Origin of the sequence: Mesorhizobium sp. M0678 (assembly GCF_040320505.1) — a bacterium.
GTDB lineage: Bacteria > Pseudomonadota > Alphaproteobacteria > Rhizobiales > Rhizobiaceae > Mesorhizobium.
In genome coordinates this window covers 113328-168719 of the sequence record NZ_JAMYPT010000012.1, presented here as the reverse complement: position 1 = coordinate 168719, position 55392 = coordinate 113328, and the positions used below count along the sequence as shown (strand labels likewise).

Genomic DNA, 55392 nt, shown 5'->3' with positions numbered 1-55392 from the left:
AACTTCGAACCAGAACCTCACCGCCGCGCATTGGCAGTGGAGTAACCACGGCTTCCAGCGGCAGTTCGCTGTCGGCCAGTTCCTGGCGCTCCTTCGATATACCGGTCATCGCCGTCCGCAGCATTTTGTTCAGCGCCACCGACAGGAAGGATGATGCTGCGTAAGGCCGGTCGTTCACATATTGGTCGAGCAGGCCTTCTGCCTGGCCCTTGCCCCGCACCAGTCCCACAGGATCGACATCGAGCAGGAGTGCAGCCTCGCAACGGTCTTCGGTTGCCTCGGGATAGAACAGCCACGCCTTGCCGAAAGACAGGTCGGTCTCGTGCAGGCGATCCGGATGCTTGTGCAGCAAGAAACCGAGATCGGTGGCCGGACGGTGCGTTGTGGCAACGGAAAGGAACATCCGCGACCGATAGCGCAGACAAGCGGAATAACCAATGGCGGTTGTGTGGCCCACCACAATAGGTTGTCGCCAACGACAACAAGGACAGGCGCCGGCGCCTGCCCTTGTACAATTCAGACGATGCTGACGCTTTATGCCGCGGTGGCCACGCGCTCGGCATTTCCGGTCGCAGCCACAATGGCGTCGACCTTGGTCGAGGCCTTGGCCAGCGCTGCTGCCACCGCATCGGCGCCCATGCCGACCCCTTCGATGCGGATGACCTCGACATCGGTCATGCCGAGGAAGCCAAGCACGCTGCGCAGGTAGGGAATGGCGTGATCGAACTGCACGGCCGCACCTTCGGAATAGATGCCGCCCGAAGCCAGTACGATGTAGACCTTCTTGCCGGTGACGAGCCCCTTGGGGCCGTTCTCGCCATAGGCAAAGCTCTTGCCGGAACGGGCAATGTGATCGACCCAGGACTTCAGCGTCGAGGAGATGTTGAAGTTGATGAAGCCGGTGGCGAGAATCACCGTATCGGCCGCGAATAGTTCATCCAGCACGACATCGGAGACGCCAACGACTTCAGCCTGGCGTGAGGTGCGCGCTTCGGCCGGCGTGTAGATGCCGGTCGCATAATCGGCATCGATGTGCGGCAACGGATTGGCGACGAGGTCGCGCACGACAAGCGTGTTCGACGGATCGGCGGCAACAAGCTTTTCAGCGAATTCAGTAGCAATTCGGGTCGAGTGCGAGGCAGCGCCGCGCGGGCTCGATGTGACAAGAAGGATGGACATAATGGGGTCTCCAGGGTTGGATTAAAATCTCCTGGCAAATATGTGTGCGCAGACCCATTTGAAAAACTGGTGTATTTTGTATATTATCCATCTAAAATGTGGATTGAACGATGCAACCGAACCCGACGCTTGACCAACTGCAGATCCTGGTTGCGGTGGCCGAGACCGGCAGCTTCTCGGCCGCCGGGCGCAAATTGAATCGCGCGCAATCGGTGATCAGCTACGCCATCGCCAACCTCGAAGCGCAGCTCGGGCTGAAGCTGTTCGAGCGCGAGGGCACGCGTGAACCGCAACTGACCGATGTCGGCAAGGCGACGCTGGAAGATGCGCGGCGCATGGTCGGCGTGCTGCAACGCATCCGCTCGCGTGTCGACGGATACCGGCAGGGATTGGAGGCGGAAGTTACGCTGTCGGTCGACGTGACGCTACCGTCGCCGGTTCTGGTTCGGGTGCTAAAGGCATTCGAGGCGCAGTTCCCGGCCGTGACGCTGCGTCTCCATATCGGCTCGCTTGGCCTTATCCTCGATCATGTTGTCGGCGGACAGGCCGATCTCGGCATCGGGGGGCTTCTGGGTGAGACGGACGTGAATCTGCTTCGCATCGGCTTCTTCTCCCTGGTGCCAGCCGCAGCGCCTGATCACCCCCTGGCGCTGCTGCCGAGACCAGTGGCGCTAGAGGATGTCCGCGAACACATCCAACTGGTCGTCTCGGACCAGTCCGAGCGTACGCGCGGGCGTGACTATGGCGTCTTCGCCTACCGCACCTGGCGGCTGACGGATGTGCGCACCAAGCACGTGCTGATGCGCGAGGGGCTGGGCTGGGGCGGGCTGCCGCGATGGCTGATTGCCGATGATCTGGCGACCGGCCGGCTCGTCGAACTCGATCTCGAGCCTTACAGCGAAGTCCGCTCGCCGCTCTATGCCATGCACCGCGCCGATCGCAGCCCGAAACCGGCGGCCGCCTGGCTGATCGACCAGTTCAAGCGCCAGCTAGGCTGTTTCAACGAGTTCGAACCGGGTGAGATACCTGAGGAGCAGCCGGAGACAGGCCGTCGATCAGCGCCATGAGAACGGCGCGATAGTCCTCGATCGATGCTCCAGTTTCGATGGCGAGCGCTGCGCGGTCGAAGGCGGCTGCGAGCAAAGCGGTCAGTGCTTCCACAGGCAGTCTCGTCATGGAGTGCGAGCGCATCGCGGCAACAAGGCCTTCGCGCAGCGAACGGTTGCCATGGCGATTGTCGATCGCATCCATGGCGGCGCGGCCCAGCACGGCCGGGCCATCAAGCAGCAAGAGCCGCGTACGGCCGGGCGCACGCATGGCAGCCAGATAGGCATCCGAGCCGGCAATCAGCGCATCGCGGGCAAATAGCGAAGGCGGCGACGCGCGTTCGATCTCTTCCGAGACGGCTTGCGCCTCCTGTTCGACCACAGCGGCAAACAACGCCTGCTTGTCGGCAAAGTGATGATAGAGCGCGCCGCGCGTGACGCCGGCAGCGGCGGCGATCTCGGGTGTGCCGGTCTCGGCATAGGACTTTTCGGTGAACAGTTTGCGAGCCGCGGCGATGAGCTCGGCGCGTGTCGCGGCGGTGCGATCACGGTTGGAGCGACGAGCGGATCCTTGTTGCATACATGCAGCCTGTATGTTAATTCCATTTACCTGCAGACTGTATGTTATTTGCCGGGAGAAGGAAAGATGAGGACGACGAGCTATTATCCGGTGCTGATGACGAGCGACGTTGCCGGCACGGCAGCCTTTTATGTTGCGCATTTCGGCTTCAAGCCGCTGTTTGAGGCCGACTGGTACGTGCATCTGCGCTCGGCCGAAGACCGTCGCGTCAACCTCGGCATCGTCCAGGGCGATCATGAGACGATCCCGGAGGAAGGGCGGGGCCGCACATCTGGCCTGCTGATCAATTTCGAGGTCAGGGATCCGGATGCCATCTATAAGCGGATCACCGCCGCTGGCCTGCCGATCCTGCGGACGCTACGCGACGAACCCTTCGGCCAGCGCCATTTCATCACCAGGGATCCCAATAGCGTGCTGATCGACGTGATCAGGCCGATCCCGCCGAGCCCAGAATTTATGGCGCAATATGCGCAGGGTGCTGCGGCGCGCTAACTCGCCCGCGCCAACGGCATCACGGTGACCTGAGTAATGCCGGAGCGGCGCACCACCGTGCACAGTGTCTCGCGGCCGATTCGCTCGGCGTCGAGCATGCGCACCAGATCGTCGACGCCGGTGACCGGACGGCCGTCGATGGCGGCAATAATGTCGCCTTCCCTGAGGCCGGCTTTGGCCGCCGGGCTGTTCTTTTCGACGGTGCGCAGGCGCACCGCCGTGCTGCTCGATACTTGCGACAAAAGGGCTGCGCGGCGCGGCAGGTTGGTGGTGTCGGCGGAAACGCCGATGAAGGCACGGCGCACACGGCCGAAGCGGATGATTTCCGAGATGACGAAATTGGCGGTGTTGGAGGCAACCGCGAAGGCGATGCCTTGCGCACCGTGGATCATCGCGGTGTTAACGCCGATCACCTCGCCAGCCGAGGACACCAGCGGTCCGCCGGAATTGCCGGGGTTGAGCGCGGCGTCGGTCTGGATGACGTCGTCGATCAGCCGGCCGGTGGAGGCACGCATCGAGCGGCCGAGTGCCGAGACGACGCCAGTGGTGACGGTCCATTCGAAGCCGAGCGGATTGCCGATGGCAATAGCAATCTGGCCGCGCCTCAATCGCTTGGAATCGCCAAGCGGCGCGACGTTGGCAAAGTTGCCGTCGGCGCGCACCAGCGCAATGTCGGTGTCGGGATCGCGGCCGAGCACGCGGCCTTCCCTGGAGGCGCCATCCGGCATTGATACGCGCACGCTGCGCGCATCGCCGACGACGTGGAAGTTGGTGACGACCAGCCCGTCCTGCGCGATGACGAAGCCGGAGCCATGGCCGCCCGGGCCACCGATGCGCTCGATGCGGCAGACGGCGGGCCCGATGCGGTCGACGGCATCGGCGACCGTCGCCGAATAGGCATCGAGAAGGGCATCGTCATATTGCAATTGCTGGGCGGGCAGGGCCATCCGAGGGCTCCGTTTGGAACAAGATGAACAATGCCTATATGTGCGGAGCGGCCGGACCGGCCGCGACCTGACCAGATGGCCAGTCACATGCCCAAACTAGCCGTCAGGCGAGTATCCGCCAACGTCCTGCCGGGCGATATCTGGGTCACGAAGAACCCAGGAGACAGATCATGAGCGATTTCAATCTGAGCACGTTTTCCGACGCCATTGCCGACATCGCGGCAGCCGCGGCACCAGCGACGGCCAGCTTCGCGACCCACCACCGGACGTCAACTGCTTTCCACTGGCGGGACGGCTATTTCGTCACTGCCGAGGAGGCGGTCGAGGCCGGCGAGGAGATCGAGCTGACGTTTTCTTCGGGCGAAGCCGTCAAGGCGGAACTGGTCGGCCGCGACCCGTCCACCGGCACGGCCGTTTTGAAACCGGCCGGCGCGCCGGGCGCCCCGTCACTGGTAAAGGCGGATGCGGTGCGGCCGGGCAACCTGGCGGTCGTGGCGGGCAATAGCGACGGCACCTCGCTCGCTACCTTCGGCACGGTCGGCGAGGTCGGCCCGGCCTGGCGTTCAATGCGCGGCGGCACGATCGACCGGCGCATCAACCTTGCCGTCAATGCCGGCGGCCGTTTCGAGGGTGGCCCTGTGCTCGACGCCAAGGGTGGACTGATCGGCATGCTGCTGTTCGGGCCACGCCGGCGGGCGCTGGTCATGCCTTACGAAACGATCGAGCGGGCAGTCACGACGCTGCGCGAGAAGGGTCATGTGGCGCGCGGCTATCTTGGCGCCGGCCTGCATCCGGTCCGCAATGGTGATACCCAGGGCGCCATGGTGATGAGCCTCGACGATAACGGGCCGGCGAAATCAGCCGGTCTCAGTCTCGGCGACATCATCGTGTCGTGGAACGCAGAGACGGTGCATGGCCCGCGCGAGCTGATCCGCAAGCTCGGGCCGGACAGCGCCGGTGCCTTGGTGACACTCGGCGTGGTGCGCGGCGGCGAGAACCGTGAGGTTTCCCTGACCATCGGTGAAAAGCCACTGAGCTGAGGGATAGATGGTAAGCGGTGAGGTCGCTGGCAGACGGCTGACGGTGCTGATCGCGCTCGGTGACGTCGAGCGCGCGCGAAGTCTGTCCGCCGTTCTCGCCGCGACCGATGATCTGCGGCCGGTTCTGGCCGGCGAAGTCGACGGGCGTGAGGCGGCGGATGTCGCCATCGTCGATGATCATGGGCTACAAGGCGGGCTCGTCGACGCGGCTATGCCTCGCGTGCTGCTATCGTCGCGAGCGGCCCGCGAACGGCCGGCCGATACAGTGTTTGCCGTGCTGCCGGTGCAAGCGGACGAGTTGCTGATCGCCGCCGCCGCGCGGCTCGCGGCTGCGGGCTACCGGATTTCGCGCGACAGCCATGCTCTATCCGATCGGCATCACGATTTGATCTTCCATGACAGCGACCGGTTCGAAGAGGAACTGACCGACGAGCAGATCGTCCGGCCGACGCTTTCGCCGCGCGAGAGCGAAGTGCTGGCGCTGCTGGCCGAGGGCGCCCCCAACAAGGTCATCGCGCGGCGGCTGAACATCTCCGTGCATACGGCGAAGTTCCATGTCGCAGCGATCCTGACGAAGCTCGGTGCCGCCAACCGCACCGATGCGATCGCCATCGCCATGCGGCAGGGCCTGGTGCTGGTCTAGCTCAGATTGTCTCAAGGCCGACGCAGCGTAACCCGCATCCGGTGTGTTGGGCCTTGCGCGGCGGTTCTCAGCCGCGCAAGGATCGTGTCTTTCATGTTGAAGGAAGGCGCAAGGATGTCGCTCAAGGGAAAGACGCTTTTCATCTCCGGCGGGTCGCGCGGCATCGGGCTGGCGATTGCGCTGCGCGCCGCGCGCGATGGCGCCAATGTGACGATCGCGGCCAAGACCGCCGAGCCGCATCCGAAGCTGCCCGGGACGATCTACACGGCGGCGCACGAGATCGAGCAGGCCGGCGGCAAGGCGCTGCCGGTGCTGTGCGACATTCGGGATGAAGAACAGGTCGCCGAAGCGGTCGCCAAGACCGTGGAGAGGTTCGGCGGCATCGATATCTGCGTCAACAACGCCAGCGCCATCCAACTCACCGGCACGCTGGAGACTGATATGAAGCGCTACGATCTGATGCACCAGATCAACACGCGCGGCACTTTTCTCGTCTCCAAAATGTGCATTCCGCACTTGAGGTTGGCGGAAAATCCTCACATCTTGAATCTGGCGCCGCCGCTTGACATGAGGGCCAAGTGGTTCAAGAACCATGTCGCCTACACGATGGCAAAGTTCGGCATGTCGATGTGCACGCTGGGCATGAGCGCCGAGTTCGCCAGGGACGGCATTGCGGTCAATTCGCTATGGCCGATCTCGACCATCGACACGGCGGCGGTGCGTAACCTCCTGGGCGGGGCGACGGTGGCGGCGATGAGCCGTTCGCCCGACATCATGGCCGATGCGGCATACGCCATCCTGGTCAGGCCGTCGCGTGAGGCGACCGGCAATTTCTACATTGACGAAGAAGTGCTGCGCGCTGAGGGCGTCAGCGATTTCTCGGCCTATGCGCCGGGTGCGACAGGCCCGCTCGCCGGCGACTTTTTTGTGCCGGACGAGGTGTTCGGCCGGTCGGATACCAAAATCAAAGGTATCTACTGACGGAAAGTATCTCGCTACAGAAGTATCTCTCAAAAGACCGGCACAGACGCGTGCTCACTCCTCGGCTCTCTTGGCTTTGCCAAGACCCATCAGCCGGTCGATATAGGCAAGCATCAGTGCCGACAGAACGAAGGCCAGATGAATGATGGTCAGCCACATCAGCTGGTCGGTCGTGTAGGAGACCGAGTTCAGGAACACCTGCAAGAGGTGGATCGAGGAGATCGCTACGATTGTCGAGGCGACCTTGACCTTCAGCGAGCCGACATCGATCGTGCCCAGCCAATGCACCTTGCCGTCATTTTCATCGAAGCGGCTGACGAAGTTTTCGTAACCCGAGATGATCACCATCACCACCAGTGAGGCGACCAGCGCGGCATCGATGAGGCCGAGTATTTTCAGGATGGTGTCGGTGTCATCGAGCGTGAAGGCGACGGAGACGAACTCGAACAGCTTCTTGCCGAAGGACACGGCATAGATGGCAAGTGCCGCACCCAGTCCGAGATAGAAGGCGACCAGCAGCCAGCGCGAGGCGAGAATGATCGATTCGATGGCGAGTTCGAGGCGCTTCATGCGGCGATTCGGGCTCCGTTGTCGGAGTGCCGTATTTCGGGCAGGCTGCGGCGGTTTGCAAGGTTGCAAAAAAACGAAACCCCGCCGGGGAGGGGAACCGGCGGGGCTCGTGTGTCCCGCTGGAGTCGGGACAGGGCAGGGAACGCCCTTTCCAGAATCTGGGATGGGTAACCGCGCGTTTCAAGATTGATGACCGCGCGATTCAATGGTTGATCAAATCGCGCGGTTCACATTGCGGTTTATTGGGCGCTGGCCACCGGCGCTACCAGGGGGGTAATCCGGCGGATGGCGACGCGGCGGTTCTCGCGGTTGGGTCCCGACGTGTTGACCTTGAGATACTCCTCGCCATAGCCCTGCGTCGTCAGGTTCTCCGGCGGGATGCCAAAGGCGTTGGTCAAGGCTTCGGCGACCGCCTCGGCGCGGCGGTCGGACAGAGCAAGGTTCGCTTCCGGTGTGCCGACAGCGTCGGTATGGCCCTCGATCAGGAAGCTCTCGGCCGGGTTTTTCTTCAGCAGCTTGTCCATGGCGTTGGCAACACCCTCCAGCTTCTGGACCTCGGTGTCGGAAATCGAGGCCGAACCGAATTCGAAGTTGAGCGTGTCGAGGTCGATGCGGCGGGCGATGTCGCGCACGCGGGCCGAGCGCTTGACCTCGTCGATCGAATAGAGGCGCTGGACCCTCTCGACCGGCGGCCGTTCGAGGAAGGTGTAGTAGTCGTCCGGATCCTCGACCTCTTCGGAATCCAGAATGTATTCCTCTTGCGGGATGGTAAGGCGCATCGGCGGCAGGTCGTCGCCCGGGTCGCGCCAGTCTGCATCATCGTCATAGTTCCGCTCGTCGACATAGCTCAGCACATATTCGCGGCCGTCGGGCGCGATGCGTGAACGCTGGATGACGTCGCCGTAGCGGTTGCGGATGGTGACGATCCGGACACCATTGTCACGCTCGACGATTTCCCGGGTGCGATCGCCCGACAGGTCCTCATAATAGACATTCCTGGCGCCGCGGTGCATGCGCGGTGCATCGCTGCTTTCCACGAACGTCTGGTTGTTGAACTGGAGGATGACGCGGTCGCCGAATTCCCTGACGACGTTGGCGCCCTGGGGGCGCGGACGGCGGCGAACATCCTCGATGTCCGGCGCACGCTCGACGCGCTTGCCTTTTTCCTCGGTCACCGGAACGATCTTTTCAGGCTTGATCTCCCGCTGGGCTGCCCGGTCGTCGGTGGGTGGCGGCCCCTGATCGACCGGAGCCGGCTTCGGGGGTTCGACCTGGTTCTCGCCCTGCTGGGCGGGCTGGTTGCCCTGCTGCTTACCAGCATTTTGGCCGCGCTCCTTGCCACCCTTGCGCTTGCGCAAGACATCCTTCTGGCTGTCCAGAACAGGTGCCTCGTTCGGATTGGCCTGGGCTTCACCCTGGACCGGATTTTCACCCTGGACAGGCGCGGCCTGGCCAGTCGAAGGCTGTTCGCCGGTCGAGGGCTGTTGCTCTCCTGTCACCGGCTGTTCGCCGACAGGCCTCTTGCCACGTTTCTTGATCTTGTCCTGGGGCTGTTCGCCCTGGACGGGAGCGGCCTGCTGCTCGGTCGGAGCCGGTTGGGCCTGTGGGGTCGCTTCCTTATTGGTCGGCGCCGGCTGGCCTTCCGCCTCCGTGGCGGGTCCGGTCAATTCAGCAGGCTTCTTGCGCTTGCCCGGCTTTTGTCCGGGCTCGACAGTCGGAGCCTGTTCTGCCGGGGCAGCCTCGATCTGCTGGTTCTGTTTTTGCTTCTTCTTGCGCGGATTGACGTTGGGCTGGTTGTCGTTTGCCGGCGCTGCCTGCTCGGCCGGTTGTTCCGATGGGGCCGCTTCGATCTGCTGCCGATTGCGCCGCTTCTTGCGGGGTTGCTCGGACTCGGCCGGAGCGATCTGCTCGGCCGGAGCGGATTCCGTTTGCTGCTGTTGGTTGCGCCGCTTCTTGCGGGGTTGCTCGGTCTCGGCCGGAGCGATCTGCTCGGCCGGAGCGGATTCTGTTTGCTGCTGCTGATTGCGCCGCTTCTTGCGGGGTTGCTCGGACTCGGCTGGAGCGATCTGCTCGGCCGGAGCGGATTCTGTTTGCTGCTGCTGATTGCGCCGCTTCTTGCGGGGTTGCTCGGACTCGGCTGGAGCCGCCTGCTCGGCCGGAGCGGATTCCGTTTGCTGCTGCTGGTCGCGCTTCTTCTTTCTGGGCTGCTCTGCCTGCTGGCTATGCGCGCAGGCCTCCGCCGACTCGCCCTCGGCGCAACTCGATTGCACTGGGATGAGCGGCGCCGCGGTACGTTGCACGGGGCTGAATGCGGCATTGCCTTGCAGCGGGAACGCGCCTAACGGCGCGGACGCCATCAACAGGCCAAGCGCCGTGCCTGCCAGAATCCGTGGTTGGCGTTTCATCATAAACACTCCTTGTGGCGTCCCATCCCTGCCCAAACATTCAGCAACCATGTTTGGTTCCTGTTTGTAGGTTCTAGCTGTGGCACAGGGCGATTGACCGGCGTTTTGAAGGCGACTTCATGTCATTCGTATGGTCCTGGCGCATGTTCCGGCGTATTGTCCCGGCGTATCGTTCGGACGAGGGTGCACGGTTGCCGTGCTTGACCTTGAAGCGTCCGAGGGCCACATGCCGACGATGGAAAAGCCATTCTGGAAGACCAAGACGCTCGAGGCGATGACCCCGGCCGAGTGGGAATCACTCTGCGACGGCTGCGGCAAATGCTGCCTGTCCAAACTCGAAGACGAGGACACCGGAGAGATCTACTGGACCAGCGTCGGCTGCCGGCTGTTCGACGCTGGAAGCTGCCGCTGCTCCGACTATGCCAACCGGCTGGCGCGTGTTCCGGATTGCGTCGGGCTGACGCCGCAGAATGTGCGCACCATCAGCTGGCTGCCCAAGACTTGCGCTTACCGGCTGGTGGCCGAGGGCCGCGATCTCTATTGGTGGCACAGGCTGGTGTCGGGAAGCGACGAGACCGTGCACGAGGCCGGCATCTCGATGCGCGGCCGGGTCAGCGCCAGCGAGACCGACCTTGCCGAGCCGGACGACTATTTCGACCATATGCTCGCGGACGAGCCTTAGGATTTTACCGCGAAATCGAGAATCCGGAACCGACGGCAAAACGGACGTTGTCCATCCACCATGCCCACCCTATGCAGCACCGCCGTCCATAACACCGGTTCCAGAAGCGAGAGACTATTCCGGTTCTGCCTCATGAACTGGAGATGAACGGCCGGTTCGCAAAAAATTCAGACAGACGGGTGCATTCTCCTCCCATCGGTTCGACGAAAACGTGTGGAAACCCTCAACAAGGAGAGAAGACAATGTTCAACACCATCAAGACGGCGGCTCTTTCGGCTCTTGTCGGCCTTGGCACGCTTGCTGCCATCCCCGCTCATGCTGACAGCATCTATCTCGGCTTCGGCAACAACCAGGATCCGCGCGTCGGCGTCTATACCGGCGACGAAGATGATGGTTACTATCGCGAACACCGCCGTCATGGCGGCTGGCGCCGGTCCTGTTCGCCGGAGCGTGCCATCGACAAGGCCGAACGCATGGGCCTGCACCGCGCCCGCATCATCGACATCAACCGCCGCACGGTCAAGGTCGCCGGCCGCCAGTATGGCGACCGCGTCGTGATCGTATTCGCCAACGAGCGCGGCTGTCCGATCATCTATCGCTAAGGTCTTCGGGCCTGCGGCCGGCTGACTTGCAGCCGGTAGAGTAGCGGAGCCCTTTCCGCCAGGAAGCGCGGCTCAAAAAACCCCGGAGGATCGATCCTCCGGGGTTTTTCATGCTGCAAGCGATGATCATTTCAATTCGAAAGTCACCGTCACCTGTGCGGTATAGGAATTTTCGCCGGCTTGCACCGGGACCGACGCACCGGCGGCATCGAATGCCTTGGCGTTGATCGGCATCGGCGGTGGTGCGAAATTCTGGTCGGTGATTTCCAGGACCCGGCCGATGCCGACGCCGGCCGCTTCGGCCAGCGTCTTGGCCTTGGCCATGGCATTGGCGACGGCCTTCTTGCGCGCCTCGGTGACGGCTGCCGCCGGATCGTCGTTGGAGAAGGAGATGCCGCCGCCCTGGTTGACGCCGAGCGACACCGCCTTATCGAGAATGTCGCCGGTCTTGTCGATGTCTCGGATGCGCACCGAAAGCGTGTTGGTCACCTGGTAGGCGACAAGCTCGGCCTCCTGGCTGCCGTCGGGCTTGTTGGTGTAGTTATAGCGCGGATTGATCTGGATGCCCGCGGTCTGCAGGTCGCGCTCCTTGATGCCGGACGATTTCATGGCAGCGATCACTGCGGCCATGGCGTCGTTATTGGCATCGAGCGCTGCACGTGCCGTCTTGGCTTCGCGCATGACGCTGAGCGTCAGCAGAGCCAGATCGGGTGCTATCGCCGCCTCGCCTTCACCGGTGACGACGATACGCGGCGGCGGTGGCGAATCGGCGGCGGCCGCGATCGCCGGAAATGCGATTGCGGCGGCAATCGCCAGGGGCAAAATACGTCTGGTCATGAAATCTCCTCGATCTGGGATCCCAAGACAGCCGAGTGTTGGCCGGCGTCCAATGGGCGACGTGCAATAGGTTATCAATATGGGCTGATTTGGGCGATCTCTGCCAGCCCCCTTGGAACGCCTGCTCGGAAAGGCCTCGGAAAGCCTTGTGCGGTTCAGGGAAAAACACTAATCCAGCGCCGTGGGGCCTGTAGCTCAATGGTTAGAGCCGGCGGCTCATAACCGCTTGGTTGGGGGTTCGAGTCCCTCCGGGCCCACCATTGGCTATTGTGGCTGTTGATTTAATTGGATTTTTTGGCCATTTTTGTCCCACCTCTTTCAACCCCCTCAGAAAGTGGGACAATTTCGTTCTCGTTTCGAGCGAAAATCAGAAGTGTGCGGGCGGACTGCGCGACCTTCCGACGGCGCGCTTTCCGGATCTAATGGTCCGGGTGCTGGTAAGTAGTCCAGTCGTATATTGCCTTCAGCTGCTCGTGCGTCGCCGTTTTCCGCTGCGACCGTAGCCCCTGCCTTTCGGATGCCGTATGCGCTACAATTCGGGAGTCCAGCCTCGTCGCACCACTTGCCCGCTGACGCTGAACCTGAGGCGAGGGGGGTTCCTGCTCCTGATTGTGGGTGACGGTATCCGAGTGGAGACGATCGCCGAATATCTACGAGTCATTCGGGCCTTCATTTCACATTAGGCCTCGTCGAGATGCCCATCTACCAGCTGGCCGACGGCGCACGGATTATCGTGCCGCGCGTGCTTGCGAAGACGCAGACGAGTCGTCAGGAGCGTTATCGAGCTTTCGGACGGCTTCGTTGTGTCGGAGGGAGAAGAGGAAGCGAACCTCCGCGCGGTCGAGACGCCGGAACGGCGAGCCGGTCGAGACCGTCGCAACGCCGTCAACCAACTCGTGCCGCGGGGCGCTCCGAACTTGAAGACACTGCTGAATCTGAGTACCCAGGAGGGCGGACCCGAGGACTTCCTCGACAAACGCCTCTGGGACTTCATTATCAGTCTACCGAGATAGTCTTAGGTCCAAAACGCGTCGCATCTCGGCCGTTGGAATCCTCATCTTCATCCCCGTACGCACAATCGGTCTCTCGGTGTGCCGGCGATCGCGGTGCTGGCCAGAGGAGGTGCTTTCCCCATTCCGGAAATCCCGGTAATCGGGAACACGGAAAGCCGAGTTCCCGCCATCCGACTTTGATGCACGACGACTTTAATAATCGTCGGCGTCATCGCTGAAATTATAGTATTTCTGATTGTCGAGTTCGTCGCCATTATAGAAGGGGACCCCGTTGGGATCGTCGGACGCGAGCACCGAAAAATACGTCGCATGGACGCCGTGTTCGCCTTCCAAACGCTCGGCCAGTTTAAGGGTCATCTCCTCCCGCTGGGCAAGGCTGCGCAAGTCTGAATATTCATAGAGCTCAACGATGTAATTGCCTTCCTTCGTCACCCTCGCGAAATTGCACCTCAGCAGCGCTGGCGTCATCTCATGTTCGTTGTCGGTGATCCAGAGCCAGCAACCGCCAATTTCCCCAGATTCAGGCGGGCCCGCTTTCTCTTCGGCGCTTTGACCAACTGACGGAACTGTTCGGACAGCTCTTCGGCGCGGTCTTTGCTGATCGCGAAATAGGGTGCGAGATCAATGCGCCCGGCATCGATGGCGTCCTCCAGCGCCTCCCGATCCCGGATATCGGCCATGCTCGCAATCGAGTCGAGCGCGAGAACGAACTCATAACGATGCTCGTCGACATCGCCACGGTCCACCTGGGTGAGAATGTCGCAGATGAGTCGTTCGGCTTGCGTGGCAGTTTTGACGACGGCGCCGATCCCGTTGAGGATCGGACCATCGAGCTCCAGACCGGGCAGGTTATCGATATCGGGCGGCAGATCGTTAGGGTCGAGCGCAGGGGCATTTCGCAAGGGCCAGCGCCATTCCCGCTCATGGGTCCAGTCGATCGGCTTCGGACTTACAGGGTTGTAGGTGACATGGCGATACTGTGCCAAGGGGGGGTAGCTGGCTGCTCGCAATCCATGCGCGCGCCATCTGGCATGTCCGTCACATTCACAAGTTGTGTGCGTCAAGTTCTGCAAAATGGCGTGGCATTGCGGTGACGTCGGCGTGTCCGCCGCGCAGCCCCCGCGTTTAGCGGAGCGGCGGACACATGACGGTGCTCAGGCGGCCAAGGCCCTCAGGCTCTCCTTCTTGTGCTCGCGCAGATGATCCATGTTGAGATAGCGGGTCGCCTCGAGCCAGTTCTCGTGGATCTCGACCGCCAGCGCCCGAACCAGCCGCAGACAGCTCCGCGGGTTGGGGAAGATGCGAACGACCAGGGTGCGCCGCTTGATCTCCTGGTTCAGCCGCTCCAGCATGTTCGTAACCGGTATGATCATGACGGTGCCATCCGATCCCCGCTGGAGATGAGCGATTTTCGGCGTATGGTGCGACCATCCGGGACAGGGGCACCGGGAGCACGCCAAGTGCGGGCAGGCCGATGTATTCGATGAGCTGCGAGCTCGCGTTAGTAGCTGGCCGCCCCTGCGACCTGCCCGGTTGCGCCGAGAGCGCGGATCCGTGGGTGTCGCGTCGCCCGCCGGCTCCCGACTGTTTGAGGAGAGGGAGCCGATGAGACGTGTGATTGGAATCGACATCCACCGCACCTTTGCGGAGGTGGTGGTTTGGGAAGATGGCCGGCTGCGCCATCACGGACGGGTCGACATGACCCGCTCGGGACTGGAAGGGTTCGGCCGCAGTTTGCGACGGACGGATGAGGTTGTCGTCGAGGCGACGGGCAACGCCATGGCGGTGGTGCGGGTTCTGTCGCCCTATGTCGGCCGGGTGATTGTCGCCAACCCGATGCAGGTGAAGGCGATCGCCCATGCCAGGATTAAGACCGACAAGATCGATGCCGGCGTTCTGGCGCAACTCCATGCCAGCGGCTTTCTGCCGGAGGTCTGGGTTCCCGATGAGCGGACTGAGCGGCTTCGCCGCCTCGTCGCGCGGCGCAACCAGGTCGTGCGGCATCGCACGCGCGTGAAGAACGAGGTGCATGGCATCCTGCAGGCGCACCTAGTGCCGAAGTGCCCGCATGCCGATCTGTTCAACCGTCGGGGTCGCGCCTGGCTCGAGCGGCAGGTGCTTCCCGACGACGAGCGGGCCGCTATCGCCCGCCACATCCGCCAGATCGACCGCAGGCCGAGGATCTGGCTGACCTCGATGGCGACATCGCCCGGGAAGCGGTTGATGATGTGCAAGTCCGGCGGCTTCAGACGATCACCGGCGTCAATGCCATCGTCGCGAGCGGTATCATCGCCGCCGTCGGCGATATCCACCGCTTCGGCGAACCGCAGAAGCTGGTGAGCTACTTCGGCCTCAAGCCGCGTGTGCGCCAATCCGGTCTTGGCTTGGCGCAATATGGCCGGATCAGCAAACATGGGCGTTCCCATGCCCGCGCCATGCTGGTCGAGGCCGCCTGGGCGGCGGCGAAGGCGCCCGGACCGCTCAGGGCCTTTACTGCGCCAGGTCGCGCTTGACCTCGGTTAGGGTCGCGCCGGTCATAGAACCATCTGAGCTCCATCAGGCAGTCGTCATCGAGCTTGCGCGGCACATAATCGAGCGCGTTTCTGAGGAAGTGCACGTAACAGCGCTGCCAGACTGCCTCAGGCAGGACTTCCCGGATCGCTGCCCTGAGCCCGGATGGTCGTCGGAGAAGACGAACTCCACGCCGGCGAGCCGCGCTGCTTGAGCCCTGCCACGAACTCGCGCCAGCTCGAATGGCTTTCACGGTTGGCCAGCTCGACACCGAGCACCTGGCGCCGGCCCTCCCAGTCAACCCCGATCGCCACCAAGACCGCCTGGCTGGCGATCACGCCGGCCTCGCGCGCCCGCTCGTAGCGCGCGTCCAAAATGAGATAGGGATAAGGTTCGGCAAGCCGCCGCTCATAGAATGCCTTCAGCGCCTCATCCAGCCGCGCCGTTGCCTCGCTCACCGTCAAGGCCGAGAAGGAATGGCCGCACAGCTCCTCGGTGATCGCCTTCACCTTGCGGGTCGAAACGCCCTGCACGTACATCTCGACCAGCGCCGACACCAATGCCTTCTCCGAACGCTGGTAGCGCTCAAACAACTCCGTCGAGAACCGGCCAGCCCGATCCTGCGGAACGCGAAGCTCCAGCACCCCGACCCGCGTCACCAGCTTGCGCTCGTAATAGCCGGACCGGTAACTCGTCCGCTCCGCCGTCCGCTCCCCTTTCTCGGCCCCGATCGCCTCCGTCATCTCGGCTTCAAGAACCTCCTGCACGACACTCTGCAATGCCTGGCGAAAGCCGTCCTCATCCGACAACAGCAACGCTTTCAACTCGCCTCTGCTCAGTCTAACGTCTCGATTGGTCATGGCACTTCCCCTTCCACGGGAATCGGTGATCGCAATGTCACCACCGTGCCATGGCCGCTCGCCCCTCAGAGCAGGCGCCGTTCTCTCTCCAAAACTTTTTGCAGAACCTCCAGCACACTATCTCCTTCGCGCCCCTCTCTGTCCTGCCGGACATCTCCCCCACTTGGGGGGAGATTGGCTATCAGCCCCGCTTTCGCCAATCGCCACCGTCGCCTGCGATTCAACCGCTCAGATATGGATCGGCTTGAAGAACGTCGCCAGTGCCGCCTCCTTCACCGCTTCCGACATTGTCGGATGGGCGTGACAGGTGCGGGCTAGGTCTTCCGACGAGCCGCCAAATTCCATCAGCACGGCCGCCTCGTGGATCATCTCGCCGGCGCCGAAGCCGACGATGTGGACGCCGAGCACACGGTCGCTGGCCTTGTCGGCCAGGATTTTCACAAAGCCGTCGGTGTGCAGCATGGCGCGCGCGCGGCCATTGGCGCTGAACGGGAATTTTCCGGCCTTGTAGTCGACGCCGGCCTTTTTCAATTCTTCTTCGGTCTTGCCGATCGAGGCGATTTCCGGCGTGGTGTAGACGACGCTCGGAATCACGTCATAGTTCACATGACCGGCCTGGCCGGCGATGGTTTCGGCCACCGCCACGCCCTCGTCCTCAGCCTTGTGTGCAAGCATCGGCCCGGCGATGACATCGCCGATGGCATAGATGCCAGGCACGTTGGTCCTGAGATGGCCGTCGGTCTTGACCCGGCCGCGCTCATCGACGTCGACGCCGGTCTCCTTCAGCCCGAGAGCGTCCGAATAGGCCCGTCGTCCCGTCGCAATCAGCACCGCGTCCGCCTCGATCGTCTCGGCTGCTCCGCCTTTGACCGGCTCGAAGGTGACCGTCGCCCCCTTCTTGGCCTTGGCGACGCCGGTCACCTTGGCGCCCAGCCTGAACTCAAAGCCCTGCTTCGACAGCAGGCGCTGGAACTGCTTGGAGACCTCGCCATCCATGCCGCCCAGGATGGTGTCGAGGAACTCGACCACGGTTACCTTGGCGCCGAGCCGCGCCCATACCGAGCCGAGCTCCAGACCGATGACACCGCCGCCGACCACCACCAGATGGCCCGGCACCTTGTCCAGCGACAGCGCGCCGGTCGACGAGACGATCACCTTCTCATCGAAATCGACCTCGACGCCGGGAATGCCGGCGACGTCGGAGCCTGTGGCGATGACGATGTTCTTGGTCTCGATCTCCTCGACCTTGCCGTCATCAGAGGTCACCGACACCTTGCCGGCCGCAACTACCTTGCCGGTGCCGCGAAAACTGTCGATCTTGTTCTTCTTGAACAGGAAGGCGACGCCATTGACGTTGGCCGTCACCGTCGCATCCTTGTGTGCCATCATCTTCCCAAGATTGAGCTTGGGCGCGCCGATCTCGACGCCGAGCGCGTCGAAGGAATGGCCGGCCTCGGCAAACATCTCGGACGCATGCAGCAGCGCCTTTGACGGGATGCAGCCGATGTTGAGGCAGGTACCGCCGAAGGTCGGGTTCTTTTCGACTACCGCCGTCTTCAGACCGAGCTGCGCCGCCTTGATGGCGCAGACGTAGCCGCCTGGTCCCGATCCGATGATAACGACGTCATAGGCCATGATACTGTCCCTTTTGCTTTAGCGGCCGCCGCCGATTTCCAGATTGGCGCCTGTTGTGTAGGACGCCTCGTCCGACAGCAGCCAGAGAATTGCGGCTGCGACTTCCTCGGCGGTGCCGACGCGCTGCATGGGCACCACCTTGCGCATTCTCTCGACGCGATCCGGCTGCCCGCCGGAGGCATGAATTTCGGTGTCGATGATGCCCGGGCTGACCGCGTTGACACGAATGCCTTCGCCGGCCACTTCGCGGGCAAGCCCGATGGTGAAGGAATCGACCGCGCCCTTCGAGGCGGCATAGTCGACATATTGACCCGGCCCGCCAAGCCTTGCCGCGATCGAAGAAACATTGGCGATGGCGCCGCCCTTGCCGCCATGCCTGGTCGACATCCGCTTCACCGCCTCGCGGGCGCAAAGCATCGGCGCGATCACATTGATGCGCATCATGCGCTCCAGCCTTGCAGCGCTAAGCTCGTCGACGCGCGCGCTCTGGTCGACCACGCCGGCATTGTTGACGAGCGCGTCGAGTCGACCGAAACGGCCATCGACAGCCTCGAACATGGCCAATACGTCCGTCTCGCTGCCGACATCGGCCTTGACTGTGAAGGCTTCTCCGCCAGCAGCCTCGATGTCGGCGACCACCGTTTCGGCGGCTTTTGCATTCGACGCGTAATTGACCGCAATGCGATAGCCGGCCTTGGCGGCAAGCCTGCATGTAGCGGCGCCAATGCCGCGGCTGCCGCCGGTCACCAGCAGGATCTTTCCGCTCGCGCTCATTCCTGACATCCCTTCAGGGCAAAGACGTCCCAGGGCACCTGGGAAAAGCCGTTGGCGCCATAGGCGGCCGACATCTGCAACGACGCTCCCAAGTCAGGCAAGATCAGCTTCTTCGGCGCATCCTTTCCTTCGCCCGGCAGCAACGCGATATTGCCCTGGTCGTCGGCAGTGTAGATGACGCCCTCCCACACGGTGCAGGCGGCGAGCTCGTCGCCGGTGACGTCGCCGGCCGGGCATTTGTACATCAGCGAGCCATGCGGCCGCGCCGCGCCCTCGGTCCACATGACGATGCCGTCGAGCACGACGCCCTTGTCGAGCACCATCTTGAAGCTGTTGGTGACGGCGGCCGACTCGCCGGTCGGCCTGAAATCGATCTCGGCGGCGTTTTCAGGATCGCCATAGACGGCGAGCTCGAGCGGGCAGGCGGCGAGGGCCGCGGAGACCGTCTGCACGCCGAGTGCGCAGATTGTGACAAACAAACCGGACCGGAAACGAGACGAACTCATCCGGCGGCGCAGATCCATGCTCCGGCTCACGTCGGCCGCCCCTAGAGGTCGAGCACCAGCCGCTCAGGATCCTCCAGGCTTTCCTTGACCCGCACCAGAAACGTCACCGCTTCCTTGCCGTCGACGATGCGGTGGTCGTAGGACAGCGCCAGATACATCATCGGCCGGATGACGATCTGGCCGCCGACCACCACCGGCCGCTCCTGGATCTTGTGCATACCCAGAATGCCGGACTGCGGCGCATTGAGGATCGGCGTCGACATCAGCGACCCGTAAACGCCACCGTTGGAAATCGTAAACGTGCCGCCTTGCATATCCGCAACCGACAGCTTGCCGTCGCGCGCCGCAAGCCCCAGCCTGCCGATGTCCTTCTCGATTTCGGCGATCGACATCTGGTCGGCATTGCGCACAACCGGCACGACAAGGCCTTTCTCTGTACCGACGGCAACGCCGATATGAGCGTAGTTCTTGAAGATGATATCGGTGCCGTCGATCTCGGCATTGACCGACGGGATCTCCTTCAGCGCATGGGTGACCGCCTTGGTGAAGAAGCCCATGAAGCCGAGCTTCACGCCGTGCTTCTTCTCGAACACGTCCTTGTATTTGCTCCTCAGCGCCATCACCGCGCTCATGTCGACCTCGTTGAAGGTGGTCAGCATGGCGGCGGTCGATTGCGCTTCCTTGAGGCGGCGCGCGATGGTCTGGCGCAGCTTGGTCATGCGCACGCGCTCCTCGCGCGACGCATCGTCGGCCGGGGACGGCGCGCGCGCGGCAACGGGTGCCGGTACAGGCGCTGCCTTCGGCATTTCGGCCGGCTGCGACGGCGCGCCCCTGGCGATAAGGTCGAGCACGTCGCCTTTCAGCACCTGGCCGCGCTTGCCCGAGCCCGACACCTGGTCGACTGCAAGATTGTGCTCGGCCAGCAGCTTTGCCGCCGACGGCGCCGGCGGCATGGTGCGCGTCTCGATCGCGCCGGCGTCGCCGGCGATCTTGGCCGTCTCGGCAGCGGCCTGCTTGACGCTCGAGGCCGCAGTCGGAGCCGAGGCCTGCGACACCGCCTCCTGCTTCGTTGCCGGAGCGGCGGCATTGGCTGCCGCGCCGGCGCCTGCCGAAATCGTGCCGAGCAGTGCGCCGACGCCGACCGTCTCGCCTTCCTTGACGGCGATCTCGGCGAGCGTGCCCGCGGCGGCGGCCGGCACTTCCACCGTCACCTTGTCGGTTTCGAGCTCAACCAACGGCTCATCGGCGGCGATCGCGTCGCCGACCTTCTTGAACCATTTGCCGATGGTTGCCTCGGTGACGGATTCACCAAGTGTCGGGACGCGGATTTCGGTTGCCATTGTGCCTGTCCGTTTCTTTCGGTTCTGTTCTATTCACCAAGCGCGTCGTCGAGCAAGGCGGCAAGCTGGGCGAGATGCTTCGACATCAATCCGGTCGCCGGCGAGGCGGCGGCCGGCCGGCCGGTATAGCGCACCCGCTGATGCTTGGCGTCGATATGCGCCAGCACCCATTCGAGATACGGATCGATGAACGACCAGGCGCCCATGTTCTTGGGCTCCTCCTGGCACCACACCATCTCGGCATTGCGGAAGCGCGACAGTTCGGTGATCAGCGCCTTGGCCGGGAACGGATAGAGCTGCTCGACGCGCAGCAAATAGATGTCGTTGATGCGGCGCTTCTCGCGCTCCTCGTAGAGGTCGTAATAGACCTTGCCCGAACAGAGCACGACACGGCGGATCTTCGAATCCTTGGTGAGCTTGATGGCCTGGCCCGACAGCAGCTGGGCATCGTCCCACAGCAGCCGGTGAAAGGCGCTTTCGCCCGACATCTCCGGCAGCGTCGATACCGCCCGCTTATGGCGCAGCAGCGACTTCGGCGTCATCAGGATCAGCGGCTTGCGGAAGTCCCGCTTCAACTGCCGGCGCAGTATGTGGAAATAGTTGGCTGGCGTCGTGACGTTGGCGACCTGCATATTGTCTTCGGCGCAAAGCTGAAGGAAGCGCTCGAGCCGGGCCGACGAATGCTCGGGGCCCTGGCCTTCGTAGCCATGCGGCAGCAGGCAGACGAGGCCCGACATTCTGAGCCATTTGCGCTCGCCCGACGAGATGAACTGGTCGAAGACCACCTGGGCGCCGTTGGCGAAGTCGCCGAACTGCGCTTCCCACAGCGTCAGCGCCTTCGGCTCGGCCAGCGAGTAGCCATATTCGAAGCCGAGCACGGCCTCTTCCGACAGCATCGAGTTGATGACCTCGAAGCCGGCCTGCGCCGCCGACAGATTGTTGAGCGGGATGTAGCGTGTCTCGTCGCGCTGGTCGTAGAGCACGGAATGGCGCTGCGAGAAGGTGCCGCGCTCCGAATCCTGGCCGGACAGCCGGATCGGATTGCCGTCGAGCAGGATGGCGCCGAAGGCCAGCGCCTCGGCCGTAGACCAGTCGATGCCTTCGCCCGACTCGATCGCCTGGCGGCGGTTGTCGAGGAAGCGGATGATCGTCTTGTGCGCCTCGAAATCCTTCGGCACCTCGGTCAGCTTCTTGCCGATCTCCTTCAGCGTCTTGACCGGCACGGCGGTCTTGCCGCGCCGCTGTTCGTCCTGGTTGTCGGCCGAGCGCAGGCCGGACCAGGCGCCGTCCAGCCAATCCGCCTTGTTCGGCTTATAGTGCTGGCCGACCTCGAATTCCTGCTCGAGATGCGCCCGCCAATCGGCCTTCACCTTTTCGAGCTCGGCCTGGGTGATGTGGCCTTCCGCGATCAGCCGGTCGGCATAGATCTGCATGGTCGTCTTCTGGTTGCGGATCTTGCGATACATGATCGGCTGGGTGAAGGCGGGCTCGTCGCCCTCATTATGGCCGAAGCGGCGGTAGCAGAACATGTCCACCACGACCGGCTTGTGGAACTTCATGCGGAATTCGATCGCCACCTTGGTGGCATGGACCACCGCTTCCGGGTCGTCGCCGTTGACGTGGAAGATCGGCGCCTCGATCATCTTGGCTACATCCGACGGATAAGGCGACGAGCGCGAGAAGCGCGGGTTGGTGGTGAAGCCGATCTGGTTGTTGATGATGAAATGCAGCGTGCCGGCGACGCGGTGGCCGCGCAGGCCCGACAGGCCGAGGATTTCGGCAATCACGCCCTGGCCGGCAAAAGCGGCGTCGCCATGCAACAGCAGCGGCAGCACCTTGGCGCGCTCTTCCAGCGGCACGATCTCCTCGCGGCTGCGGCCGAACAGATAATCCTGCTTGGCGCGCGCCTTGCCCATCACCACCGGGTCGACGATTTCCAGATGCGACGGGTTGGCGGTCAGCGACAGATGCACCTTGTTGCCGTCGAACTCGCGGTCCGACGAGGCGCCGAGATGGTACTTCACGTCGCCCGAGCCCTCGACCTCGTCGGGCGCGGCGGAGCCGCCCTTGAACTCATGGAAAATGGCGCGGTGCGGCTTGGCCATCACCTGCGACAGCACGTTCAGCCGGCCGCGATGCGCCATGCCGAGCACGATCTCCTTCATGCCGAGCTGGCCGCCTCGCTTGATGATCTGCTCCAGCGCAGGGATCAGCGACTCGCCGCCATCAAGGCCGAAGCGCTTGGTGCCCTTGTACTTGACGTCGATGAATTGCTCGAAGCCTTCCGCCTCGACCAGCTTCTGCAGGATCGCCTTCTTGCCGGCGGCGGTGAAGGAGATCTCCTTGTCGGTGCCCTCGATGCGCGCCTGGATCCAGGCCTTCTCCTCGGGATCGGAAATATGCATGAATTCGACGCCGAGCGTCGAGCAATAGGTCCGGGTCAGGATGTCGAGCATCTGCCGGATGGTGCCGAATTCCAGCCCGAGCACATTGTCGAGGAAGATCGGCCGGTCGTAGTCGGCTTCGGTGAAGCCGTAATTCTCCGGCGACAGCTCGTTGTAATCCTCGAGCGGCTTGGCAATGCCCAGCGGATCGAGATTGGCGTGCAGGTGGCCGCGCATGCGGAAGGCGCGGATCATCATGATGGCGCGGACGGAATCGCGCGTCGCCTGATGCACGTCGGCGTCGGAAAGCGCTGCGCCGTTGCCGACCGCCCTGTCCTTGACCTTCTTTTCGATGTGCTTTTCGACCAGGCCCCAATTGCCGTCTAGCGCCGAGACCAGCTCGCCATTGGCCTGCATCGGCCAGGAGGGCTTGGCCCAAGAGGCGCCCTTGGCGTTCCTGCGCACGTCGCCGGCGTCATCCTTCAGCGCCGCGAAGAAGTCCTGCCATTCGGGATCGACCGACGCGGGATCGTCCTCATAGGCGGCATAGAGCGCGTCGATATAATCGGCATTGCCGCCATAGAGGAAAGAGGTAAGCGAAAACTGGTCGTTGGTTTGATCTTGTCGTGCCATTTTGCCTAGCGGAGCGCCTGCCCCGTCTCCTGTTTTGGAGGGGAGTAGGGCAATAGGGCAGTACGGGAGTAGGGCAATGCCCTCATCTTGTCCCTACTGCCCTACTCCCCTACTCCCTTACTCCCCTAACCCTTTATCGCCTCGACCAGCGTCGTGCCGAGCCGGGCCGGCGACGGCGAAACCTTGATGCCGGCCGATTCCATCGCCGCGATCTTGTCTTCCGCGCCGCCCTTGCCGCCGGAGATCACCGCGCCCGCATGGCCCATGGTGCGGCCCGCCGGTGCGGTGCGCCCGGCGATGAAGCCGGCCATCGGCTTGCGGCGGCCGCGCTTTGCCTCGTCCTTGAGGAACTGCGCGGCGTCTTCCTCGGCCGAGCCGCCGATCTCGCCGATCATGATGATCGACTTGGTCTCGTCGTCGGCGAGGAACATCTCCAGCACGTCGATGAACTCGGTGCCTTTGACCGGATCGCCGCCGATGCCGACGGCGGTGGTCTGGCCGAGGCCGACATTGGTGGTCTGGAACACCGCCTCATAGGTAAGCGTTCCCGAGCGGGAAACAACGCCGACCGAGCCCTTGCGGAAGATGTTGCCGGGCATGATGCCGATCTTGCATTCGTCGGGGGTCAGCACGCCGGGGCAGTTCGGCCCGATCAGCCGCGACGTCGAACGGTCGAGCCTCGCCTTGACCTTGATCATGTCCATCACCGGTATGCCCTCGGTGATGCAGACGATCAGCGGGATCTCGGCCTCGATCGCTTCCAGGATCGCTTCGGCAGCACCCGCCGGCGGCACGTAGACGACCGAAGCGTTGGCGCCGGTCCTGGCCTTGCCTTCGGCTACGGTGGCGAAGATCGGCAGCGCCTCGCCCTTGGCGCCGGTCCAGGTTTCGCCGCCCTTCTTGGGGTGGATGCCGCCGACCATTTTCGTGCCGTGATAGGCCAGCGCCTGTTCAGTGTGGAACGTGCCGGTCTTGCCGGTCAGGCCCTGCACCAGCACCTTGGTGTTCTTATCGACGAGAATGGACATGGTGGTCCTTTTCAAAAACCGTTGATCGGGGAAGGCCGCGCGCTCATGGTCACAACCGCTTCAGCTCGGCGACGGTAAGGTTGCTTTTGGCATTGCCGGTGTTGAGCGTCGTTGCCGGCTCGAACATCAGCACCACCGGCTCCTCGCTTAGCGAGCGCGGCCGGTGCTCGACGGCGCGCGGCACGACAATGAACTCGCCGCTGGAAAGCTCCACCGTGCCGTCGCGGAAATCGATGGCGATGCGCCCGCGCAGCACCAGGAACGCCTCGTCCTCATTGTCATGCGCGTGCCAGTCGAAGACGTCGCCGAACTTGGCGATCTTGACCTGGCTGTCGTTCACGTCGCCGGCGATATGCGGATCGAAGACCTTCTTGATCTTCTGATCCGCCGCCTCGACGAGGTTTATCTTGTGCGGAGGCATCGCCTATCGACCTTGACCCTGAAGTTCTGTTTTCAAGCTGGGCATTTTTGGTTTCCGTGAACGACAGCACCGATCCATCGGCCCCCGGCGCGCCGGATCGTCACGATCTGCACCGATAAATTGCCGCCAGACGTTCTCAATTCACCAAGGGACTTGGGGTCATCATCGGCTTGGAAACTGCTGCCATATTTGGTCAGAAGCCTTTTCAGGATCATGTTGGCGGCCAGCTTCGGATCGTTGGTGCCGAAGGAGACCAGGCAGTCGCAGCGACCACTCGAACTCTTGATTGAGGCAACGATTTCCGTAGCCTTGTAGACTTGCAGCCCGTCGGATCCGGCCTTGAACCCGCTTTGCCGGGCAACCGCGTTGAACCGGCCGAAGCTGGGCGCCGTTGCCGGACATAAGTTCATGAAGAGACTGACCCTCTTGCCGATCCAGGCGGGCGACTTCGAACTATCCGCGGCCGCAGCAGCGCTGGCCCAAAGGGCCATGCCGGTCAGCGGTAGGGCCAGCATCCGCTGCATCAGACGCCCTTCACCGCCGCGACGATCTTCTTGGCTGCATCGTCGAGATCGTCTGCCGACACCACGTTCAGCCCGCTGTCGTTGATGATCTTCTTGCCGAGCTCGGCATTGGTGCCTTCCAGCCGCACCACTAGCGGCACTTGCAGGCCGACCTCCTTGACCGCGGCGATCACGCCCTCGGCGATGATGTCGCATTTCATGATGCCGCCGAAGATGTTGATCAGAATGCCTTTGACCGCCGGATCCTTGGTGATGATCTTGAACGCCGCCGTCACCTTTTCTTTCGACGCGCCGCCGCCGACATCGAGGAAGTTGGCCGGCTCGGCGCCGTAAAGCTTGATGATGTCCATCGTTGCCATGGCAAGGCCGGCGCCGTTGACCATGCAGCCGATATTGCCGTCGAGCGCGACATAGGCGAGGTCGTATTTCGACGCCTCGATCTCCTTCTCGTCCTCTTCGGTGGTGTCGCGCAATTCGAGCACGTCGGGGTGGCGAAACAGCGCATTGTTGTCGAACGACACTTTGGCGTCGAGAACGCGCAGCCGGCCGCTCCTCATGACGATCAGCGGGTTGACCTCGAGCAGGCTCATGTCCTTCTCGACAAAGGCCTTGTAGAGGATGGGGAACAGCGTGGCGCCATCCTTGGCGGCGTCGCCGTCGAGCTTCAGCGCCGCGTTGAGCTTCTTCACGTCGTCGGCCGTCACGCCCTTTTCCGGGTCGATGGCTACGGTGATGATCTTTTCCGGCGTGTCGTGGGCGACCGCCTCGATGTCCATGCCGCCGTCGGTCGAGACGACGAAGGCGACGCGCCCGACCGAGCGGTCGACCAGGATCGACAGATAGAGCTCGCGCTCGATGTCGGCGCCGTCCTCGATATAGAGCCGGTTGACCTGCTTGCCGGCCGGGCCGGTCTGCTTGGTGACCAGCGTGTGGCCGAGCATCTCATTGGCATTGGCGACGACCTCGGCCACCGACTTTGCCAGCCTGACACCGCCCTTGGCATCGGCGCCGAGCTCCCTGAATTTGCCCTTGCCGCGGCCGCCGGCATGGATCTGGCTCTTGACCACATAGAGTGGGCCGGGCAGCGCCTTGGCGGCAGCTTCCGCCTCGCTCGCCTTGAACACCGGCACGCCCTCGGCCACGGGTGCGCCAAAGCCTTTCAGCAGCGCCTTGCCCTGATACTCATGGATGTTCATGCGCTATGTCTCCAGCTTGCTTGGCGGGCTTGGTTACCGGCTTACTTGGCCGCGAGATGCGGAGCGATCTTGACGCAGGCGTCGCACAGGCCCTGCACCGCCGCGACCGAATTGTCGAACATCTTCTGCTCGTTCTTCGCGAGCTCGATCTCGATGATCCGCTCGACGCCGCCGGCGCCGATCACCACGGGAACGCCGACATAGGTGTTCTTGACGCCATATTGGCCGGAGAGATAGGCAGCACAGGGCAGCACCCGCTTCTTGTCCTTGAGATAGGCTTCGGCCATGGCAATGGCCGAAGCTGCCGGCGCATAAAAGGCAGAGCCGGTCTTGAGCAGGCCGACGATCTCGGCGCCGCCGTCGCGGGTGCGCTGCACGATCTGGTCGAGCCGCTCCCTCGAGGTCCAGCCCATCTTGATGAGGTCGGGCAGCGGGATGCCGGCAACCGTCGAATAGCGGATCATCGGGACCATGGAATCGCCGTGGCCGCCGAGCACGAAGGCAGTGACGTCCTCGACCGAGACCTTGAATTCCTCGGCAAGGAAATAACGGAAGCGCGAACTGTCGAGCACGCCGGCCATGCCGACGACATGGCTCTTGGGCAGGCCGGAAAACTTCTGCAGCGCCCAGACCATGGCGTCGAGCGGATTGGTGATGCAGATGACGAAGGCTTTCGGCGCGTATTTCTTGAGGCCGGCGCCGACCTGCTCCATCACCTTCAGATTGATGCCTAGAAGATCGTCGCGGCTCATGCCGGGCTTGCGCGGCACGCCGGCGGTGACGATGCAGACATCGGCGCCCTCGATGCCGGCATAGTCGTTGACGCCGGTCAGCCTCGAGTCGAACCCATCGACCGGCGACGACTGCGCGATGTCCAGTCCCTTGCCTTGCGGGATGCCTTCGGCGATATCGAACAGCACGACGTCGCCGAGATCCTTGAGGCCGACCATGTGGGCGAGGGTGCCGCCGATCATGCCCGAGCCGATGAGCGCTATCTTGTTGCGTGCCATGTCAGGATATTTTCCCTTTGACTATGACGGCGCCCAAATCCTTGACGATTTGATGACGGCGTCGGAGGAAGAGGCCGGAATGCTGCGGAACCGCGAAATTCGCCGCACGCAATAGCCCCGGCCGCACAAAAATTCAAACGATTATTTTGGAGTGAATAATTTCAATCGGTTAGAAACAATGGGAATTACGTAAACGTCAAAATTATGAAGCCGACTAGAGGAATTCTACACAATGGCACTGGAAATCAGAAGGCTGTTTCCTGGCGATGACGCCCTTGTGATGCGGGTTGCCGGCGAAGTCTTCGACGAGCCGGTCAGGCCGGATCGGCTCTCTGCCTATCTCGCGGAGCCCGGTCATTTCATGGTCGTGGCCCTCGCCGACGGCATCGTCGTTGGCCAATGCGCAGCCGTCATCCACTGCCACCCGGACAAGGTGAGCGAACTCTACGTAGACGAGGTCGGCGTGGCGCCGGCCTTTCAACGCCAGGGCATTGCGACGAGGATGCTCGGCGCCATGTTCGCACTCGGTCGCGAGCATGGCTGTGAGGAGGCGTGGGTCGGCACCGAGCCGGACAATGTTGCTGCTCGCGCACTTTACGAGTCGCGAAAAGAGCCGCATGGGCCGGCGGAGGGGTTCGTCATGTATGTTTATCGATTATAGGCGCCGGCGGCAGCGCCCCCTTCGGTACTATCCCTCACGCCTGTGCCTGCCGTGCCTCCGTCGATGATCCCTGCGCCCTCTGCCTCTTCGCCCAGTCCTCCAGCCAGTCGTGGCTCTGCATCTCGATCAGCCGCGATGCGGTGCGCTCGAACTCGAAGACTTCGTTGCCGCGCTTGGCCGTATAGAGCTGCGCCGGCGGTGCCGCGGCGCTCATCACCAGCCGTACATGATGATCGTAGAGCGTATCGACCAGCAGGATGAAGCGCTTGGCTTCGTTGCGCTTGCCTTCGCCGAGCACCGGCACATGGTCGATGAAGATGGTCGAGAAACGGCTGGCAATGCCAAGATAGTCGCGGGCGCCGAGCGGCCTCTCGCAGAGATCGGCGAAGGAAAAACGCGCCGCCTCGCCGGCAGCACGCGGCACTACGACGTGCCGGCCCTTCACCGTCAGCATCGTCTCGGCCGTCGGCCTGCCATGCGTCATCACCGCCCACGCTTCGTCGAGCGCATGGTCGGCGGCGGCATCGGCCGGGGTGACGTAGACCGGCATGCGGCTGAGCTTGTCGAGGCGGTAATCCTTATCGGCATCAAGCGCCAGCACCTGCGCGTGGCGCTCCAGGATAGCGACAAACGGCAAAAACAACTGACGGTTCAGGCCGTCGCGGTAGAGATCCTGCGGCGCGACATTGGAAGTGGCAACCAGCACCACGCCATTGGCAAACAACGCCGAAAACAACCTTGACAGGATCATCGCATCGGCGATGTCGGTGACGGAGAACTCGTCGAAGCATAGCACCCAGGCTTCCTCGGCCAGCGCGCGCGCCACCGGCGGGATCGGGTCGTCCTCCTTGGCCGTGCCGTTCTTGCGAGCCTGCCGGTGCTTCTGGATGCGGTCCTGCACGTCGGCCATGAAGTCGTTGAAATGTACCCGGCGCTTGCGCCGCACCGGCAGCAGCTCGAAGAACATGTCCATCAGCATGGTCTTGCCGCGGCCGACGCCGCCATGGATATAAAGGCCCTTGACCGCCTCGTGCACCTCGCGCTTGCGGGCGAACAACCACCCCAGCGCGCTTGATTTCTGCGCCAGCCGCTTTGCCGATATCTCTTCGATCAGCCGGTCGAGCGCAGCGGCGATCCGCTCCTGCGCCGGATCGCGCCCGATGGCGCCCGTCTCGACCAGATGGTCGTAGCGCTGCTTGACGGTTGCATGGGTCTGGAGGCCGTCACGCAGATGCATTGGTCACGTCGTTCCGGAGCAATTCCAAGAAAAGTGTGTAGCGGTTTTCTGTCCGGAATTGCGTAAAAACAAAAGAGGCAATTCCAGGAAAAGTGTGTAACGGTTTTCCGTCCGGAATTGCGTAACAATGGGGGCCGTTCTCTTACCTTGTAAGCGAGATCGGCAGGCCGTTGGAAGTCTGGCCGTCGAATTTCTCGCCGCCCGAGGAATAGAGCCGTGCCAGCGTGCCGCCATTCTCGTCAAAGAGCGTCAGCTGTTTGCCGGCGACGTTCCAGGATTTGATGCCATCGAGCGGCGCCGGGCAATGCAGCGGTCCGGCGCGGTAGCCCGAACCGAATTTGGTCTGCGGCGTCGCCACCTGACAGCTCTGGCCGGACACGCTTGCCTTCCACACACCGGCGACGCTGGACGCGGTCAGATCGGCCGCACCGGCCGGCGCCGTCCCATCGGGCGGCAGCGAGGCGACCTGCGTGTTCTGCGGCGCGGTCGGAAATTTCGACGGGTCGGCCGGGCCGGGTGTCGCCGGTGGCGGCAGCTGGTTTGCAGTCACCTTGCCGGCGGGCGCAGCTTCCAGCGGCGCCGGCTGCTGCTCGTCCATCGATGAGAACCGTGAGGTTGAACAGCCGCTCGCAACGAGCACGGCCAGCGATACGGCCAGCAGGCCGGTTTTCGAAAATTTCATTCTTCAACCTCCGTCGGATCGGGCTGGGGATGCCGTCCGCGCAATGTCCCCCTCACCAAGATGGAGAAGGTGGCGAAATTTCAACCCGATATGGTTAAAATACGGTTTGCGCCGGTAATGTTGCAAATTTGTCGCAAAATGCACATTGCCTGAACTTGCGTTACGCCTTGGCCGTTTGGCCGACACCTCCGGTTGATTCGATACGGCGCGCTGGCGCCAAATCCTTGGCGTTCACCTCAAATGCTTGTGCGGGCCGGCTCCGGCATTATCTCTTGGGATCAGCAAACTGCAGGGAGCCGATTTCTTGGCCGCGAGAAAGAGAGCCGCCAACCGCTATTACAGCGGGCCGCCCAGCGATCATTTCGACGGCACCTTGTTCTTCAATCCCAACGGACGGCCGCCGGGTCGCTTTGCCGATCTGTTGAAATGGCAATTGAGCCGCGAGCGCTCGAAATGGCCGGCGGCGGATCCGAGCCCGTTTCCACCGGCAAGACCGGTCGAGCGCATCGATGGTTCTGCGCTGCGCCTCACCATGGTCGGTCATTCCTCGCTGCTCGTCCAGACAGCCGGCCTGAACATCCTGACCGACCCGGTCTGGTCGCGGCGTGTCTCGCCGCTCTCCTTCGCCGGTCCGAAACGCGTCAATCCGCCGGGCATCGCCTTTTCGCATTTGCCGCCGATCGACCTCGTGCTGGTCAGCCACAACCATTACGACCATCTCGACCTCGCCACGCTGAAGCGCCTGAAGACAAGACACGACCCGCTGCTGCTGACGCCGCTCGGCAACGACACGATCATCGGCGCTGCCGTGCCCCGTATGCGGCTTTCCGCGCATGACTGGGGCGACCGGGTCGATATCGGCGATCGCGTCGCCGTCTATGTCGAGCCGGTGCACCACTGGTCGGCCCGCGGTACTCGCGACCGGCGCATGGCGCTGTGGGCGGGTTTCGTCGTCGAGACACCCGACGCAAAGATCTATTTCGCCGGCGATACCGGCTTCCACGGTGGCATCAATTACCGGCTGATGGCGCAAAAGCACGGCGGGTTCCGCCTCGCCATCCTGCCGATCGGCGCCTACGAGCCGCGCTGGTTCATGGCGCCACATCACCAGGATCCGGAGGAGGCGGTGCAAGGCATGCTTTTGTGCAACGCCGCCTATGCCGCCGGCTGTCACTGGGGCACGTTCCGGCTCACCAACGAGCCGATCGATGAGCCGCCCAGAAAGCTCGGCGAAGCGCTCGATGCTGCCGGCCTGCCGCGGCAACGTTTTCGCGCCTTGCGGCCGGGCGAAGTCTGGGACGTGCCGGCGGTCTAGCCCGGCGACCGGCCTGACGGCGCAGGCGACCCCAAGGCTTCCATACACCTGGCTATGTGGGCGGCGTCGCGGCCTACATATGAGAGAAGGCCGGAGCCAAAGGTATGCATCCAATGGAGGCCAAGAAAATACAGGCCAGGAAAAGCCGTCACGCCACGCTGTTGAACGGGTGCACCGCGCGAATCGAAAATTGGCAAATCTATCCAGTTGTAGTCGAAGAGGTATCCCGTCCCCCAGATAACCGAGCTGACGTTCTCGCTGCTGATATCCATTGACCGGGCACCGCCGACTTCCGCCAGGATTGGGGTTACTGAATGTTCATTGCCATCGCTGATATGGTCCGAGACTTCACGTTTCTCTGCCAACGCCTCCGCAGCGGAAACAAAATCGTCATAGGATTTGTCGGCTTCAGCTAATATCTGGAAGGCATCAGCGGCCACCAACAGTTTTCCATCGGCGCATCCGAGCACACGTCCCAGCACCGTTCCGCCATCGCGGGCAAAACGGCGGACGTTCATATCGTAACCGCCGTTGACACCGGTTACGACCGTCGAGGGGGGATACCGCTGCTCCGGGAAACTGTCGATGGTGATCTCGAAACGTCCCATTTTGTCGAACCACCACAAAACATCCTTGCCGCGATAGCGCCGAGGCACCCGACGATGGGGGCTGACCGAAAGATAGACATTGCGCCCGGATTGCTGGAGCTCATCGGCTATCTGGCTTCCAGATGCGCCGCTGCCCACCACCAGCACCGCTCCGGGGGGAAGTTCGTCGGGGCTGCGGTAGTTCGAGGCGTGAACCTGGTAAACGGATCGAGGCAAATCCCTTGCGGCCGCCGGTACCATCGAACGCTGGAACGGGCCCGTCGCCACTACGACGTTGCGGGCTCTCATGCTGCCGGTGTTTGTCTCCAATGCATAATCGCCGGTATCCCTGTGCCGGAGCCTCGTGACCTCGACACCCTGGCGAACCGGAGCTGCAATTTTGGCCGCATAGTGCTCGATGAATCGCGTGACAGCGGTGTGATGGGCGAACCCCTCCGGTTCGGGGCCCTGATAAGAAAGCCCAGGAAGCTCTATTGCCTGGTTGATGAATTGAAATCGGAGCGAATCCCAACGCTCCGTCCGCCAGCGTTCGGCAATACGAGCGCGTTCCAACACAACATGCTCACGTTCATGTTGTTGAAGATAGTAGCTCATGGCGAGCCCCGCCTGGCCGCCACCAATAATGATTGTGTCCCAACGCTCGGTCATTGGAAATTTTACCAAGCCGTCGAGACTCAAATATGCAAGTCCCGACTTTCCTATCCGCCGGCCGCAGCTCATGTGCCAGCGAACACGTCGTTTGGATCATTCAATACTATGACACATTGCATCCGTAGCTGCATATCCCAGCCGGGTTCTCCGACCCGCCCCAGCCACCGCCGGCGGAACCCAAGGCCTCGCTGAAGCGTTTGTACGTGTTCAAACCTGTCGGCTGCGAGGTAATCTCATGATCAGGTGGATCATCATTCTTTTGATTATCGCGGCCGCGGCGAGCCTGCTCGGCATGCCGGCACTGGCCGGAGCCGCCGCCACCGGCGCCCGCATCCTCATCGGCATCGTGCTGATCATCTTCCTGCTGATCGTGCTTGGCGTCTTCGCGGTGACCTGAAAATCACGCCGCGCTGGTAATTTCTGCCGCTATCCGCCATATAGGCGCCAAACCGGCAAGAGACCTTTCGATCGATGGCAAGCGCGGCCCCTTTCGCCAAGATGAACGGCATCGGCAACGAAATCATCGTTGCCGATATGCGTGGCCGTGCCGATCGCGTGACGCCTGCGGCAGCCGTCGCGCTTAATGCCGATGCGGCGACCAGGTTCGACCAGATCATGGCAATCCACGACCCCAGGACGCCGGGCACCGCCTTTTTCATCGACATCTTGAATTCCGACGGAACCAGGGCGCAGGCCTGCGGCAACGGCATGCGTTGTGTCGTCCAGGCGCTCGCCGCCGAGACCGGCCAGAAGACATTTGCCTTTGAAACAGTCGCCGGCATCCTCAATGCCGAGGAACATGCCGACGGAATGATCTCGGTCGACATGGGCAGGCCGCGCTTTGGCTGGCAGGACATCCCGCTGGCCGAGGAATTCCGCGACACCCGCATGATCGAGCTGCAGATCGGCCCGATCGATGCCCCGGTGCTGCATTCGCCCTCGGTCGTCTCGATGGGCAATCCGCACGCCATCTTCTGGGTCGACCGCGACGTCTGGTCGTACGAGCTCGAGCGCTTCGGCCCGCTGCTCGAAAACCATCCGATCTTCCCCGAGCGCGCCAACATCACCATCGCGCAGGTGACTTCGCCGGAGACCATGGTCATCCGCACCTGGGAGCGCGGCGCCGGCCTGACCAAGGCCTGCGGCACGGCTGCTTGCGCCGCTGTGGTCGCCGCGTCCCGCACCCGGCGTACCGGCCGCGGCGTCACGCTGATGACGCCCGGCGACGGCTCGCTGCATGTTTTGTGGCGCGACGACGACCACGTCATCCTGACCGGTGCCGCCGAATGGGAATTTTCCGGCAGCTTCGATCCGTCGACCGGGGCGTGGGCGCGCGACACCGAAAGCGCCGCCTGATGGCTCCTCTTGGCAACAAGGGTATCGAGGTCGTCACCTTCGGCTGCCGGCTGAACACCTATGAATCCGAGGTGATGCGGCGTGAAGCCGAAAGTGCGGGCCTCGGCGGGCTCGAAGGCGGTGCCATCATCTTCAACACCTGCGCCGTCACCGGCGAGGCTGTACGCCAGGCCAAGCAGTCGATCAGAAAAGCCCGCCGTGAGAACCCGGCTGCCCGCATCATCGTTACCGGCTGCGCCGCGCAGACCGGCCCGCAGGATTTCGTCGCCATGGACGAGGTCGATCTCGTCCTCGGCAATGAGGAAAAGCTGAAGGCGCATTCCTATCGCGCGCTGCCGGATTTCGGCGTCAACGACACTGAGAAGGCGCGCGTCAACGATATCTTTTCGGTGCGCGAGACGGCCGCCCACATGGTCGACGCCATCGAGGGCCGGGCGCGCGCTTTTGTCCAGGTGCAGAACGGCTGCGACCACCGCTGTACCTTCTGCATCATTCCCTACGGTCGCGGCAATTCGCGCTCGGTGCCTATGGGCGCCGTGGTCGAGCAGATCAAGCGACTCGTCGGCAATGGTTATGCCGAGATCGTGCTGACGGGCGTCGACATGACCAGTTTCGGCGCCGATCTGCCGGGCGCACCGAAGCTCGGCAAATTGGTCAAGACCATCCTGAAGCAGGTGCCAGACGTGAAACGCCTGCGGCTTTCCTCCATCGACTCGATCGAAGCCGACGACGATCTGCTGGACGCCATCGCCACCGAGCCGAGGCTGATGCCGCATCTGCATCTATCGCTGCAATCGGGTGACGACATGATCCTGAAGCGGATGAAGCGCCGGCACAGCCGCGACCAGTCGATCCGCTTTTGCGAGGATGTGCGCAAACTGCGCCCCGGCATTGTTTTCGGCGCCGACATCATCGCCGGCTTCCCGACCGAGACGGACGCCATGTTCGAAAACTCGCTGGAGATCGTCGAGGAATGCGGCCTGACGCATCTCCACGTCTTCCCGTTTTCGCCGCGCCAGGGCACGCCCGCCGCGCGCATGCCGCAGCTCCGCCGCGACGTCGTCAAGCAACGCGCGGCACGCCTGCGCGCCGCCGGCGAGGCCGCCTATCGCCGCCATCTTGCCTCGCTCGCTGGAACGCATCAGTCGATCCTGGTCGAGCGTGACGGCCTTGGCCGCACCGAAGGGTTTACGCTGGCCGCGGTCTCTGCCGGCGCTCCGGGCGACATCGTCGAGGCTGATATCGCCGGCCATGACGGTATCCGACTGATCGCCGCGCCGCTTGCCGCCCGCGCCGCCTGAGAGCGCAAGACATGGCTGGTTTTTTCAAGAAGATATTTTCGTTCGGCAAGAAGGAAGTCGTCGAGGAGCGGCCCGACGAGACCGCACCGCTGCCGCCGATCAAATGGGACGAACTGGAGGCGCTGAAACCGGCCGCCGAGCAGGCCGTCCCGGAGTTTTTGAAACGCGAAGAGTCGCGACCCGAAGTCGAAGCCGTACCTCCACCGCCAGTCGAACCAGAGTTGCCTCCGGCACCCCAACCGGCGCCGGAATCGCAGAAGCCTGAGCCGCCGCCGACCGTTCCACCCGAGCCGGAAACGCCTGCTGAGGAACCGGAGGAGATCCGGGCCGAGCCGCAGCAGCCAGAAATCGTCCCCTCCCAGCCAGAACCTGCACCCGTCGAAGTGCCGGTAGTGCCCACCGAGGCTCCCTCAGCAGCGCCAGCGCGCGAAGTCCCGCCCGCCGAAATACCGCCCCCGATCCGCCAGCCAGCGCCGGCCGAGACGAAACCGATCTTGACCGAGATCGCGCCCGAACCGGAGGTCGTGCCGGCGCCCCACCCTCCCATCGAGGGGGAGGTAACGCCCGAGCCAGAAGCCGTTCCGCAACCATCGCCGGAGCCAAAGCCCGCCCCCGGCAAAGTCACCGTGACCAAGAAGGTCGAGCAGAAAGCCGAGCCGCAGAAGGCGCCCGAACCGGCGCCGAGGCGCTCCTGGTTCCAGCGCATGCGAGACGGGCTTGCCCGCTCTTCCAAGGAGTTGTCGGGCAACATCGCCGGCGTCTTCACCAAGCGGAAACTTGACGAGGACACGCTGCAGGACCTGGAGGATGTGCTGATCCGCGCCGATCTCGGCATGGAGACGGCTTTGCGCGTTACCGACGCGCTCTCCGCCAGCCGCTACGGCAAGGACGTCTCCGACACCGAAGTCCGGACCATCATGGCGGCCGAGGTTGAGAAGGTGCTGACCCACGTCGCCATGCCGTTGGAGCTCGACCTCAGCCACAAGCCGCATGTTATCCTGGTGGTCGGCGTCAACGGCACGGGGAAGACCACGACCATCGGCAAGCTGGCGGCGAAGCTCACCGATGGCGGTCTCTCGGTGATGCTCGCCGCCGGCGACACCTTTCGCGCAGCCGCGATCGAGCAGCTGAAGATCTGGGGCGAGCGTACCAACTCGCCGGTCATTGCCTCGAAGCTCGGCGCCGATGCCGCCGGCCTCGCCTACGATGCATTCGAGCGCGCGAAGGAGGCCGGCTCCGACGTGCTGATCATCGACACCGCCGGGCGGCTGCAGAACAAGACCGAACTAATGGCGGAACTGGAAAAGATCGTCCGGGTGCTGGGCAAGCTCGATCCGGAAGCGCCGCACACCGTGCTGCAGACGGTCGATGCCACCACCGGCCAGAATGCGCTCAACCAGGTCGAGATCTTCCGCAATGTCGCCGGCGTCAACGGCCTGGTGATGACCAAGCTGGACGGCACGGCGCGCGGCGGTATTCTGGTGGCGATCGCGGCAAAGCATAAATTGCCGGTCTATTTCATCGGCGTCGGCGAACAGGTCGACGACCTCGAACCCTTTTCCGCAAGCGAATTCGCCAGGGCGATCGCTGGCGTGGCTTGACGAGCATGATCCCAAAAAGTTGCAGGCTTTTTGGATTGAATCATGCGTAAGAAGGACCCTATGAGCCCACCCATCCTCGAACGCGACCTGTCCGATCCGCGCCGCAAGGCATTGAACCCCGGCCTGAAATTCCTGCTCGAACTCGGGCCTGGCCTGGTGTTCTTTTTCACCACCATCCGCGGTGCGTGGCTTGTCGGGAAGTTTCCGATCCTCGGCCATATCGGCGAGCCTATCCTGATTGCCACAGCGTTCTTTATGGTGGCGACGGCGCTATCGCTCAGCGTTTCGTGGATTTTGACGCGCAGCTGGCCGATCATGCCGTTGGTCTCGGCCATCGTGGTGTTTGTGTTTGGCGCGCTGGCGCTGTGGCTGCAGGACAAGACCTTCGCTTTCATGAAGCCGACAATCATCAACAGCCTGTTCGGCATCACGTTGCTTGGCGGGTTGGCGTTTGGCAGATCGCTGTTGGGCTATGTCTTTGATTCCGCCTTCAATCTCGACGCCGAAGGCTGGCGCAAGCTCACTTTCCGATGGGGGCTCTTCTTCCTTTTTCTGGCTGCGCTGAACGAGGTCGTGTGGCGCAACTTTTCTGAGGAAGCCTGGCTTTATTTCAAGGTCTGGGGCACGATTCCCATTACCCTTGTCTTCACGTTAAGCCAAATGCCGTTGATCCTGCGCCATTCGCTCGAGGACAAGACCGGCAAGGAAGAGAAGGCCGGCAAATAGAGCAATTCCAGGAAAGTGTGTAGCGGTTTTCCCGGGAAAAGCGCGTAGCGCTTTCCCTAGGGAATTGCGTCAGAATAAGAGGAGAGGGGCATGGAATTCATCACCACACGCGACGAGTTGAGGACGATCTACAAGACGCCTCGGCCGACTGACGGCTCGATCCGCAAGGAACTGAAGGCATTGGACGGCCACTGCCGTTCCTTCATCGGCAAGAGCCCTTTCGTGCTGATCGGCTCGTCCGACGGCGCCGGCAATGCCGATGTGACGCCCAAGGGCGACAGGCCGGGCTTCGTAACAGTGCTCGACGAGAAGACCATCGCCATCCCCGACCGTCCCGGCAACAACCGGCTCGACACGCTGGAGAACATCCTTCTCAATCCCTCGATCGGGCTGCTCTTCCTCATTCCCGGCATGAACGAAACGCTGCGTGTCAATGGCGATGCCCGCATCACCGTCGATGCGGCATTGCGTGAGCGGCTGGCGGTCGACGGCAAGGCACCGCAAAGCGTCGTCGTGGTAACGGTCAAGGCCGCCTATATGCATTGCGCCAAGGCCTTCATGCGCTCCGAACTGTGGAAGCCGGAGAGCTGGTACGACCGCGCGACGCTGCCGACGCTCGGCCAGATCCTGCGCGACCAGCTGGCGCTCGCCGATTCGGCCGAGGCGACCGACCGCTGGCTGGACGATGAATACAGGAAGACCATGTGGTAGCGTGATCGGCAACGAATCGCCCAAGCCGGTCTCCATTCCTTTGCTGAACATCCTCGCCATCTCCGGCAGCCTGCGCGCCGCCTCGACCAATTCGGCCCTGGTCGCGGCACTCGCGCAAAACGCGCCGCCGGACTGTCACGTCTCCGTCTATGACGGGCTTGGTCGGCTGCCGATCTTCAACCCCGACGACGAAGGCGAGCGAACGCCGCCGCAAGCAGCGGCGCTGATCGATGCGGTCACCGCCGCCGACGGCGTCATCGTCTCCTGCCCGGAATATGCCCACGGTGTGCCAGGCGGCCTGAAGAACGCGCTTGACTGGCTGGTGTCGCGCGATGCCGCCGTTGGCAAGCCAGCCATGCTGGTGCATGCCTCGCCGCGCTCGCTGTTTGCCCGCGCCGCACTGGTCGAGATCATGCGGACAATGTCTTTTGCGCTCCATGAGGAAGCAGCGCTCGAAATAGCGCTGCTCGGCAAGAAGCTGCTGGAGGTGGAGGATATCTTATCGCAGCCTGAAAACCGGCTGACGATGCGCGATGCCCTATCCGCCTTCGCGGAGTTCATCCGCTCGCGGTGAACGCCGGACCGTGCTTTCGTCATCCCAGGGTCTCCGCGACGGAGCTTCGCTCCTGCTCCGCCCTGGGATGACGACGCTAGGAGCTGCGGCCAATCTGTGCCGGGAACTATCCCTTGCCCCTCCGCGTCTCGACGTCGGTCTCGCCGACGAACCAGTCGCGTGCAGCGACCTCCTCGAAAACCACCCAGACATCATTGTTGGTCAGGCCGGTGACGCTGGTGATGGCCGCTGTCACTTGGGCGGCGATCGCGGCCTTTTTGCCGGCCGGGTCATCGGCAATCACCTCCTTGACCAGGCGGATATTCACGAATGGCATGGTTCCCTCCCTTGCATATGCTTGGCGGCCGCTCAGTAGGTTTTGGCGCCGTTGACCATGAGCCGGACCATGTAGAGGGATGTGGTGCCGGCGATGTAGAGGCAGTTCAGCTTGTTGCCGCCGAACACGCAATTGGCGACGACTTCCGGTACCTTGACCTTGCCGATCAGCGTCCCGTCCGGATCGTAGCAATGGACCCCGTCGGCGGCACTGGTCCAGATGCGGCCGTCCGCATCCAGCCTGAAACCGTCGAACAGGCCGGCGGTGCAGTCGGCAAAGACCTTTTCGCCTGAGACCGTCTTGCCGCCCTGGTCGACATTGAACACCCGGATGTGCGCCGGGTTTTGCGCGCCATGGGTGCGGCCGGTGCCGGCGACATAGAGCTTGCTTTCGTCGAGCGAGAAGGCGAGCCCGTTGGGCCTGACCATGTCGGTGATCACCGCCTCGGTCTCGCTGGTGCCGGGATCGACCCGGTAGACATGGCAGGCGCCGATCTCGCTTTCGGCCTTGTCGCCCTCGTAATCGGTATCGATGCCGTAGCTCGGGTCGGTGAACCAGATCGAGCCGTCGGACTTGACCACCGCGTCATTGGGCGAGTTCAGCCGCTTGCCGCGCCATTTGTCGGCGATGGTGACTACCGACCCGTCATGCTCGGTGCGGCTGACGCGGCGGCCGGAATGCTCGCAAGTAACCAGCCGGCCTTGCCGGTCGACCGTGTTGCCGTTGGAATTGCCGGACGGCTGACGGAACACGCTGACGCTGCCGTCGGTCTCGTCGTAACGCAGCATGCGATTGTTCGGGATGTCGGACCAAACCACATAGCGCCCGGCCGCGAACCAGGCCGGTCCTTCCGCCCATCGGCAGCCGGTAAACAGCCTGTCGACCTGTGCATTGCCGTTGAACAGCCGCGAAAAGCGCGGATCGAGAACTTCGTAGAATTCGCTGGCCATGGTTCCTCCCGGTAGCAGTCGCTTGGCAAGGCGCGATCAAGCCAGCCCACGATCGATATGGCAAGATCGATGATGCGTCAGAGGCATTATGGAAGCGAATGCTGGCCCGGACGGCAGGTCACATCCCGCTAACCGGCTATGCGCCCAGCGCAATGGTGCATTGCAACATCTTATTTTTGCAATGCACCATAACTATGTCATGCTCCGTATCGATCAAGGGAGGAACAACTGGCCGCGAAACGCGGCGCAAAAAGGAAACTCGCTATGATCATCGACAGCCTCATGAGCCGCGCTCGCGCCAGCATCGCCAAGCGCCGGCATTACAACCGCCTCGTCGCCGAAATAGACAGCTTCAGCAGCCGTGACCTCGCCGACATGCGCGCCGACCGCTCAGAAATGCTCTACCAGGTCCACAAGCAGATCTACGGCTGAGTCTTCGGTCGACCTATCACGTTCGTCATCCTTGGGCGTAGCGACGCAAAGCGGAGCAAAGACCCTAGCATGACGAAACGGCGGGCCATCAGCCCGGCATGGCCAGCGCCTTCTCGATTTCGGGCAACAGCAGCGTCCGCGCCGAGTCCGGCGTCAGCGGTCCTACATGCTTATAGGCGATCTTGCCATCCTTGCCGATGACGAAGGTCTCCGGCACGCCGTAGACACCCCAGTCGATCGCCGTGCGTCCGGCCTGGTCGACGCCGATCGCCTGGAATGGGTTGCCGAGATCGCCAAGGAACCGACGGGCGTTTTCCGGCTGGTCCTTGTAGTTCAGCGCGGCCATGACGAAGCGTCTGTCCTGCGACAGCGCCAGCAGCACCGGATGCTCTTCGCGGCACGGCGCGCACCAGGACGCGAAGACGTTGACCAGCGTCACCTTGCCGGCGAACTGTTTTGAATCGAGGCCCGGCAAATTGGTGCCTTCGAGCGCCGGCAGGTTGGTCTGCGGCGCCGGCAGGCCGATCAGCGCTGACGGCACTTCCGACACGTCGCGCCCGGACAAAAGCTGCGCCAGGAACAATCCCGCCAGCCCGAGAAAGACCAGCAGCGGCAGCAGCACGATCAGGCGGCGGCGCGCCGGTGTTTGGGTTTCCGTGCTCATGATTTTACTGCCTTATCGGAGCGCCGGCGCACGCCGGATGCCTCCAGCTCGGCAAGCTCTCGCTTGCGGCCGCGCTGGTCGAGCAGAATCCAGCCGATCAGCCCGCCCAGCACCACGGCCGTGATCGCATAGGCGGCGGTGACATAAAGCGCATGTACGCTCATGCTTTTCGCTCCGCGGCGCTTTCCAACCGGTCCGTCTCACGCCGTTCCAACATGTCTTCTCTTAACGCTGCGCCATCGGCTCCGCAATTGTTCGCCGCGCCGCAGGCATGAGCTGAAGCCAACGCATCAATCCGTTCCGTGCCGTAGCGCCAGCGCCGCCGCCACAGGGCCGAGCACGGCAAGAAACAAGGTCAGCGCGGCAAGAATGAGGAAGGGCTGCAGGAATGGATCGGGGTCCGCCACCGCGCCATAGCTTGCCGATACGCCGAAGATCAGCACGGGAATGGTCAGCGGCAGCACGAGCACCGAGATCAGCAGCCCGCCACGCGGCAACGCCACTGCCACCGCTGCACCGGCAGCACCGATGAAGGTGATCGCCGGCGTGCCTACCAGAAGCGTCAACGCCGTGGCGCCGATGCCGGCCGGCTCCATGTTCATGAACAGGCCGAGCAAGGGAGCGGCGATGACCAGCGGCAGCACGCTTCCCGCCCAATGCGCCAGGCATTTCGTCAGAACGGTCAAGGCCAGCATGTGCCGGTCGTTGCCAAGCACCAGAAGATCGAGCGAGCCGTCCTCGCGGTCGGCCTGGAACAGCCGGTCGAGGCCGAGCAGGCAGGCCAGCAAGGCGGCGATCCACAGGATCGCCGGGCCGATGCGGGCCAGCAGCTTCAGCTCGGGACCGACGCCGAAGGGGATGGTCGCGATAACGGCGAGAAAGAAAATCACGCCGGTAAGCGCCCCGCCGCCGGCGCGGATACTCAGCCGGATGTCGCGCAGGAAGAGGGCTAGCATGATGTGAGATGCTTTCGCCTGTGAAGGAATGCCAACATCAGCCGGTCATCCTCAATTCCTTTCCCTCGATCCCCAGCGGCAAATGCGTCGCCGCAACCACGATTCCCCCACTCTCGAGGTGCTTCCCCATCAATTCGCCGAATCTCGCCTCCGAAGCCTTGTCCAGTCCTGCCGTCGGCTCATCGAGCAGCCACAATGGCCGGTGGCTGACCAGCAGTTTTGCAATCGCCGCGCGGCGGCGTTGCCCGGTCGAGAGGTAGCCGAACGGCAGATGGCCGATGCCGCCCAGCCCGACGGTTTCCAGTGCCTCTTCAACACCCGCGGAACCGGCGCCCGAAAAATCGCGCCAGAAGCACAGGTTTTCCGTAACGCTCAGCGCCCTCTTCATCGCGTTGAGGTGGCCGAGATAGTGACAGGCCGAGGCGGCCGACGGAAAGTCCTCGCCACCACCTTCGAACCGCACACGGCCTGCCGCCACCGGCAACAGTCCGGCGACGATCCTGAGCAGCGTCGATTTGCCGGCGCCGTTCGGCCCGGTGACGACCAGCGCCTGGCCATCCCCCAACGCGAATTCGATGCCGGAAAATACCGTCTCGCCGCCGCGTTCGCCGCCAAGATTTTCCGCGATCAGCCGCATCCGTTCCCCTTCGCCGAACGTTCAGGCGCGGCTTCGGTGCGCCGCAGCAAAAATGGCGATTCCGTGTCTAGAACTATTCCAGAAAATTCTCTATATCCGCATCATCCGTGCCAGCGGTCGGCACGGGAACCGAATTTGCGCCGAACCAGCGCGCGTGCCGCCTTGAACGGCCCGGACGCTTGGGAACGGATAGCGGAAATGGCCGTACCCGCACCTTTGCGCGTGATTTGCATGCCCACTGGCGTCCGTTCCCTTCCGGCAACCGACAGTTAGGGATCGCACGTGTCCAAATCACTCGACAGTTTCAATTGCCGCCGCACGCTGACCGCCAGCGGCACCGAGTACATCTACTATGACCTTGTCGAGGCCGAAAAGAACGGCCTCACCGGTATTGCCCAATTGCCCTATTCGATGAAGGTGCTGCTGGAGAATCTGCTGCGCAACGAGGACGGCCGTTCCGTTACCAAGGAGAGCATCCAGGCGGTCGCCGGCTGGCTGACTGACCGGGGCACCGCCGGCGTCGAGATCGCCTATCGCCCGGCTCGCGTGCTGATGCAGGATTTCACCGGCGTTCCAGCCGTGGTCGACCTTGCCGCCATGCGCGACGCCATGGCCTCGCTCGGCGGCGACCCGCAAAAGATCAATCCGCTGGTGCCGGTCGATCTGGTCATCGACCACTCGGTCATCGTCGACGAATTCGGCACGCCACTGGCTTTCGCCCGCAATGTCGAGCTTGAATATGAGCGCAACGAGGAACGCTACAAATTCCTGAAATGGGGCCAGCAGGCGTTCCGTAATTTCCGCGTCGTGCCGCCCGGCACCGGCATCTGCCATCAGGTCAATCTCGAATATCTCGGTCAGGTCGTGTGGACCAACAGCGAAGACGGCGAGACCACCGCCTATCCCGACACCTGCGTCGGCACCGATTCACATACCACGATGATCAACGGCCTCGGCGTTCTCGGCTGGGGCGTCGGCGGCATCGAGGCCGAGGCCGCGATGCTTGGCCAGCCGGTCTCCATGCTGCTGCCTGAAGTCATCGGCTTCCGGCTCACCGGCAGGCTGAGGGAAGGCGTCACCGCCACCGACCTGGTGCTCACCGTCACCCAGATGCTGCGCAAGAAGGGCGTCGTCGGCAAGTTCGTCGAATTCTTCGGGCCGGGCCTGTCCAACATGACGCTGGCCGACCGCGCCACCATCGGCAACATGGCGCCGGAATATGGCGCCACCTGCGGCTTCTTCCCGGTCGACAGCGAAACCATCCGCTATCTCACCATGTCCGGTCGCGACGAAAGCCGCATCGCCCTGGTCGAGGCTTATTCGAAGGCGCAAGGCTTGTGGCGCGATGCCGGCTCTGCCGATCCGGTCTTCACCGACCTGCTGGAGCTCGATCTCGGCAGTGTCGTCCCGTCGATGGCCGGCCCGAAGCGGCCTGAAGGCCGGGTCGCACTTGAAGACATTCCGGCCGGCTTCGCCAAGGCCATGGAGACCGAATACAGGAAGGCCGCCGAAATCGACAAGCGCTATGCCGTCGAGAGCACGGACTACGATCTTGGCCACGGCGATGTGGTCATCGCCGCCATCACCTCCTGCACCAACACCTCGAACCCGAGCGTGCTGATCGGCGCCGGGCTGTTGGCGCGCAACGCCAACCGGCTCGGCCTCAAGCAGAAGCCGTGGGTCAAGACCTCATTGGCGCCGGGCAGCCAGGTCGTCGCCGAATATCTCGAGAAATCCGGCCTGCAGAAGGAGCTCGACCAGATCGGCTTCAACCTGGTCGGCTTCGGCTGCACCACCTGCATCGGCAATTCCGGCCCGTTGCCGGCGCCGATCTCCAAGACCATCAACGATAAGGGCTTGATTGCTGCGGCAGTCTTGTCCGGCAACCGCAATTTCGAAGGCCGCGTCTCGCCCGACGTGCAGGCGAACTATCTCGCCTCGCCGCCGCTGGTCGTCGCCCACGCGCTGGCCGGGACCGTGACCAAAGATCTGACCACCGAGCCGCTCGGCGACGATCGCAACGGCAGTCCGGTCTATCTCAAAGACATCTGGCCAAGTTCGGTCGAGATCCAGGAATTCATCGAGAAGAACGTCACGCGCGAATTGTTTGCCCGCAAGTATGCCGACGTCTTCAAGGGCGACGAGTACTGGCAGAATGTCAAGGCGCCGGAAGGCCAGACCTATGCCTGGGACGACAATTCGACCTATGTGCAGAACCCACCCTATTTCGCCGGCATGAAGTCAGGCTTCGGCAAGATCGGCGATATCAAGGGCGCGCGTGTGCTCGGCCTGTTCGGCGACAAGATCACCACCGACCACATTTCGCCGGCCGGTTCGATCAAGGCGGCCTCGCCGGCCGGCAAGTATCTTACCGACCACGGCGTCGGCGTCGCCGATTTCAACCAGTACGGCACGCGCCGGGGCAACCACGAGGTGATGATGCGCGGCACCTTCGCCAATATCCGCATCCGCAACCATATGCTGGGCGAGAACGGCCGCGAGGGCGGCTACACCATCCATTACCCCTCGAAAGAAGAGGAATCGATCTACGACGCCGCGATGCGCTACAAGAAGGAAGGCGTGCCGCTGGTCATCTTCGCCGGCGTCGAATATGGCAACGGCTCGTCGCGTGACTGGGCGGCCAAGGGCACCAATTTGCTGGGCGTCCGCGCGGTCATCGCCCAGTCCTTCGAGCGCATCCACCGCTCCAATTTGGTCGGCATGGGCGTGATCCCCTTCGTCTTCGAGGAAGGCACCTCATGGGCCTCGCTCAACCTCAAGGGCGACGAACTGGTCGAGATCGACGGACTGAGCAACATCAAGCCGCGGCAGAAGATGATCGCCAGGATCACCTACGGCGACGGCAGCGTCAAAGAGGTTCCGATCATCTGCCGCATCGATACGCTGGACGAGCTCGACTACTTCAAGAACGGCGGCATCCTGCAATACGTGCTGCGCGATCTGGCCGCTTAAGTGAGTAGGGCAATAAGGGAGTAGGGCAGTAGGGTGAAGCAAGGAGAAGCGACTTATTCCCCTACTGCCCTACTGCCCTACTGCCCTATTCCCCCAATTCCCGGCTTTCCAAACCGCGCTGTCGCCGCCAGCAGCACGCCGAGCATCAGCCCGTTGAATATGTGCCACAGGAAATGCGTGCCGAGCGGAAAGCCGCCGCAGACCAGCGGATCGATCATCCTGCAGATGACCGACACGACGAAGATCGCCGAACCCGCCAGATTGTACCAGCCGGCGCGATTGCCGCTGGCCGCCACCCAGGCGCCGAAGAAGGCGAGCGCCAGAAACGGAGGCAGATAGCCGGTCGTCCCGTTCGACGCCTGGCGCAGCCAGTCGGGCACGGCAAAGGTCACCAGCCCGGCAACGGCGTAAAAGGCGACGAAGATGGCGATCGCCCTGCCCCATTTCATGCCGAGAAAACGTCGCAGGTTGAACAGCGTGTAGGCCAGCGTGAACCCTGCAATGGGCAGCACGTCGGCCAGGATCATTGCCCTTGTGGCAAAGGTGTGGAACAGCGACGAGCCGACGCCGATCGCCACCACCCACCAGGCCAGCACTTCGGCGAAGGTGCCGGTGCCGCGCTTGCGCACCTGCCAGACACCCCATAGCCCGGCGGCAAAAAAAGCCAGATTGCTCAGCGCATTGAGCGGTTCGGCCCAGAATTCCGGCCCCATCCGTTCGCAATAGAGGTCGACCGGCGCCAGGAGAGATTGCCACATGCTGATTGCCGCCCGAATCGCTTCCATCGTGTAGTGCAAGTCCACCTATTGCGCCCTTGCCAGTGGTTGCAACGGCAAAATTTCACCGCAACGTGACTTCCCGTTGACTGCCGCTTCTGCCACATATTTCGACAACCAGAACAAAGCCGGCGTCACCGGCGGGATCGGAACGGCCATGCCATCTCGAAGACCATTGCGGCTTGCGGCCCTTGCGCTGGCCCTCTCGGCATTGGCCGGCAGGGTCCTTGCCGAGCCAACCGACAAGCCATTAGGCGTCGTCGAGCTCTTCACCAGCCAGGGATGCAACTCCTGTCCGCCGGCCGACGAATTCTTCGCCGAGCTTGCCGCCAAGGAGGACATCGTCGCGCTCGCCTATCATGTCGATTATTGGGATTACCTCGGCTGGCAGGACACGCTGAGCCGCAAGGAAAATACCGAGCGGCAATACGAGTATATGCGCGCCTTCGGCAGTCGTTCCGTCTACACCCCGCAAGCCGTCATAAACGGCCGCAGCCATGTCAACGGCGCCAGCCGCAAGGAAGTCGACGGCGCGCTGGCCCGCATGGAGAGGGTCGGCGAAGGCATGCGCGTCGGCATCAAGGTCAGCCGGACCAGCGATCGCGTCATGATCGATGCCGGCGACGCCGTGACCGGCCCCACCGACGCGCATGTCGTCATCGTCTATTTCAACCCGCCACAGACGATAAAGATCGGCAAGGGCGAAAACAGCGGCCGCAGCATGACCTACTGGAACGCCGTCTCCACCATCCAGACCGCCGGCATGTGGCACGGCAAGGCGCAGCGCTACGAACTGCCGATGAGCGAGATCGCCAAGAAGGGTGGCTGCGCCGTGCTGCTGCAATCAGTTGGCAAGGACGGCATGCCCGGTCCGATCCTGGGTGCAGCCTTTATCCGCAAGCCTTGAACCGAAACGTCGCGCTGCCCCTCATCCGCCTGCCGGCACCTTCTACCCGGTATAGTGACGGGGAGAAGGGAAACTGGCCGCGGTATCGGCGTTCTTCGTGCAACGCTGGTGATTGGCAAAACCGCAGCCGTCTGCGTCTTTCTCCCCGTCGCTATACGGGGAGAAATGCCCGGCAGGGCAATGAGGGGCTGCGCAGACCGACGGTCATAACGCAATTAGGGCCCCTGCATGGCCATCTTAACGTGCCCCCCGCTTCGGAGGCGATCCCACCGGCCGGCCAATAAAAAACCGGCGTCAGCTTGCTTCTGACGCCGGTCATTTAGGTTTTGGGATCGTCGCACCCGATCTTTCCAAGGAAAAACCGAGGTTGGTTCGATCCGACGCAGACCCGTGGGCGGGGGGCTTGGGGTTTACGAGCCGGTGCCGGACCGAACCGTCTCAGGCAACACCGGTAAATTCGTCGGACATTGGGGCATGAGCACGGATAAAAAAAGGCAGGATTGTGGCGAAGCATCACCAATTCCAACAGGCGTTTCGCAAACGTGACTGGACGCTGGAGAAACCGCGCGGTGCTGGCCTTGCCCGGCCGGGCCTTGCAATTCGGCAACGAAAGCGCCAACTTTGGTCGGCGTACGATTCATTGCGAGGATCCAGGCATGACTGATCGCAGCAGCGGGACGGAGGATGGGGACGCATCCGCAATATTGATCCCGCTGCATGAGGCAAGACGCGAACGCCTCGACCAGCCGGTGCGGTTCGACCGGCGCGAACTGGACCAGATCCTCAGGCTCTACGGCCGTATGGTTGCCGCCAACGAGTGGCGCGACTATGCCATCGACCATCTCGCCGACCGCGCCGTTTTTTCCGTCTTCCGCCGCACCAGCGAAGTGCCGCTTTTCCAGATCGTCAAGGATCCGAAGCTGGCGCGCCGGCAAGGCGCGTTCGCCCTCATCGCCGCCGGCGGGCGCATCCTCAAGCGCGGCCAGGAACTCGGCCGGGTGCTTGGCGTGTTCGACCGAACACTGAAGCTGGTCGAGGCGTAACCCTTTATTTTTACTGTTGGAACTTCCGCTCGGGCAGCGATTGCGGATCAGGCGGGATGGACGCCCCGCCATTGATCGGCAGCTGCATGAACACCGTGTCCAGCCAACGCCCGTGCTTGTAGCCGGAGCCTTCCAGGCGGCCGGAATGACGAAAGCCGAGCTTCTCGTGCAGCCGTACCGAGGCGCTGTCGGGCCGGCCGTCGCCGATCACCGCGATGATCTGGCGAAAACCCGCCACCTTGGCCGCCTCGATCAGCCCTTGCATCAAGAGCAGCCCGACGCCTTGCCCTTTGGCCTCGGGCGCGACATAGACGGAATCCTCAACGACGAAGCGGTAGGCCGGGCGTGGCCGGAACGCCCCGGCATAGGCATAGCCGAGCACGGCGCCGGTCTTTTCCGCAACGAGATAGGGAAAGCCGCCCGCCATCAGGCTGTCGAAGCGCGCGCCCATCTCGGTGCGGCTTGGCGGTTCGAGTTCATAGCTCGCCGTGCCATTCGTTACCGCGTCGGCATAGATTTCCGTGATCCGGTCGAGATCGGCCGACGTCGCGGCCCGCAAGGTGATGCTGCTCATAATTTAGGCACGTCGTTCATCTGCCCTATATCACAGCAAAAGCCGGCACAAAAGAAAAGGGCGGCCATTGGGCCGCCCTTTCCAAACTCGCTGGTCCAGGAAAACCGTATTTAGCGACGGTCGCCCATGAACTGCAACAGGAACATAAACAGGTTGATGAAGTCGAGATAGAGCCTCAATGCGCCCATAATCGCCTTGCGGCCGGCGACATCAGTCTCGTCGCCCTCGAAGTACATCTCCTTGATGTTCTGCGTGTCGTAGGCGGTGAGGCCCGCGAAGATCAGCACGCCGATCGCCGAAACGGCGAAGGAAAGCGCCGACGACTGCAGGAAGATGTTGATCACCATCGCGATGATCAGGCCGACCAGGCCCATGACCAGGAACGACCCGAACGCCGAGAGATCGCGCTTGGTCGTGTAGCCGTAGAGCGACAGCCCGCCAAAGGCGGCGGCGGTGGCGAAGAAGGTCTGCGAGATACTGGCGGTGGTGTAGACCAGGAAGATCGACGACAGCGACAGGCCGACGAGGCCGGCGTAGACCCAGAACGTCGTCTGCGCGGCCGAAACGCTCATCGACTGGACTCGGAACGACAGGAACATCACCGCTGCCAGCGGGGCAAAGATCACCAGCCATTTCAGCGGCGAACCAAAGATCGCGTAGCCGAACGAGGTCAGCATCTCGCCGCTTGGCAACGTCGCGACGGCCGAGGCGGGATCGCTGGTGGTGGCCAGCATGATTGTGCCGACCGCGGCAAGGCCGGTGATGAGGAGGCCAAGCCCCATCAGATTGTAGACCTTGATCATGTAGGCCCGCAGGCCCTGGTCGATGGCAGCATCGACGCCGGCGCCGGGCACGGCGCGCGTCTGATAATTGCGAACGGGATCAGCCATGGAAATCCTCATATTGCTTCTGCCCCGTCCGGTGTCAGGTCCTTTGAACCCAGGCGCCGCTGGCGGGGCTCCAGCATGCCTGCGCCGAAATATGATGGTTCTTGGCGTAAAGGACAAGACCGTAACCAAGCGTAATGCTCCGTGAAGTGCCAGAGATACGGTTTTATTGGCCTTCCCGCCCGGAACATTACCGAGATTTAATCAAAAACGGCTCTGGCTCAAAGATTCCGCAGCACCGGCGCCGCCTTGTGGCCCAACACCCGCCACGTGCCGGCAAGGCCGATGCCGACCGTGACCACCAGCGAAAAGCCGATGGTCGCCACCGCCACTTCGGGCATGAAGTGCGATGGCAGCGTCATGATGCGCGCGACGACGAACCACGCCGCCACACCGCCCGCCGCCAGCGCGAAGATCGCAGTGGCAAGGCCGATCAGCATGTATTCCAGCGAAAACGCGGCGATCAGCGTTTTCCTGGTCGCACCCAGGGTCTTCAGCACCACCGCGTCGTGAATGCGAGCCCGGTTGCCGGCGGCGAGCGCCCCGGCCAGCACCAGCACCGAGGCGATCAACGCCACGCCCGCTGCTGCCCTGATTGCTGTGCCGAGCTGCGCCACCAGCCGGTTGACGATTTCGAGCGCGTCCTTGACCCTGACCGTCGTCACCGCGGGAAAGGCACGCGTGACGGCGTTGAGAAGATGCGCATCGTCGGCTGCCGACGCATTCGTCTCGGTCAGCGTCGCCAACCAGCCATGCGGCGCACCAGCGAATGTGTTGGGCGAGAACACCATGACGAAATTGATGCCCATGGTTTCCCATTCGACCTGGCGGAAATTGGCGATCTTGGCCGTGATGTTGCGGCCGAGCACGTTGACGGTGATGGTGTCGCCGAGCTTCAGCCCGATCTCTTTGCCTTCCTCGGCGGAAAACGAGACCAGCGGCTCGCCGGCATAGTTCTCCGGCCACCAGCTGCCCTCGGTCAGCGTCGCATTCTCCGGCAGCTTTGCGTCATAGGTCAGGCCGCGATCGCCGCGCAGTACCCAGGCGCCTTCGGCCGGAACCTTGACCTTGTCGACATCGACGCCGTTGAGCGCCATCACCCGGCCGCGCAGCATCGGCACCTTGATCAGCTTGCCTTGCGGTGCCTCTTTGCCGACCAGCGCGGAGAAGGCATCGACGTCACCGCTCTGGATATCGACGTAGAAGAAGTTCGGTGCCCTTTCCGGCAGGCTGCCCGAGATCTGCCGCCTCAGATTGCCGTCGATCAGCGCCAGCGTCACCAGCAGCGTCAGCCCGAGTCCCAACGACAGCACCACGGACGGCGTCAAGGCGCCAGGCCGATGGATGTTGCCGATGGCGAGCCTGAGCGCGGTCGAGCGCACGCGCGGGCCTTTCTTCGCCGCCCACTGCACCAGCGAGCCGACCACACGCAGCACCAGGAACGAAAAGATCGTGGCGCCAACGAAGATCGAGGCAATACGGCGGTCGCCGGAAAACAGGATCGCCAGTACCGCGAGCAGCAGCGCGATGCCCAATGCCGCGGCGATATAGAGCGGGCGGGGAAAACCGCGGCCCTCGAAACCCATTTCGCGAAACAGCGCCGTTGCCGGCACGTCGCGGGCGCGGCCGAGCGGCAGCAAGGCGAAAGCCAGCGTCACCAGCAGCCCGAACAGCGCTGCCATGCCGAGGGCGCCGGGATAGAACCCACCTTCCGCCGGCACTGGAATGACCGATTGGAGTGCCGCGCTGGCCGCGAACGGCATCAGCGCGCCAAGTACAAGGCCTAGCGTGATGCCGAGGGCGGCGATCATCAGGATCTGCACCAGATAGACGGCAAAGACGAACCCGCCCGAAGCCCCCAGGCTCTTGAAGGTGGCGATGACGCCGCGCTTGCCGTCGAGATAGGCACGCACGGCATTGGCCACGCCGACGCCGCCGACCACCAGCGCCGTCAACCCAACCAGCGTCAGGAATTGCGAAAACCGCTCGATATTCGAGGACAGCGCCGGCGCTGCGTTGCTGCGGGTGCGGATCGACCAGCCGGCCTGCGGGAACTGGTTTGCCGCCTGCTCCTGGATCGCCTTGATCTGTGCCTCAGTGGTGCCGCCGGGCAGGCGGACCTTATAGGCGTTCTCGACCAGGCTGCCCGGCTGGATCAGGCCGGAAGCGGCAAGCCCGTCGGTCGACACCATCAGCCGCGGCGCAAAACCGAAGCCATCCGACACTGCATCCGGCTCGTTGACCAGCCTGGCGCGCAGCTCGAACGTCGCGCTGCCGAGCTTTAGCCGGTCACCGATGCCAAGGTTCAGCCGCTCGAACAAGAGGTCCGGGGCGGCGGCGCCGAAGACGCCGGATTTTTCGCCGAACAGATCCTCTCGCGACAGCACCGGCTCGGTCTCCAGCGCACCATAGAGCGGATAGGCGCCGTCGACCGCCTTGGCCTCGACCAGCGCCTGGTCGGAGCCGTCCTCGAGCCTCGCCATCGAGCGCATATTGGCGCTGTGCGAAACCGTGCCAAGCCGGTCGAGGAAGCTGCGTTCGGCTCTGGTCGGATCGCGTTGGTTGAGCTGGAAGCGGAGATCACCGCCGAGCAGCGTCTGGCCCTGGTCGGCAACACCGGCGGAAATAGCCTGCGCCACCGAATTGACGCCGCCGATCGCAGCGACGCCGAGCGCGATGCAGGCAAGGAAGATCAGGAAGCCGGACAGCCCGCCACGCATTTCTCGCAGCGAAAACCGAAAGGCGAGCCTCAGCGTTTGCGCCAGCGGCATCAGGCGGTCACCTTGCCAGCCCTGGTGGCCGGCTTAGGCGCGTCTTCGATCAGCCCCGACCGCATCGACACCTGGCGCGAGCAGCGCGCCGCGAGTAGCGGGTCATGCGTGACCAGCACCAGCGTCATGCCGCGTTCGGCCGCCTTGGCAAACAGCAGGTCGGCGACGTGCCGCCCCGTTGCCTGGTCGAGATTGCCGGTCGGCTCGTCGGCGATCAGGATGCGCGGCGACGGCGCCAGTGCCCGGGCGATCGCCACGCGCTGTTGCTCGCCGCCAGACAATTCGCCGGGGTAATGGGTGACGCGATCGCTGAGACCGACCGCCGCCAGCTCGCGTGCCGCTACGCCGAACGGATCGACATGGCCGGCAAGCTCCAGCGGGACGGCAACGTTTTCCAGCGCCGTCATATTGGGGATGAGATGGAAAGACTGGAACACGATGCCGATGTTTCGTCCCCGAAACGATGCGATCTGATCTTCGCTTTTGCCGTTGAGCAGCTCGCCGGCAATTCGGACCGTGCCCGAATCGACCCTTTCAAGCCCGGCCAAAACCATCAGCAATGTCGACTTTCCCGAACCTGAAGGTCCAACGATGCCGGTCGCTTCGCCGCCCGCCACATCGAGGCTGACGCCCTTCAGCACATGGACCGAGGATGCACCTTCGCCGAGCGTCAGCGATACGTCTTTCAGCGAAATGACGGCTTCTTCCAAAATCAAATCGTCCTATATGGGGGATGAAGGCTAGTGCATCCGATGCTCGACAAAGACGAAAACCTGCCTTCGCCAACAGATGTTCCTGGTCATATGGGGCCTGCCGCATGGCTTTCAAACACACCTTTGCCGCAGCCTTCGCCCTTTTCCTCGCCATTTGCGGCGCCATTTCGTCGGCGCGCGCCGAACCGTTCACCATTGTCGGTTTCGGCGACAGCTTGATGGCGGGTTATGGCCTCGGGCCAGGTCAGGGCTTCACCGAGAAGCTGCAGGCGGCGCTGCGCGCCAAGGGCTACGATGTCACGGTCGCCAACGCCGGCGTCTCCGGCGATACGACGAGCGGCGGCCTGTCGCGGCTCGACTGGTCGGTGCCGGACGGCACGCAGCTGGTCATCCTGGAGCTCGGCGCCAATGACATGCTGCGCGGCGTTTCGCCCGCCATAGCGGAAAGGAACCTGGACGCCATGCTGGCAAAACTGAAGCAGCGCAAGATCGCCGTTTTGCTTGCCGGAATGCGCGCGGCGCCCAATCTCGGCGCCGACTACCAGAACGCCTTCGACGCGACCTTTCCGAGACTGGCTGAAAAATATGGCGTGCCGCTCTATCCTTTCTTTCTCGAGGGCATCGCCGGTCAATCCGTCCTGCAACTCGAGGACGGCCTTCATCCAAACGCCCGAGGCGTCGACCGCATCGTCGAGGGTATCCTGCCCAGTGTGGAGAAGACCATTGAAGCGGTCCGGGGCAATTCCTGAAGGCGAGGGTTCGCCGTCGCAACACCTTCCGCAGGGGAAGCTTTTAGGCAGGCCTGCGACCAACAAACCCCTTGCCCCGTTTGAATATCGATGATTCGCTAGGGGCAAGAGTTCGATTCGAGGACAGGAGGCTTGCCATGCCGCGTCTTTTTACCGCCCTCGAGATACCGCGTGATGCCGCTCTTTCGCTGTCCCTGCTCAGGGGCGGCCTGCCCGGAGCCCGCTGGATCGACGTCGAAAACTATCATCTGACGCTGCGCTTCATCGGCGATGTCGAGGGCCATGTCGCCGACGACATCGCCAATGCGCTCGACCGTGTTCACCGCCCGTCCTTCCCGCTGACGCTGTCCGGCGTCGGCGCCTTCGGCCAGAAGAAGCCGCATGCGGTGTGGGCCGGGGTCGCCGCTTCGCCCGATCTTTCCGCATTGCAGGCCGAGATCGATCGCATCTGCCAGCGGCTCGGCATCCCGGCCGACCCGCGCAAGTTCACGCCGCATGTGACGCTGGCCCGCCTGCGCAATTCGAGCCCGCTCGACGTCGCCCAGTATCTGTCGGCGCGCGGCAATTTTTCGACGCTGCCGTTCCGGATCGGCCGCTTCGTGCTGATGTCGTCACGCGATTCGGTCGGCGGCGGGCCTTATGTCGTCGAGGAAGCCTGGCCGCTTTCAGGTGCTGACAACCGCGTCGCCAGCCGTTTGGTCGGCGCCGCCGACGCTTCGCGGATCATGCGGTAGACGGACATGGCCAGGGAGAAACTAGCAAAAGAGGCGATCCGCGCCGAA

The 55392-nt window shown here is 63.1% G+C and carries 56 protein-coding genes, 1 tRNA gene and 3 pseudogenes (2 of these 60 running past the window's edge); 25 read left to right on the top strand and 35 right to left on the bottom strand.

Translation table 11 applies throughout. The annotated features are described in order from the left end of the window. Both NKI29_RS21820 and NKI29_RS21815 read right to left on the bottom strand, forming a co-directional pair. Nucleotides 1-403, bottom strand: partial view of a 3' terminal RNA ribose 2'-O-methyltransferase Hen1 gene (locus NKI29_RS21820; RefSeq protein WP_352570978.1) — the beginning only. 980 nt of this gene lie to the left of the window's left edge; 403 of the gene's 1383 nt are visible here — the first part of the coding sequence; it begins with the start codon at nucleotides 401-403; the stop codon falls past the left edge of the window. Between the two features lie 131 nt (nucleotides 404-534). Then, nucleotides 535-1179, bottom strand: a complete 645-nt coding sequence (locus tag NKI29_RS21815) for an FMN-dependent NADH-azoreductase (protein WP_023678288.1) — start codon at nucleotides 1177-1179, stop codon at nucleotides 535-537. A gap of 110 nt (nucleotides 1180-1289) precedes the next feature. Between NKI29_RS21815 and NKI29_RS21810 the strand changes: the two genes are divergently transcribed. Beyond that, nucleotides 1290-2246 carry a LysR family transcriptional regulator gene (locus NKI29_RS21810; RefSeq protein ID WP_023678287.1) on the top strand — a complete coding sequence of 319 codons (957 nt, stop codon included), beginning with the start codon at nucleotides 1290-1292 and terminating at the stop codon, nucleotides 2244-2246. On the opposite strand, the gene NKI29_RS21805 is transcribed toward NKI29_RS21810, so the two are convergent. Further along, nucleotides 2179-2805 carry a TetR/AcrR family transcriptional regulator gene (locus NKI29_RS21805; RefSeq protein ID WP_023678286.1) on the bottom strand — a complete coding sequence of 209 codons (627 nt, stop codon included), beginning with the start codon at nucleotides 2803-2805 and terminating at the stop codon, nucleotides 2179-2181. The two genes, NKI29_RS21810 and NKI29_RS21805, sit on opposite strands and share 68 nt — an antisense overlap. A 66-nt stretch (nucleotides 2806-2871) precedes the next feature. On the opposite strand from NKI29_RS21805, the gene NKI29_RS21800 reads away from it, so the two are divergent. Continuing rightward, the gene (locus NKI29_RS21800; RefSeq protein ID WP_352797208.1) at nucleotides 2872-3297 is read left to right on the top strand and encodes a VOC family protein; all 426 of its coding nucleotides are present in this window, start codon (nucleotides 2872-2874) and stop codon (nucleotides 3295-3297) included. Here NKI29_RS21800 and NKI29_RS21795 read toward each other — a convergent pair. Then, nucleotides 3294-4244: a S1C family serine protease gene (locus NKI29_RS21795; protein ID WP_352797206.1), complete on the bottom strand. Its 951-nt coding sequence runs from the start codon at nucleotides 4242-4244 to the stop codon at nucleotides 3294-3296. The genes NKI29_RS21800 and NKI29_RS21795 overlap by 4 nt on opposite strands. A gap of 170 nt (nucleotides 4245-4414) precedes the next feature. On the opposite strand from NKI29_RS21795, the gene NKI29_RS21790 reads away from it, so the two are divergent. The 3 genes from NKI29_RS21790 (at nucleotide 4415) to NKI29_RS21780 (ending at nucleotide 6908) form a co-directional block, all read left to right on the top strand. Beyond that, nucleotides 4415-5284 (top strand): S1C family serine protease, encoded by an 870-nt coding sequence (locus NKI29_RS21790; protein WP_023678283.1) that lies wholly within the window; start codon nucleotides 4415-4417, stop codon nucleotides 5282-5284. 7 nt (nucleotides 5285-5291) lie between these two features. Further along, a complete protein-coding gene (locus NKI29_RS21785; protein WP_352570981.1) occupies nucleotides 5292-5927 on the top strand; it encodes a helix-turn-helix transcriptional regulator in 636 nt (211 codons plus the stop codon). 114 nt (nucleotides 5928-6041) lie between these two features. After that, the gene (locus NKI29_RS21780; protein WP_352571121.1) at nucleotides 6042-6908 is read left to right on the top strand and encodes an SDR family oxidoreductase; all 867 of its coding nucleotides are present in this window, start codon (nucleotides 6042-6044) and stop codon (nucleotides 6906-6908) included. A gap of 54 nt (nucleotides 6909-6962) precedes the next feature. Here the strand turns inward: NKI29_RS21780 and NKI29_RS21775 are convergent, their stop codons facing one another. Further along, nucleotides 6963-7478 carry a TIGR00645 family protein gene (locus NKI29_RS21775; RefSeq protein WP_352570982.1) on the bottom strand — a complete coding sequence of 172 codons (516 nt, stop codon included), beginning with the start codon at nucleotides 7476-7478 and terminating at the stop codon, nucleotides 6963-6965. 239 nt (nucleotides 7479-7717) lie between these two features. Further along, complete coding sequence (locus tag NKI29_RS33460; RefSeq protein ID WP_502894543.1) at nucleotides 7718-9883, bottom strand: OmpA family protein; 2166 nt, start codon at nucleotides 9881-9883, stop codon at nucleotides 7718-7720. Nucleotides 9884-10118: 235 nt separating this feature from the next. On the opposite strand from NKI29_RS33460, the gene NKI29_RS21760 reads away from it, so the two are divergent. Together NKI29_RS21760 and NKI29_RS21755 are read left to right on the top strand one after the other, a co-directional pair. Next, nucleotides 10119-10565 (top strand): YcgN family cysteine cluster protein, encoded by a 447-nt coding sequence (locus NKI29_RS21760; RefSeq protein WP_023678278.1) that lies wholly within the window; start codon nucleotides 10119-10121, stop codon nucleotides 10563-10565. Between the two features lie 242 nt (nucleotides 10566-10807). After that, nucleotides 10808-11167 (top strand): hypothetical protein, encoded by a 360-nt coding sequence (locus tag NKI29_RS21755; protein WP_023678277.1) that lies wholly within the window; start codon nucleotides 10808-10810, stop codon nucleotides 11165-11167. Nucleotides 11168-11293: 126 nt separating this feature from the next. Here NKI29_RS21755 and NKI29_RS21750 read toward each other — a convergent pair whose 3' ends face one another. Beyond that, a complete protein-coding gene (locus tag NKI29_RS21750) occupies nucleotides 11294-12004 on the bottom strand; it encodes an SIMPL domain-containing protein (protein WP_023678276.1) in 711 nt (236 codons plus the stop codon). Nucleotides 12005-12188: 184 nt separating this feature from the next. Between NKI29_RS21750 and NKI29_RS21745 the strand changes: the two genes are divergently transcribed. After that, nucleotides 12189-12264: transfer RNA gene (locus NKI29_RS21745), tRNA-Ile, on the top strand. 945 nt (nucleotides 12265-13209) lie between these two features. Here the strand turns inward: NKI29_RS21745 and NKI29_RS21740 are convergent. From NKI29_RS21740 to NKI29_RS21730, 3 genes and pseudogenes are all read right to left on the bottom strand, one after another. Further along, the gene (locus NKI29_RS21740) at nucleotides 13210-13485 is read right to left on the bottom strand and encodes a DUF4427 domain-containing protein (protein ID WP_352797198.1); all 276 of its coding nucleotides are present in this window, start codon (nucleotides 13483-13485) and stop codon (nucleotides 13210-13212) included. After that, nucleotides 13482-14003 carry a hypothetical protein gene (locus tag NKI29_RS21735; protein WP_352797195.1) on the bottom strand — a complete coding sequence of 174 codons (522 nt, stop codon included), beginning with the start codon at nucleotides 14001-14003 and terminating at the stop codon, nucleotides 13482-13484. The genes NKI29_RS21740 and NKI29_RS21735 overlap by 4 nt, the downstream gene beginning before the upstream one ends. Nucleotides 14004-14171: 168 nt before the next feature. Then, nucleotides 14172-14375, bottom strand: a pseudogene (locus NKI29_RS21730) (transposase); the annotation flags it as partial. A gap of 247 nt (nucleotides 14376-14622) precedes the next feature. Here NKI29_RS21730 and NKI29_RS21725 point away from each other — a divergent pair. Then, a pseudogene (locus NKI29_RS21725) lies at nucleotides 14623-15509 on the top strand (IS110 family RNA-guided transposase); the annotation flags it as partial. A 14-nt stretch (nucleotides 15510-15523) separates the two neighbouring features. Here NKI29_RS21725 and NKI29_RS21720 read toward each other — a convergent pair. The 11 genes and pseudogenes from NKI29_RS21720 to mdh form a co-directional block, all read right to left on the bottom strand. After that, nucleotides 15524-16388 (bottom strand): annotated as a pseudogene (locus NKI29_RS21720) (IS256 family transposase); the annotation flags it as partial. Nucleotides 16389-16616: 228 nt separating this feature from the next. After that, complete coding sequence (gene lpdA, locus NKI29_RS21715; protein ID WP_352755855.1) at nucleotides 16617-18023, bottom strand: dihydrolipoyl dehydrogenase; 1407 nt, start codon at nucleotides 18021-18023, stop codon at nucleotides 16617-16619. A gap of 18 nt (nucleotides 18024-18041) precedes the next feature. After that, entirely contained in the window at nucleotides 18042-18797 is a 756-nt protein-coding gene (locus tag NKI29_RS21710) for an SDR family oxidoreductase (protein ID WP_023679788.1), read from the bottom strand. Further along, nucleotides 18794-19303, bottom strand: a complete 510-nt coding sequence (locus NKI29_RS21705) for a hypothetical protein (protein ID WP_031212713.1) — start codon at nucleotides 19301-19303, stop codon at nucleotides 18794-18796. The genes NKI29_RS21710 and NKI29_RS21705 overlap by 4 nt, the downstream gene beginning before the upstream one ends. Before the next feature lie 41 nt (nucleotides 19304-19344). Continuing rightward, a complete protein-coding gene (odhB, locus tag NKI29_RS21700; RefSeq protein ID WP_352755856.1) occupies nucleotides 19345-20643 on the bottom strand; it encodes a 2-oxoglutarate dehydrogenase complex dihydrolipoyllysine-residue succinyltransferase in 1299 nt (432 codons plus the stop codon). Nucleotides 20644-20672: 29 nt separating this feature from the next. Further along, on the bottom strand, nucleotides 20673-23660 hold the full coding sequence (locus tag NKI29_RS21695; protein ID WP_352623526.1) for a 2-oxoglutarate dehydrogenase E1 component: 2988 nt from the start codon (nucleotides 23658-23660) through the stop codon (nucleotides 20673-20675). 125 nt (nucleotides 23661-23785) lie between these two features. Next, entirely contained in the window at nucleotides 23786-24688 is a 903-nt protein-coding gene (gene sucD, locus NKI29_RS21690; protein ID WP_352623528.1) for a succinate--CoA ligase subunit alpha, read from the bottom strand. 49 nt (nucleotides 24689-24737) lie between these two features. After that, a complete protein-coding gene (locus NKI29_RS21685; RefSeq protein ID WP_352623530.1) occupies nucleotides 24738-25109 on the bottom strand; it encodes a cupin domain-containing protein in 372 nt (123 codons plus the stop codon). A gap of 32 nt (nucleotides 25110-25141) precedes the next feature. Continuing rightward, nucleotides 25142-25633: a hypothetical protein gene (locus NKI29_RS21680; protein ID WP_352797193.1), complete on the bottom strand. Its 492-nt coding sequence runs from the start codon at nucleotides 25631-25633 to the stop codon at nucleotides 25142-25144. After that, the gene (gene sucC / locus NKI29_RS21675) at nucleotides 25633-26829 is read right to left on the bottom strand and encodes an ADP-forming succinate--CoA ligase subunit beta (RefSeq protein ID WP_352797190.1); all 1197 of its coding nucleotides are present in this window, start codon (nucleotides 26827-26829) and stop codon (nucleotides 25633-25635) included. Before sucC ends, NKI29_RS21680 begins: the two co-directional genes overlap by 1 nt. A 41-nt stretch (nucleotides 26830-26870) precedes the next feature. Further along, a complete protein-coding gene (gene mdh, locus NKI29_RS21670; RefSeq protein ID WP_023679796.1) occupies nucleotides 26871-27839 on the bottom strand; it encodes a malate dehydrogenase in 969 nt (322 codons plus the stop codon). Nucleotides 27840-28071: 232 nt separating this feature from the next. Between mdh and NKI29_RS21665 the strand changes: the two genes are divergently transcribed. After that, nucleotides 28072-28500, top strand: a complete 429-nt coding sequence (locus tag NKI29_RS21665) for a GNAT family N-acetyltransferase (RefSeq protein WP_352570014.1) — start codon at nucleotides 28072-28074, stop codon at nucleotides 28498-28500. A 34-nt stretch (nucleotides 28501-28534) separates the two neighbouring features. Here the strand turns inward: NKI29_RS21665 and zapE are convergent, their stop codons facing one another. Continuing rightward, nucleotides 28535-29737, bottom strand: coding sequence for a cell division protein ZapE (zapE, locus tag NKI29_RS21660; protein WP_352570015.1), 1203 nt, complete (start codon nucleotides 29735-29737; stop codon nucleotides 28535-28537). Between the two features lie 142 nt (nucleotides 29738-29879). Beyond that, nucleotides 29880-30419, bottom strand: a complete 540-nt coding sequence (locus tag NKI29_RS21655; RefSeq protein WP_023679800.1) for a protease inhibitor Inh/omp19 family protein — start codon at nucleotides 30417-30419, stop codon at nucleotides 29880-29882. A gap of 304 nt (nucleotides 30420-30723) precedes the next feature. On the opposite strand from NKI29_RS21655, the gene NKI29_RS21650 reads away from it, so the two are divergent. Then, on the top strand, nucleotides 30724-31734 hold the full coding sequence (locus NKI29_RS21650; RefSeq protein ID WP_352570016.1) for an MBL fold metallo-hydrolase: 1011 nt from the start codon (nucleotides 30724-30726) through the stop codon (nucleotides 31732-31734). Here NKI29_RS21650 and NKI29_RS21645 read toward each other — a convergent pair. Then, nucleotides 31731-32990 carry a flavin-containing monooxygenase gene (locus NKI29_RS21645; RefSeq protein WP_352570017.1) on the bottom strand — a complete coding sequence of 420 codons (1260 nt, stop codon included), beginning with the start codon at nucleotides 32988-32990 and terminating at the stop codon, nucleotides 31731-31733. The genes NKI29_RS21650 and NKI29_RS21645 overlap by 4 nt on opposite strands. Nucleotides 32991-33228: 238 nt before the next feature. On the opposite strand from NKI29_RS21645, the gene NKI29_RS21640 reads away from it, so the two are divergent. The 7 genes from NKI29_RS21640 (at nucleotide 33229) to NKI29_RS21610 (ending at nucleotide 39262) form a co-directional block, all read left to right on the top strand. Continuing rightward, complete coding sequence (locus tag NKI29_RS21640; protein WP_031195454.1) at nucleotides 33229-33390, top strand: DUF1328 family protein; 162 nt, start codon at nucleotides 33229-33231, stop codon at nucleotides 33388-33390. A gap of 74 nt (nucleotides 33391-33464) precedes the next feature. Further along, nucleotides 33465-34349 (top strand): diaminopimelate epimerase, encoded by an 885-nt coding sequence (gene dapF, locus NKI29_RS21635; protein WP_352570018.1) that lies wholly within the window; start codon nucleotides 33465-33467, stop codon nucleotides 34347-34349. Beyond that, nucleotides 34349-35650, top strand: coding sequence for a tRNA (N(6)-L-threonylcarbamoyladenosine(37)-C(2))-methylthiotransferase MtaB (gene mtaB / locus NKI29_RS21630; RefSeq protein WP_031212717.1), 1302 nt, complete (start codon nucleotides 34349-34351; stop codon nucleotides 35648-35650). Before dapF ends, mtaB begins: the two co-directional genes overlap by 1 nt. An 11-nt stretch (nucleotides 35651-35661) precedes the next feature. After that, nucleotides 35662-37251: a signal recognition particle-docking protein FtsY gene (ftsY, locus tag NKI29_RS21625; protein ID WP_352570019.1), complete on the top strand. Its 1590-nt coding sequence runs from the start codon at nucleotides 35662-35664 to the stop codon at nucleotides 37249-37251. A gap of 60 nt (nucleotides 37252-37311) precedes the next feature. Next, entirely contained in the window at nucleotides 37312-37977 is a 666-nt protein-coding gene (locus tag NKI29_RS21620; protein WP_023679806.1) for a septation protein A, read from the top strand. 90 nt (nucleotides 37978-38067) lie between these two features. Then, on the top strand, nucleotides 38068-38688 hold the full coding sequence (locus tag NKI29_RS21615; RefSeq protein WP_352570022.1) for a pyridoxamine 5'-phosphate oxidase family protein: 621 nt from the start codon (nucleotides 38068-38070) through the stop codon (nucleotides 38686-38688). Nucleotides 38689-38728: 40 nt separating this feature from the next. Next, entirely contained in the window at nucleotides 38729-39262 is a 534-nt protein-coding gene (locus NKI29_RS21610) for an NADPH-dependent FMN reductase (protein WP_352570207.1), read from the top strand. A gap of 106 nt (nucleotides 39263-39368) precedes the next feature. Here the strand turns inward: NKI29_RS21610 and NKI29_RS21605 are convergent, their stop codons facing one another. Both NKI29_RS21605 and NKI29_RS21600 read right to left on the bottom strand, forming a co-directional pair. Beyond that, nucleotides 39369-39578 carry a tautomerase family protein gene (locus NKI29_RS21605; RefSeq protein WP_023679809.1) on the bottom strand — a complete coding sequence of 70 codons (210 nt, stop codon included), beginning with the start codon at nucleotides 39576-39578 and terminating at the stop codon, nucleotides 39369-39371. A 32-nt stretch (nucleotides 39579-39610) separates the two neighbouring features. Next, a complete protein-coding gene (locus tag NKI29_RS21600) occupies nucleotides 39611-40528 on the bottom strand; it encodes an SMP-30/gluconolactonase/LRE family protein (protein ID WP_352797188.1) in 918 nt (305 codons plus the stop codon). 264 nt (nucleotides 40529-40792) lie between these two features. Between NKI29_RS21600 and NKI29_RS21595 the strand changes: the two genes are divergently transcribed. Further along, entirely contained in the window at nucleotides 40793-40960 is a 168-nt protein-coding gene (locus NKI29_RS21595) for a hypothetical protein (protein ID WP_023721879.1), read from the top strand. 88 nt (nucleotides 40961-41048) lie between these two features. Here NKI29_RS21595 and NKI29_RS21590 read toward each other — a convergent pair whose 3' ends face one another. From NKI29_RS21590 to ccmA, 4 genes are all read right to left on the bottom strand, one after another. Next, nucleotides 41049-41624, bottom strand: a complete 576-nt coding sequence (locus NKI29_RS21590) for a DsbE family thiol:disulfide interchange protein (RefSeq protein ID WP_352450188.1) — start codon at nucleotides 41622-41624, stop codon at nucleotides 41049-41051. Then, entirely contained in the window at nucleotides 41621-41788 is a 168-nt protein-coding gene (gene ccmD, locus NKI29_RS21585; protein ID WP_352456348.1) for a heme exporter protein CcmD, read from the bottom strand. Before ccmD ends, NKI29_RS21590 begins: the two co-directional genes overlap by 4 nt. Nucleotides 41789-41914: 126 nt before the next feature. Then, entirely contained in the window at nucleotides 41915-42580 is a 666-nt protein-coding gene (gene ccmB / locus NKI29_RS21580; protein WP_023679814.1) for a heme exporter protein CcmB, read from the bottom strand. Between the two features lie 37 nt (nucleotides 42581-42617). Then, on the bottom strand, nucleotides 42618-43217 hold the full coding sequence (ccmA, locus tag NKI29_RS21575; RefSeq protein WP_352570024.1) for a heme ABC exporter ATP-binding protein CcmA: 600 nt from the start codon (nucleotides 43215-43217) through the stop codon (nucleotides 42618-42620). A 282-nt stretch (nucleotides 43218-43499) separates the two neighbouring features. Between ccmA and acnA the strand changes: the two genes are divergently transcribed. Continuing rightward, nucleotides 43500-46190, top strand: coding sequence for an aconitate hydratase AcnA (gene acnA / locus NKI29_RS21570; protein ID WP_352570025.1), 2691 nt, complete (start codon nucleotides 43500-43502; stop codon nucleotides 46188-46190). Nucleotides 46191-46267: 77 nt separating this feature from the next. Here acnA and NKI29_RS21565 read toward each other — a convergent pair whose 3' ends face one another. After that, nucleotides 46268-46948 carry a ceramidase domain-containing protein gene (locus NKI29_RS21565; protein WP_352570026.1) on the bottom strand — a complete coding sequence of 227 codons (681 nt, stop codon included), beginning with the start codon at nucleotides 46946-46948 and terminating at the stop codon, nucleotides 46268-46270. 175 nt (nucleotides 46949-47123) lie between these two features. Between NKI29_RS21565 and NKI29_RS21560 the strand changes: the two genes are divergently transcribed. Beyond that, a complete protein-coding gene (locus NKI29_RS21560) occupies nucleotides 47124-47873 on the top strand; it encodes a DUF1223 domain-containing protein (protein ID WP_352570028.1) in 750 nt (249 codons plus the stop codon). Between the two features lie 656 nt (nucleotides 47874-48529). After that, nucleotides 48530-48916 (top strand): DUF2794 domain-containing protein, encoded by a 387-nt coding sequence (locus NKI29_RS21555; protein WP_352797185.1) that lies wholly within the window; start codon nucleotides 48530-48532, stop codon nucleotides 48914-48916. Between the two features lie 10 nt (nucleotides 48917-48926). Here the strand turns inward: NKI29_RS21555 and NKI29_RS21550 are convergent, their stop codons facing one another. From NKI29_RS21550 to NKI29_RS21535, 4 genes are all read right to left on the bottom strand, one after another. Continuing rightward, nucleotides 48927-49490: a GNAT family N-acetyltransferase gene (locus NKI29_RS21550; protein ID WP_352570029.1), complete on the bottom strand. Its 564-nt coding sequence runs from the start codon at nucleotides 49488-49490 to the stop codon at nucleotides 48927-48929. A 110-nt stretch (nucleotides 49491-49600) separates the two neighbouring features. Next, a complete protein-coding gene (locus NKI29_RS21545; protein WP_254817871.1) occupies nucleotides 49601-50380 on the bottom strand; it encodes a Bax inhibitor-1/YccA family protein in 780 nt (259 codons plus the stop codon). Nucleotides 50381-50598: 218 nt separating this feature from the next. After that, nucleotides 50599-53148, bottom strand: a complete 2550-nt coding sequence (locus tag NKI29_RS21540; RefSeq protein WP_352570030.1) for an ABC transporter permease — start codon at nucleotides 53146-53148, stop codon at nucleotides 50599-50601. Continuing rightward, nucleotides 53148-53858, bottom strand: coding sequence for an ABC transporter ATP-binding protein (locus NKI29_RS21535; RefSeq protein ID WP_031212726.1), 711 nt, complete (start codon nucleotides 53856-53858; stop codon nucleotides 53148-53150). Before NKI29_RS21535 ends, NKI29_RS21540 begins: the two co-directional genes overlap by 1 nt. Before the next feature lie 107 nt (nucleotides 53859-53965). Here NKI29_RS21535 and NKI29_RS21530 point away from each other — a divergent pair, with 107 nt between their 5' ends. The 3 genes from NKI29_RS21530 to NKI29_RS21520 form a co-directional block, all read left to right on the top strand. Further along, a complete protein-coding gene (locus NKI29_RS21530; protein WP_023679824.1) occupies nucleotides 53966-54610 on the top strand; it encodes an arylesterase in 645 nt (214 codons plus the stop codon). Between the two features lie 137 nt (nucleotides 54611-54747). After that, entirely contained in the window at nucleotides 54748-55344 is a 597-nt protein-coding gene (thpR, locus tag NKI29_RS21525; protein ID WP_023679825.1) for an RNA 2',3'-cyclic phosphodiesterase, read from the top strand. A gap of 6 nt (nucleotides 55345-55350) precedes the next feature. Next, nucleotides 55351-55392, top strand: the 5' end (the start) of a protein-coding gene (locus NKI29_RS21520; protein ID WP_023679826.1) for a 4a-hydroxytetrahydrobiopterin dehydratase. It continues 255 nt past the right edge of the window; 42 of the gene's 297 nt are visible here — the first part of the coding sequence; its start codon is at nucleotides 55351-55353; the stop codon falls past the right edge of the window.

Bases quoted from the DNA above. Each gene is read 5' to 3' on its own strand.
- NKI29_RS21815 (WP_023678288.1), bottom strand. From the start codon at position 1,179: ATGTCCATCCTTCTTGTCACATCGAGCCCGCGCGGCGCTGCCTCGCAC.
- NKI29_RS21810 (WP_023678287.1), top strand. From the start codon at position 1,290: ATGCAACCGAACCCGACGCTTGACCAACTGCAGATCCTGGTTGCGGTG.
- NKI29_RS21805 (WP_023678286.1), bottom strand. From the start codon at position 2,805: ATGCAACAAGGATCCGCTCGTCGCTCCAACCGTGATCGCACCGCCGCG.
- NKI29_RS21800 (WP_352797208.1), top strand. From the start codon at position 2,872: ATGAGGACGACGAGCTATTATCCGGTGCTGATGACGAGCGACGTTGCC.
- NKI29_RS21795 (WP_352797206.1), bottom strand. From the start codon at position 4,244: ATGGCCCTGCCCGCCCAGCAATTGCAATATGACGATGCCCTTCTCGAT.
- NKI29_RS21790 (WP_023678283.1), top strand. From the start codon at position 4,415: ATGAGCGATTTCAATCTGAGCACGTTTTCCGACGCCATTGCCGACATC.
- NKI29_RS21785 (WP_352570981.1), top strand. From the start codon at position 5,292: ATGGTAAGCGGTGAGGTCGCTGGCAGACGGCTGACGGTGCTGATCGCG.
- NKI29_RS21780 (WP_352571121.1), top strand. From the start codon at position 6,042: ATGTCGCTCAAGGGAAAGACGCTTTTCATCTCCGGCGGGTCGCGCGGC.
- NKI29_RS21775 (WP_352570982.1), bottom strand. From the start codon at position 7,478: ATGAAGCGCCTCGAACTCGCCATCGAATCGATCATTCTCGCCTCGCGC.
- NKI29_RS33460 (WP_502894543.1), bottom strand. From the start codon at position 9,883: ATGAAACGCCAACCACGGATTCTGGCAGGCACGGCGCTTGGCCTGTTG.
- NKI29_RS21760 (WP_023678278.1), top strand. From the start codon at position 10,119: ATGGAAAAGCCATTCTGGAAGACCAAGACGCTCGAGGCGATGACCCCG.
- NKI29_RS21755 (WP_023678277.1), top strand. From the start codon at position 10,808: ATGTTCAACACCATCAAGACGGCGGCTCTTTCGGCTCTTGTCGGCCTT.
- NKI29_RS21750 (WP_023678276.1), bottom strand. From the start codon at position 12,004: ATGACCAGACGTATTTTGCCCCTGGCGATTGCCGCCGCAATCGCATTT.
- NKI29_RS21740 (WP_352797198.1), bottom strand. From the start codon at position 13,485: ATGACGCCAGCGCTGCTGAGGTGCAATTTCGCGAGGGTGACGAAGGAA.
- lpdA (WP_352755855.1), bottom strand. From the start codon at position 18,023: ATGGCCTATGACGTCGTTATCATCGGATCGGGACCAGGCGGCTACGTC.
- NKI29_RS21710 (WP_023679788.1), bottom strand. From the start codon at position 18,797: ATGAGCGCGAGCGGAAAGATCCTGCTGGTGACCGGCGGCAGCCGCGGC.
- NKI29_RS21705 (WP_031212713.1), bottom strand. From the start codon at position 19,303: ATGAGTTCGTCTCGTTTCCGGTCCGGTTTGTTTGTCACAATCTGCGCA.
- odhB (WP_352755856.1), bottom strand. From the start codon at position 20,643: ATGGCAACCGAAATCCGCGTCCCGACACTTGGTGAATCCGTCACCGAG.
- NKI29_RS21695 (WP_352623526.1), bottom strand. From the start codon at position 23,660: ATGGCACGACAAGATCAAACCAACGACCAGTTTTCGCTTACCTCTTTC.
- sucD (WP_352623528.1), bottom strand. From the start codon at position 24,688: ATGTCCATTCTCGTCGATAAGAACACCAAGGTGCTGGTGCAGGGCCTG.
- NKI29_RS21685 (WP_352623530.1), bottom strand. From the start codon at position 25,109: ATGCCTCCGCACAAGATAAACCTCGTCGAGGCGGCGGATCAGAAGATC.
- NKI29_RS21680 (WP_352797193.1), bottom strand. From the start codon at position 25,633: ATGCAGCGGATGCTGGCCCTACCGCTGACCGGCATGGCCCTTTGGGCC.
- sucC (WP_352797190.1), bottom strand. From the start codon at position 26,829: ATGAACATCCATGAGTATCAGGGCAAGGCGCTGCTGAAAGGCTTTGGC.
- mdh (WP_023679796.1), bottom strand. From the start codon at position 27,839: ATGGCACGCAACAAGATAGCGCTCATCGGCTCGGGCATGATCGGCGGC.
- NKI29_RS21665 (WP_352570014.1), top strand. From the start codon at position 28,072: ATGGCACTGGAAATCAGAAGGCTGTTTCCTGGCGATGACGCCCTTGTG.
- zapE (WP_352570015.1), bottom strand. From the start codon at position 29,737: ATGCATCTGCGTGACGGCCTCCAGACCCATGCAACCGTCAAGCAGCGC.
- NKI29_RS21655 (WP_023679800.1), bottom strand. From the start codon at position 30,419: ATGAAATTTTCGAAAACCGGCCTGCTGGCCGTATCGCTGGCCGTGCTC.
- NKI29_RS21645 (WP_352570017.1), bottom strand. From the start codon at position 32,990: ATGACCGAGCGTTGGGACACAATCATTATTGGTGGCGGCCAGGCGGGG.
- NKI29_RS21640 (WP_031195454.1), top strand. From the start codon at position 33,229: ATGATCAGGTGGATCATCATTCTTTTGATTATCGCGGCCGCGGCGAGC.
- dapF (WP_352570018.1), top strand. From the start codon at position 33,465: ATGGCAAGCGCGGCCCCTTTCGCCAAGATGAACGGCATCGGCAACGAA.
- mtaB (WP_031212717.1), top strand. From the start codon at position 34,349: ATGGCTCCTCTTGGCAACAAGGGTATCGAGGTCGTCACCTTCGGCTGC.
- ftsY (WP_352570019.1), top strand. From the start codon at position 35,662: ATGGCTGGTTTTTTCAAGAAGATATTTTCGTTCGGCAAGAAGGAAGTC.
- NKI29_RS21620 (WP_023679806.1), top strand. From the start codon at position 37,312: ATGAGCCCACCCATCCTCGAACGCGACCTGTCCGATCCGCGCCGCAAG.
- NKI29_RS21615 (WP_352570022.1), top strand. From the start codon at position 38,068: ATGGAATTCATCACCACACGCGACGAGTTGAGGACGATCTACAAGACG.
- NKI29_RS21605 (WP_023679809.1), bottom strand. From the start codon at position 39,578: ATGCCATTCGTGAATATCCGCCTGGTCAAGGAGGTGATTGCCGATGAC.
- NKI29_RS21600 (WP_352797188.1), bottom strand. From the start codon at position 40,528: ATGGCCAGCGAATTCTACGAAGTTCTCGATCCGCGCTTTTCGCGGCTG.
- NKI29_RS21595 (WP_023721879.1), top strand. From the start codon at position 40,793: ATGATCATCGACAGCCTCATGAGCCGCGCTCGCGCCAGCATCGCCAAG.
- NKI29_RS21590 (WP_352450188.1), bottom strand. From the start codon at position 41,624: ATGAGCACGGAAACCCAAACACCGGCGCGCCGCCGCCTGATCGTGCTG.
- ccmD (WP_352456348.1), bottom strand. From the start codon at position 41,788: ATGAGCGTACATGCGCTTTATGTCACCGCCGCCTATGCGATCACGGCC.
- ccmB (WP_023679814.1), bottom strand. From the start codon at position 42,580: ATGCTAGCCCTCTTCCTGCGCGACATCCGGCTGAGTATCCGCGCCGGC.
- ccmA (WP_352570024.1), bottom strand. From the start codon at position 43,217: ATGCGGCTGATCGCGGAAAATCTTGGCGGCGAACGCGGCGGCGAGACG.
- NKI29_RS21565 (WP_352570026.1), bottom strand. From the start codon at position 46,948: ATGTGGCAATCTCTCCTGGCGCCGGTCGACCTCTATTGCGAACGGATG.
- NKI29_RS21560 (WP_352570028.1), top strand. From the start codon at position 47,124: ATGCCATCTCGAAGACCATTGCGGCTTGCGGCCCTTGCGCTGGCCCTC.
- NKI29_RS21555 (WP_352797185.1), top strand. From the start codon at position 48,530: ATGACTGATCGCAGCAGCGGGACGGAGGATGGGGACGCATCCGCAATA.
- NKI29_RS21550 (WP_352570029.1), bottom strand. From the start codon at position 49,490: ATGAGCAGCATCACCTTGCGGGCCGCGACGTCGGCCGATCTCGACCGG.
- NKI29_RS21545 (WP_254817871.1), bottom strand. From the start codon at position 50,380: ATGGCTGATCCCGTTCGCAATTATCAGACGCGCGCCGTGCCCGGCGCC.
- NKI29_RS21540 (WP_352570030.1), bottom strand. From the start codon at position 53,148: ATGCCGCTGGCGCAAACGCTGAGGCTCGCCTTTCGGTTTTCGCTGCGA.
- NKI29_RS21530 (WP_023679824.1), top strand. From the start codon at position 53,966: ATGGCTTTCAAACACACCTTTGCCGCAGCCTTCGCCCTTTTCCTCGCC.
- thpR (WP_023679825.1), top strand. From the start codon at position 54,748: ATGCCGCGTCTTTTTACCGCCCTCGAGATACCGCGTGATGCCGCTCTT.